Below are 57,671 nucleotides of genomic sequence, written 5' to 3'. Positions count from 1 at the left end.
CTGTCCGGCAACACCGTTCAGGACCGCTTCGCGGGGTCGAAGGCGCTTGCGCTCTACGCGCACGAGGTCGCATCGCACTACTCGGTCACCGTGGCCCTGCACACCGATCACTGCCCCGCCGAGAACCTTGACGACTGGGTACGACCGTTGATCGCCGACGCCATCGAGCGTCGCGGCCGCGGCCTGGACCCGCTGTATCAATCGCACATGTGGGACGGGTCCGCGGTCCCTCTCGACGAGAACCTGCGCATCGCGGGAGGATTGCTTGAGTCGTCGGTGGAAGCGAACACGCTCCTCGAGATCGAGGTCGGCGTGATCGGTGGCGAGGAGGACGGCGTGTCCCACGAGATCAACGAACAGCTGTACTCCACTGTCGACGATGCGCGCGCCACCATCGAGGCACTGGGGACGGGCGAGCGTGGTCGGTACCTGACCGCGTTGACGTTCGGCAACGTGCACGGTGTCTACCACCCGGATTCGGTCCATCTGCGCCCGGAGATCCTCGAGGAGATTCAGACCGTCGTCGGCGGCGAGACCGGAAAGGCGAAGCCGTTCGACCTCGTCTTCCACGGTGGATCGGGATCGAGCGCCGAGGATATTGCGTCCGCCGTCGCGAGTGGTGTCGTCAAGATGAACGTCGACACCGACACCCAATACGCATTCACCCGGTCCATCGCCGGCCACATGCTCGGCAAGTACGACCAGGTGCTCAAGCTCGACGGAAGCTACGGCGACAAGAAGGCCTACGACCCGCGGTCGTGGGGTAAGCCGGCCGAGAACGCCATGGCGGCACGGGTTGTCGAGGCCGCGCAGATGCTGGGATCGGCCGGACGGGCAATGCGTTAAGCCGGTGGGGTTGGTGTCGGCCACCCCGACCGCCGTTAGTGTGCAGTCATGGACGCGCAAGAGCCGGGCCACGGCGCGGACGTGGGCAGTGGCATCGCTGCGTCTCTGCTGGCAAATGTGTCCGGCCTGGCTGACGACATGCTGACGTACTTGGTCGAGCGGATACCCGAAGCCAGCGGGGATACCGAACTTCGCGGCCTGACCCTTGGGTCGTGCTCGTCGAATCTCGAAGCGGCACTTTCGATGTTCCGTCATGGGATCGACGTAGCCGCTGCGGAGGCGCCGGTAACGGCGCTCGAACACGCGCGCGCAATGGCATCACGAGGGCACAGCGTCGATGTGATGCTGCGGTTCTACCGGTTGGGTCACGAGTACTTCACCGAGAAGCTCTCAGACTCGCTCACGGACTGGATCGACGACCCCACCGTCGCGCTGAGGACGTTCATCGATCTCGAGCGGTTCGCGTTTCGATACATCGACCGCATCTCGAGTCTGGTGGCTGCCGAGTACGTCGCCGAGCTCGACCGGCGCCAGAACCAGGCAAGAGCCGAGCGCGACGATGTCGTGCGGGCACTCCTCGCCGGCGAACGCGTCGACAATCCGCGGGCCGAACGTGTGCTCAGCCACCGGCTCACCGGTCGACAGATTGGTTTCGTGTGCTGGGCCGACGACCGCGGCGTCGACCTCGAGGGAGTCGCCAGACAGGTTGGTCGGTATCTCGGGGTGAGTCATTCACTCGTCGTGGCGGACGGCCCACTCGCAGTGTGGGGATGGGCATCGATCACGGGCGACGTGAGGACTGCTCTCACGGCCATGGCGACAGAGTTTCCCGGCGAACGCGAAAACGTTCACATCGCGGTGGGCTCGCCCCATCTGGGGGCTGCGGGCTTTCGCACCTCCCACCTGGAGGCGCTACGCGCTCGCCGGGTCATCGAACTGTCTGGGCGCGCGGCGCCGTCCATCACCGAGTTCAGCGACGTGGCGTTGGTGGATGCCATCTCGCGCGACCTGGATGCGGCGAGGGCCTTCGTTGCCGCCCAGCTCGGCGAACTCGCACGAGACGACGCGAAGGAGCGCGGCGAGCGCGCCGCACTCCTGGCCGTTCTGGACGCGCAAGGAAGTCTGACGGCCGCAGCACGCACCTTGGGAATCCACAAGAACACGGTCCTGCAAAGGGTGCGTCGAGCCGAAGAACGAAGGGGGCGGCCCGCAACGATCGAGGTCGCCGAACTGCACGCCGCCCTTCTCGCGTGCGACGTGCTGGGGGCCTCGGTGTTGCCCGAGTCATAGCCTCAATTGCTGGAGTCCGAGCGCGTCGAATGTGCTCGCAGCACATCACAGAGGGCTGGGAGGGTCTTGTTGACCGACACCGGCCGTTCGTAGGTTGGCAGCTCACCCCCAAGCGCGGAGGACTGCGATGTTGACTACGACTCAACCGTCCCGACCCCCAGCAGCGGCCTCGCGGCACGCCTTGCCTGATCCCGGCGAACAGGTTCCTACGCTGTCCTGGCCGATCGTCGGCATCTTCATATTCGCGGTTGCGCTCTTCGGCGCATCGACGTGGGCCGCCCTCACCGACACGTTGCCCGCGATCGCCACCGTCGCCGCGAGCGCTGCAGCGATCTTCGTTCTGTTCACGGTGTTGCACGACGCGTCGCATTACTCGATCAGCTCACATCGCTGGGTCAACGTCGCCTTCGGTCGCGTGGCGATGTTCTTCGTCTCGCCGCTGATCTCATTCGGGTCGTTCGCGTTCATCCATATCGAGCATCACCGCAACACCAATGATGGTGACGCCGATCCCGACCACTTCGTCAGCGCCGCGCCCTGGTGGCAGCTGCCCGTCCGCTTCCCGGCAATGGATCTGCCCTATATCGGTCTCCTGGTGCGCAATCTGCGCCGGCGCCCACGCGGCGAGATTCTCGAGACGGCGGCCTTGATGACCTTCTCGGTGGCGGTGATCGTGGCGGCGGCATTCACCGGACATCTGTGGACGCTCGCGCTGATCTATCTGATTCCCGAGCGGGTGGCGATGTTCGTGCTGGCTTGGTGGTTCGACTGGCTACCCCACCACGACCTGGAAGATACCCAACGCGAGAACCGCTATCGCGCGACCCGCAACCGCGTCGGCTCGGAGTGGATCCTGACGCCCCTGCTGCTGTCGCAGAACTATCACCTGGTCCACCACCTACACCCCTCCATCCCCTTCTACCGCTACGTCGCGGCCTGGCGACGCAACGAGGCCGCCTACCTCGAACGCGACTCGGCGATAAGCACTGTCTTCGGGCAGCAGCTCGACGCCCCGCAGTACCGCGAGTGGAAGCGGCTCAACGGCAAACTCGCTGCGCTGCTGCCGGTCCGGATGCCGCGTTCCTCCGTCGCGCGCCACGCCAACACCCACCCGATCTCCGTCAAAAGCGTCGAGCCCCTGACGCCCGGCAGCGTCAAAGTCACCTTCGACGTTCCCGATCACCTCAACGACCAGTTCCAATTCCAGGCAGGCCAACACCTGACCGTCAAACACCGCATCGGTGGCAAGGAGGTGCGACGAAACTACTCGATCTGCACCTCGGCCACATCGGGAGAATTGGCGATCGGCGTACGGCACATCGACGGCGGGATGTTCTCCACCTTCGCGGTCGAAACACTGCGAGCCGGTGACGTTCTGGATCTGATGACGCCAACGGGTAGCTTCGGCGCACCCCTTGATCCACTCGCTCGGCGCGACTATGTCGCGGTAGCGGCCGGCAGCGGCATCACGCCCATCCTGTCAATCATGCGCACCACCATGGAGATCGAGACCGAGAGCCGCTTCACCCTCTTCTACGGCAACCGAACCGCAGAGTCGACCATGTTCGCCACCGAACTCGATGAGCTCGAAGCTCGATATGCAGACCGGCTACGCATCTTCCACATCCGCTCCGCCGAGGCGCACCACCCCGCCGCGCTTCGCGGCCGCATCGACCCGGCGATGGTTCAACGGCTGCTCGCCAGCGACGCCACTTCGATCGACCGGTGGTACTTGTGCGGCCCAACCGATCTCGTCACGGCCATGCGCGACGACCTCGCGTCTGTTGGCGTGCCGACCGAACGGATACACCTCGAACTGTTCCGCGGCACAAAGCAACTCACACACCTCGATGACTACCCCAAGTCCGACGTGACGATCACGCTGTCCGGCACGGCTCAGACCGTGGGACTCGCCGCGGGTGAGACCGTCCTCGAATCCGCGCTGAAGAACAACATCGACGCCCCCTACGCCTGTCTTGGCGGCGCGTGTGGCACGTGCAAAGCCAGAATCACAACGGGCGCAGTATCGATGGAGCAGAACTTTGCTCTCAATACAGCCGAGCTAGAGGCCGGCTTCATACTGACGTGTCAATCCCATCCCACCACCCAGGCTGTCGCAGTCGACTACGACAGCTGAGCACCACCTGCCGGCGCATGGCGTATTCACGAAACCCGTTGTCGCGGCTTACGATGCAGGGGGCACAACAGGGGGAACGAAGTCGAACGTCATTCCGAGCAGCCACACCAGCGCCAGGACCACCGGCAGGTGGAAGATGAACTGCAAGAACGTGAATCCGACCAGATCGCGGGCCCTTAACCCGAGCACCGCCAGCAGGGGCAGCATGAAGAACGGATTGATGAGGTTCGGCAGCGCCTCGGCCACGTTGTAGATCTGAACCGTCCAACCCAGGTTCATCTGGACATCGGTGGCCGATTGCATGACGTAGGGGGCCTCGACCAACCACTTGCCCCCGCCCGATGGGATGAAGACACCCAACACGACGGTATAGAGGGCGATGACGACTGCGAAGGCGCCGCCGCCAACGCTCGTGAACATTTCCGCTAGCAGGTCCGAGACGGTATGCCCGCCTGTGCCTTTCGCCTTGGTAAGGATCGCCGCCATGGCGGCATACAGCGGGAACTGGACGAGGATGCCGCCGGTGGCCGGCACGGCCTTGGCAACGGCTTGCAGAAACTTGCGTGGCGTCCCGTGCAGCACGAGTCCGAGGATGAGGAAGACCAGCAGATATCCGTTGAGGCTGCTGAGGACGGTCAAGACAGGTTTCGCGAGCAGCTGGGATATCAGCCAACCCAACGTCATCAGGCCCGCCACCACAGGAAGGACGCGACTGTACTCGAGCCACTCTCCCGGCCGCGAGCGCGGCGGCACCTCGTCGCTCTGGTCGTCCAAGTCCACGCCGAGATCCTCGGCGGTCGTGATGGCCGCGCCCCTCGGTGCGGAGAAGTGCGCGATCACCACGGTGAGCGCGATGATGATGGCGCACATCAGCAGGGATTGCCACGTGAAGATCGTGGTGCCGAAGTCGAGCACGCCGGTAATCTTCAGTAGCTTGTCGGGCAGCGAGCTGGCGGTTGCCTGAAGCTGTGCGGCCGAGGAGGACAATCCCAAGGCCCACACGGCGCCCAGCCCCATGAACGCCGCGGCACCGAGTGCGCGATAGTCCACCCGCAGGTCGGTCCGACGTGCGATCGCCCGGGCCAGCAGACCGCCGAAGACCAGACTGAGTCCCCAGTTCAGGAACGAGACCGACATGGATAGGAACGCAACGAGACTCACTGCGGTCCTGGCCGATCGTGGCACGGTGGCGAGGCGATCGATCAGCCTGGCCACCGGCGGGGACGTGGCGACGACGTATCCGGTCAGCACCACCATGGCCATTTGGAGAGTGAAGGCGGTCAGATCCCAGAAGCCGTCGCCGAAGGCATTCACGACGGTTTGCGGAGACGACCCGTTGGCCAGCGCGGCGACGGCGACCAGGACCACACCGGCCAGGGCAACGACATACGCGTCCGGAAACCACTTCTCAGTCCAACTGGCCAGCGACTGGGCAACCCGCGCCAACCCCTTCTCGGAGCGAGAATCTTCGGTGGCAGTGCTCATTCGGACGTTCCCCTTCGCTTCCCTCCCGGCGCACGTCGCCGGCGGGGATTCGCAATCTCGTGCGGCTCCGGACTCGGCAAATCTAAGGCGGCTCGGCTCCTGTAGTAAAGCCTGGGCACCGGGTCATCGGCCAGCTGATGCACACGCTGCCGATCGGCTGGGTCGAGCCCGAAGACATCGCCAACGCGGTGCTCTTCCTCGCCTCCGACGAGGCCCGCTACATCACCGGCGGCACGCTGCCCGTCGACGGCGGCAGCTGCCTGAAGTAGCGATCCGATCCGCGTGTCGACGCGGGTGGGCATACCTGCATTAGAGTTGCTAACTCACTCACAGAATCATTAGCTGGACTCAATCACCGCCGCTACCTACCGTCGAAGGCATGAACTCGCCCCTGCTCGTCGGATTCCTCGCGTCATTCACACTGATCGCCGCCATCGGCGCCCAGAACGCGTTCGTCCTGCGCCAGGGCATCCGCCGCGAACACGTACTGCCCGTGGTGGCCATGTGCACCATCTCCGACATCGTGCTCATCGCGGCGGGCATCGCAGGCGTCGGAGCACTGATCAGTGCGCACCCCGGCGCGCTCAACGTCGCGAAGTTCGGCGGCGCGGCATTCCTGGTCGGCTACGGCGCGCTCGCGGCGAAACGGGCATGGCGACCGTCGACGCTGACGCCGTCGGACGCGGCGCCCGCCCGCCTCGCCGAGGTGCTCGTCACGTGCGCGGCGCTGACGTTCCTCAACCCGCACGTGTACCTGGATACCGTCGTGCTGCTCGGTGCGCTCGCCAACGAACATGGCGACGGGCGTTGGCTTTTCGGCATGGGCGCGGTCGCCGCCAGCGTCACGTGGTTCACCGCCCTCGGGCTCGGTGCCCGCAGGCTCGCTGGAGTCTTTACGACGCCACGTACATGGCGCATCCTCGACGCGTTCATCGCCGTGACGATGATCGCGCTGGGCGTCTCGCTGACCGTGTCCTGACCCGTGCTCAGTCCGGGATCAGCTGTCCGATCGGCCGGGTAGTCGTGGCGTGGACGAGGAGTTCGGCGAGTTCTCGCGGGCGGCTGAGGAACGGCGAGTGCGACGTGTCGATGGTCAGCTGTTCGACACCAAGCCGTTGCGCGACGGTGTCGGCCAGCCAGCGCGGCATCGCGTGGTCCTGCAGGCAGAGGATGAAGCTGCGCGGCAGGTCGGCCGCCCAGAAGTTGGGCACCGACACCGGCGCCACCGTCGTCTCGCCGAACCGTTCCGGCCCCAAGCGTTCGTACGCCCAGCGCGCGGTTTGTTCGTCGCAGTCGTGATAGAAGTACTTCCACGCACTCTCGAACTCGGCGAAGGTCATCGCGCCGTCATCGTCAAAGTGCAAGTAACTCAACATTTCTCCGACGTCGCCGTCGACCTCGCCGTCCTCGGCGTTGCGCATCGTCATGGCCTCGGGGTAGCTGCGTCCCTCCCGCGGCAATGCGGCTGCGAGATAGACGATGTGACCAACGAGATCCGGGGCGACATCGGCTCCCAGTGTCGCGTCGAACCCACCGCCCGAGTGTCCGACCAGCACGTCGCCGGCCCGTAGCACCGACGCCACCGCATCGCGCCGGTTGTCCAGCGTCGATTCCTCGTCGAGTCGGGCGCCGTGGCCGGGTAGGTCAACGGCGATGCCGTCGTGGCCGAGTGCTTCGAGTTCGACGATGGTGCGGTCCCAGCACCAGGCGGCGTGAAAACCTCCGTGGACGAAGACGAATCGCATGCGGGCGACGATAACAGAGTTTCTACATTTGTAGAAGTGTTATTACTGGCGTTCCTGGCGAGCCGCGGCAATGCCGGTGACCAGGGCATCCAGGAGGTGGTGCAGTTGGTCCGCGCTCTCGAGCGCGTCGTTCCCAAACGCCAAGCGCACCATCACGCCGTTGAGAAACGTGGTGACCGCATAGGCCTGCTCTTCAATCAGCGCCTGATCGAGCGAGCGGTCGGCCTGAGCGTGCGCAACGGCTTCTTGACTCAGGGCCACGAACTCGCCGGTCGCTTGGTCAAGCACCTTCTGCAGCGCCGGGTCCCGCTTGGCATGCAGCGCAAGCTCATAACGTGCTCGCGCACGACTCAACGCGGGTCCCGTTGCGGCCCGCATCGTCAGCTCCGCCAACATCGACAGAGGCGATGCGGGTCCATCGGAGTCGGAGGTATCGTGCGCGGCTGCGGCGAGTTCAGCGGCGTCGAGCTCGGTGACGCGTTCGGCGGCACCTCGGAGCAGTGCCGATCGGGTCGGAAAGTACGACGACGTCGTGCCGTCCGGGAGTCCCGCCCGCTGCTCGACCTTGCGATGGGTCAGTCCCCTGCCCCCGTCGTCGGCGAGCACCTCGATGGCGGCATCACACAACTCTCGCCGGCGTTCCTCGGCGTTGGGCTTGCGTTTGGCTTCTATGCACGCAGTTTATCGCCGTGTGCATACTCAGACGTTTGCGCTACGGATGCTCAATGTTCAGGTGTGCCCGCGGCCCGGATGAGCTGGCCTGAGCCAGGATGACGGTGTGGACTTCTCGATCCTCGACGTTCCGCGCGAGTCGCCGCCCGATGACGCGCAGGCCTACCTACGCGCCGCCGTCGCATGGCATTTCGGCGCCGACACCGGTTCGCCGTTCTGGTTGCGCGCGGCCAAGGACCTGGACTTCGACCCGCTGACCGAAATCCGCACGTACTCCGACCTACGCCGGTTCCCGAACCTCGTCGACGAATTGCGCAGCGTCCCAGTCGAAGACCTCATCCCCCGCGGGTACGGCTCCCCCTTGCCCGTCCCACGCATCTACGAGTCCGGCGGCACGACGGGAGCGCCGAAACGTACCGCACAACTGCCCGACTGGATCGAGCAGGTGACCCGCTGGCAGGTCGAGGACTTCACCGCTGGCGGGTTCGTCCCCGGCGAGGGACTGCTCTGCCTCATGCCAAGCGGGCCACACGGGGTGGGCCACTTCGACCGGGAGGTCGCCGAACGGTTGGGGTCGACGTTCCACCCGATCGACCTCGATCCCCGGTGGGTGAAGAAGCTGGCCGCCCGAAACGCGACGGCAGAGGTCGCGGCCTACGTCGACCACGTCGTCGAACAGGCCCGGTTCGTGCTCGAAACGCAGTCGGTGGCGAACCTGCACGCCACCCCGCCGCTATTGGAGGCGCTCGCCCGCGACGACGCGCTGGTAGAGCTCATCAACGACAAGATCCGCTACGTGCTGCTCAGCGGCGCGCACGTGGACCTGGACACGTTCGACGTGCTGCGCGCCGTCTTTCCCGGGACAGCGCTGGCGACCGTGTTCGGCAGCACGATGATCCTGTCGCAGGCGGCCACCCGAATCGTCGACGACGGCGCGGCAGTGTTCGACCCAAGGAGTCCATACGTCGTGTTCTGGGTCGTCGACCCCGAGACCGGCGAGCAGGTGCCGTACGGACAGCGCGGCCAGGTCGTGATGAACCACGTCAGCAAGGGCATGTTCATCCCGAACAACCTCGAACGCGACACCGCGGTTCGCGTTCCCGGCCCCGCGCGCAGCGTAGGAGATTCGGTCAGCGAGGTGGCGCCCGTCGCGGTGTTCGGAGGCGAGCCGGTGATCGAGGGCGTGTACTAGCCATGGCGGGCGAGCTGGTCTCCATCGATGCACTCGGACCGAACGGCGAATACCGCACGCGCAAACCCGAACTCATCTGCGACACCGCCGGCGTCCCCGTCGCGGAACTAAGCATGGTTCCGCGGTTGTTCGTCATTCGATCGATCGCGGCGCAACGCAAGGTCGAGCCACTCGGACTGGACGCGCGCATGGAGGCGCTTGGCCGCGCCGCGTCACTCTTCCGCACCCAGCGCATCGCGGGGCTGGACTTCGACTCGTACGTCGCACTCACCCAACGCATCTCGGGGCTGCCGATGACGGTGGCCCGTGCCGGCGCCGACGTCGTCGCCGACTCGCTGGCGACTGCGGCCGACGCCGTCGGACCGGCAAGACCGACCGGGGCGACGGCGGACTGGCGCACGTGCCGTCCCGACGGCGGCGCGGTGTGGACGCGAAGGGGTGACGTGCTCGCGGTGCATGCGCCGGGGAACGCGCCAGGAGTGCACGGGCTGTGGCCGCAGGCGTTGGCGCTGGGCTACCGGGTGGCGGTGCGTCCGTCACGCCGTGAGCCGCTGACCGCCCATCGACTCGTACTGGCCTTGCGCCAGGCCGGTTTTCGCGATGAAGACGCGCTCTACCTACCGACGGACTACGGAGGCGCCGACGAACTCGTCGCGGCCGCCGACCTGTCCATGGTGTACGGCGGCCAGGACGTCGCCGACCGCTACGCCGCCGATCCGACCGTGCTGGTGAACGGTCCCGGCCGGACCAAGATCCTGATCACCGCCGAGCACGACTGGCGCGACTACCTCGACGAGATCGTCGATTCGATCTCGAACCTCGGTGGCATGGCGTGTGTCAACGCGACGGCCGTGTTGGTGGAGGGCGACGCGACCCTGCTCGCCCGCGCCATTGCCGAGCGACTGGCCGCCCTCGACGCCGAGGAGTTACCCACCGCGCCGACGGCCACCGCCCGCGCATTGGCCGAACACCTGGCCCGCAAAGCGGCTGGCACCATCCCCATACTGGGCGCCGACCATGTGGTCGACGACCGCGGTGACGGCAATGCCGTACTTCGCCCCGCCGTTCACGTGCTGACCAGGCCCGACGTGGACGTCATCAACGTCGAGCTGCCGTTCCCATGCGTGTGGGTGGCCCCGTGGTCGCGCGACGACGGGTTCGCCCCGCTGCGAAACTCGTTGGTGCTCAACGTGATCACCGACGACGGCGAGCTCATCGACGCCGCTGTCGCCGACCCCACCGTCGTCAACGTCTACGTCGGCCGACAGGTCACCTATTACTCAGCGCCGCACGTCCCCCACGAGGGCTTCCTCGCCGACTTCCTCATGCGCAACAAGGGCTTCATTCGCTCCTGACGTGCGGACGCGGCCGACACGCCGTCGGTCGACCGGAACTTTCACTGCTGTAGCCCTCGCGGACACCTCCCTGACGGCTCCGAGTCGACCGCGGCCTGTCCAATGGCGGCGTCCTGCACGCGACCGGAAGGACCGTCATGCCAGATTCCGATACCACCCTCGAAGCCGATGGGGAAACCTCCGAACTCATCCGGGAGGAGCCGGTCGAGGTGACCGCCGAGGTCATCCACGTCGACGACTCACAGGTGGTCGAGCTCGAGCCCAAGCGCAGCCTGGTCATCCGCCAGGTACTGCATCGCCAGCTCGAAGCGGGCCAGGGGCTCGGCGCTCAGCTGGTCGACGCCGCCACCGACGTCTCGGTCGCCGTTGCCCACGCGCCCGCCACCGTCGTCGACGAGATCCGCGGCGGCGCAACGCTACCCACCGCCCTGGCGAACACCGGCACCTCGGTGCGCGGCGTCGTGACGGACGTCGGCGGACGGGTCCGCACCGCCGTCGGCGGATACGTCGGCACCCAGGCCACGCTGCCCAACGCCGTCGTCGTCGGGGCCGCCGACGTCGCCGAATCCGTCGTGCGGGCCCAAGGCACCGTCACCGCGTCGGCACTCAACGCCGCGTTCTCGCTCGCGTCGGTAGCCACGCAGGGCGGCGACGTGCGGGAGGCCTTCGGCAGGGAGCGCAGCGAGCTCGGCGCCACCGCCGACGCCGCCCGCGAGCGGATCGGCGAGTCGGTCAGCCGGGCCCGCGAGGAGATCCGCGCGGCGATCAAGAACTACGACGAGCTGTCGGAGGCGTTCTCCGACGACGACTAGCAGCGTTGCGGCTACGCTCGGCGAGTGCCCGCAACGTGGTCCCGCCGACGCTTTCTCGCGCTGACTGCCGGCGCCGCCGTGGTTGCCGCCGGGTGTAGCGGCGAGAAGCCCGGGACGGTCGCCGGTGACGGATCAGTCACCGTCAAGCACGCATTCGGCGAGACGAAGATTCCCGCCCCGCCCAAGCGCGTGGTGAGCGCCGGGTTCACCGGGCAGGACGACCTGCTCGCGCTCGGCGTCGTCCCCGTCGCGATCACCGACTGGTTCGGCAGCGAACCGTTCGGCGTATGGCCTTGGGCGCAAGCCAAACTCGGCGGGGCTCAGCCGGCCGTACTGAGCCTCGCCGACGGCATCCAGGTCGACCAGATCGCCGCGCTCAAGCCCGACCTCGTCGTCGCCACCAACGCGGGCCTGGACGCCGACACATACGCCAAGCTGTCGGCCATCGCCCCGACGGTGGCGCAGTCCGGTCAGGACGCCTTCTTCGAGCCGTGGAAGGACCAGGCCAACACCATCGGCCAGGCGGTGTTCAAGTACGAGGACGTGGGCAAGCTGATCACCGCAGTCGACGACGCGTTCGCGGGCGCGGCCAAGAACAACGCGTCGTTCAGCGGCAAGAAGGCGCTGCTCGTCAGCGGCACGATCTTCTCGGACCAGCTCGTCGTCACCCCATCGGGTTGGCGCACCGACTTCCTGACGCAGCTGGGCTTCGGCATCCCCGAGGACGTCGCTCAGTACGTGCACGGCGACGAGGCCCTGATCCCGCGTGAACGCATGACTTCAGTGCTCGACAGCGCCGACGTGCTGATCTGGACCACCGAGAGCGACGAGGAACAGGCCGCCCTGCTCGCCGACCCGACGTTCGCGCAATTGAAGGCGACGAAGACCAACCGCAACGTGCTCACCGGCAAGGAACTCGCCGGAGCCCTCGCGTTCGCCTCGGTGCTGTCCTACCCCGTCGTGGCCGACAAGCTGCCACCGATGCTGGCCAAGGTGCTCGCCTGACAAGATGATCGGGTGACGAGCGACCTCGACGAGCCCAGTAAACCCAGCTTCGCCCAGGTCGGATCCACCTATTATCCGATTCTCGTCGCCGTCTTCACCGCGCTGGTGATCATCTCGAACGTCACCGCGACCAAGGGCGTCGCGTTCGGGCCAATCATCACCGACGGCGGGTTCATCGTCTTCCCGCTCACCTACGTCATCGGCGACGTGCTGAGCGAGGTCTACGGCTTCAAGGCGGCCCGCCGGGCGATCATCCTCGGGTTCGCGATGAACGCGCTTGCGGCGCTGGCGTTCTGGGTGACGATCTACCTACCCGCGGCGGACTTCTACGCCAACCAGGAGCACTTCGAGAACGTCGTCCATGCCTACACCCAGCTGATCGTGGCGGGGCTGGCCGGCTTCATCGTCGGGCAGACCATCAACGCGTGGGTGGTAGTCAAGATCAAGGAGCGCACCAAGGAGAAGCACCTGTGGGCGCGCCTGGTCGGCTCGACGTTCGCCGGACAGCTCGGCGACACGCTGGTGTTCTGCAGCATCGCGGCGGGCGCCATCGGCATCACCAGCTTCAAGGACCTAGCCGTCTACACGGCGCTCGGCTGGTTCTACAAGACCGCCGTCGAGGTGATCATGCTGCCGGTGACATACCGCGTCATCGCGCACATCAAGCGCCGGGAACCCACGTATCAAGCGGTCGTCTGAGCCTTTGCTAAGGCTCCTCTGGCGAGGTGTTAAAGCCGCGCGTGAATCTTGCTACTGGTGGGTAGCTTGTGCTCATGACCGTGACGGCGGAAATGGTGGACGTGACGTCCCTGCACACAGTCCATGACTACGGAGATCAGGCCCTGCTGCTCGAGTTCGGCAGCACCGACGAGGTATTGGCGTGGACCGAGGCCGTGCGCGCGGCCGACCTGCTCGGCGTGCTCGACATCGTGCCTGCCTCGCGCACGGTGCTGCTGAAGCTGGCCTCCGCGCGCTACCGGGAACCGACCAGACAGCGGCTAGCCAAGCTGCGCGTCGACGTCGACTCCGCGACCGCGCCGTCGGACCGGCCCGACGTGGTGATCGACGTGGTGTACGACGGCGAAGACCTCGACGAGGTGGCTCGGCTGACCGGAATATCGCCCGCCGAGGTCGTCGCGGCCCACACCGCGAGCCCGATGCGCGTCGGATTCGGCGGATTCGCACCGGGTTTCGGCTACCTCGTCGGCGGAGACCCACGGCTGCACGTGCCTCGTCGCGCAGAACCGCGCACCCAGGTTCCGGCCGGCGCGGTGGGCCTCGCTGGCGAGTTCAGCGGGGTCTATCCGCGGATGTCGCCAGGGGGCTGGCAGCTGATTGGCCACACCGATGCGGTGCTGTGGGACGTCGACCGCGATCCACCCGCCCTGCTGACCCCCGGCACGAGGGTCCAGTTCCGATCGGTCGGGGGTGTCTCGTGACCGCGACGCTGGAGATCCTCAAGACCGGACCGCTGGCCATCGTCGAAGACCTCGGCAGGCCTGGGCTGGCGCACATGGGCGTCACCCGCTCCGGTGCTGCCGACCGACGTTCGCACACCCTGGCCAACAGGCTGGTGGCCAACCCCAACGAACACGCGACCGTCGAGGTCACGTTCGGCGGCTTCTCCGCGCGGGTGCGTGGCGGCGACGTGGCCATCGCGGTGACGGGCGCCGACGCCGATCCTTCGATCAACGGAGTTCCCTTCGGCACCAACAGCATTCACTACGCGCACGACGGGCAGGTCATCTCGTTGGGCGCGCCGTACTCGGGGCTGCGCAGCTACCTGGCGGTGCGTGGCGGCATCGACGTGGCGCCGGTACTGGGGTCGCGGAGCTACGACGTGATGTCGGCGATCGGGCCGCGTCCGCTGCAACCGGGCGACGTGCTGCCGGTGGGTACGCACTCCACAGAGTTCCCGGAACTGGACCAGGCGCCGGTGGCCGCCATCGCCGACGACCTGCTGGAGGTCAAGGTGGTACCCGGTCCGCGGGACGACTGGTTCACCCGGCCGGACGTCCTGGTGCGCGCCGACTGGGTTGCGACGGACCGCAGCGACCGCGTTGGGATGAGGTTCGCCGGACCGCGCCTCGTGCACCGCTGGCCCGATCGGCAGCTGCCAAGCGAGGGTGCGACCCGCGGCGCGATTCAGGTGCCGCCCAACGGATTACCCGTGATCCTCGGACCGGATCACCCGGTGACCGGCGGCTATCCGGTGATCGGCGTCGTCGCCGACTGCGACATCGACAAGATCGCGCAGGTCCGCCCCGGCCAGCACGTCCGCTTCCACTGGTCACGGCCGCGTCGCCCATTCACCGATTGATTTCCCCATTGCGGGACGCGTGCTGGTAGAACCGAGGTGTGCACAGCGAGGGTTCGCCATCCGGTGCCATTCGCGTTCGCGGGATTCATACCGCGCGCCTGGTTCACACCGCGGATCTCGACGGCGAGACCCGCGACGGGGCTCGCACCATGGTCGTCGAGGCATTCGGCGGCAGCGAGGTCGACTTCACCGACGCCGACTGGGAGCACGCGCTCGGCGGCATGCACGCGCTGATCTGCCATCACGGCGCACTGATCGCGCACGGCGCCGTCGTCCAGCGCCGGTTGATCCACCGCGGCGCCGCGCTGCGCTGCGGCTACCTGGAGGCGGTCGCCGTCCGGGAGGACTGGCGCGGCCAGGGGCTGGCGATGGCGGTGATGGACGCGCTCGAACAGGTGCTGCGTGGTGCGTACCAGCTGGGCGCGCTCAGTTCGTCGGAGGCAGGCCGCCCCATGTACGCATCGCGCGGCTGGCTCCCGTGGCAGGGGCCCACGTCGGTGCTGGCGCCCGAAGGGGTCATCCGCACCCCGGAGGACGACGACTCGGTGTTCGTGTTGCCGGTCAACGTCGAGGTCGACGTCACCGCCGAACTCACCTGCGACTGGCGCCCCGGCGACGCGTGGTGAGCGGCGCAAACAGACCTCACAAGCCCATTTTGCGGCGGTGAGGGGAAGTTGACGGTCGGGTCACCGGGCAACTGTGACGACACCCCGGAGCAATGACCAGGAAACGGCTCGGAAACATGGAGTCCCTCTACTAGAGGTCATGAGTGAGCCCGATTGGGCACCGCTGACGGGTTTCCGGGTTGCGGTGACCTCCGCACGACGAGCCGACGAACTTAGCGCTCTGCTACGCCGCCGCGGCGCGACCGTGACCAGCGCCGCAGCCATCCAAATGGTGCCGCTGCCCGACGACGACGAACTGCGGATGCACACCGACGCGCTGATCGCGACGCCACCGGACGTCGTGGTCGCGACGACGGGCATCGGGTTGCGCGGCTGGATCGCCGCCGCCGACGGCTGGGGCGTCGCTCACGAACTCACCGAGGCACTGGGCAAGGCGCGCATCGTCTCGCGCGGGCCCAAGGCGACCGGCGCGTTGCGCGCGGCGGGGCTGCCCGAGGAATGGTCGCCGGAGTCCGAGTCGTCCCGCGAGGTGGTGCACTACCTCCGCGAGGGCGGCATCGCCGGGCTTCGCATCGCGGTGCAGCTGCACGGCGCCACGGCAGAGTGGGATCCGTACCCGGAGTTCCTCGACGAGCTGCGAGCCGCGGGTGCCGAGGTCGTCCCGATCCACGTGTACCGCTGGCATCCCGTGCCGCGGGATGGTGCGTTCGATTCTCTCGTCGCTGGAATCGCCGAGCGCAAGTTCGACGCGGTCAGCTTCACGTCCGCGCCTGCGGTGGCGGCGGTGCTGATGCGCGCCGTGGAAATGGGCGTCGAGGACCGCGTGCTGTCGGCGTTGCGCACCGACGTCCACGCGATGTGCGTTGGCCCGGTGACGGCGCGGCCATTGGTGCGGCTCGGCGTGCCGACGTCGGCGCCGGAGCGGATGCGGCTCGGCGCACTGGCCCGCCACATCACCGATGAGCTGCCGATGTTGCAGGCACGCACCGTCAAGGTGGCCGGTCATCTGCTCGAGATCCGCGGCACCTGCGTCATGGTCGACGGAGTGGTCAAGGAGCTCTCGCCCGCGGGAATGTCGACCATCCGCGCGTTGGCCCTGCGACCCGGCACAGTCGTGTCGCGCGGCGACCTGCTGAACGCGCTACCGGGCGGTGGCACGGACACGCACGCCGTCGAGACCGCCGTCCTTCGACTGCGGACGGCGTTGGGCGACAAGCAGATCGTGTCGACCGTGGTGAAGCGCGGGTACCGGCTGGCGATCGACGAGTCGTTCCCGGTTGGCGTCGCGTGAATCCCATTCTGGTCGCGCACGGCACCCGCAAGGCCCACGGCGTCGAGATGATCGGTGAGCTCGCCGACCGGGTGAGCGGCGTGCTCGGCACCCGAGTCCGCACGGCGTTCGTCGACGTGCTCGGCCCGACGCCCAGCGACGTGCTCGCCACGCTGCCCGACGACGTGCCCGCCGTGCTGGTTCCGGCGTTCCTCTCCAGCGGCTACCACGTGCGCACCGACCTCCCCGCCCAAGTCGAGGCCAGCGGGCATCGCAACACCGTGGTGACCGAGGCCCTCGGCCCGTCGCCGGCCATTGCCCGCATCGTCGCCGAGCGACTGCTCGAATCGGGTTGGCGGCCTTCGGATTCGGTGGTGCTCACGGCGGCGGGCACGTCGGATCGAAACGCGCAGCGCGACCTGCGCGTCACGGCCGCCATGGTGTCGGCGGCCATCGGGCAACGCGCCGAACTCGCCTACGCCGCGACGGGTGAGCACAACGTCGCCCACGTCGTGGCCGGATTGCGGGCGCGTGGCGCCCGTCGCGTCGCCGTCGCCTCATACCTGTTGGCCGACGGCCTGTTTCAAGACCGGCTGCGGACGTCCGGTGCCGACGTGGTCAGCGAGCCGCTCGGCACCCACCCCGGCGTGGTGCGACTCGTCGCGTCCCGGTTCCGCCGGGCGCTGGTGCCGCTCGCCGCCTGACCAATTCCCCGATTGCCCGCGCGGGCCGTCGTTGCGTGCGCACAATGGACTGGGCATCGATACCGGGGGGTAATGCGCTGTGGAAACTGACACGTCGTTGGACACCTACCGCTACTTGCGCGGCAGCATCCCGGTCATGCTCGTCATGCTCGGCGTGGCCCTAATCATCGAGCGAGTCCGCGCCTCGGACTGGCTGGGGTCGATCAGCGCGTACTACTTCACCGGTGCGCATGCGGTGTTCATCGGAAGCATCTGCGCGGTAGGTGCACTGCTCATCGTCTACAAGGGGTTGAAGCCGACCGAGGACATCCTGCTCAACCTCGCAGGCATTCTCGCGTTCGTCGTCGCCTTCGTGCCGACCTCGCGACCGGACACTTCGGTGTCCGTGGACGTATCCAACGTCAACGTCATCACGAACGTGTGGGCCGTCGTCATCGCGCTCCTGGTGGCGCGCGCGGCGTCGTGGTGGATGTACCGGCGCACGGGAACCGGACGCAAGCTCGAGCCCATCGCGAACAAAGCGGCGTGGCTGCAGCGGGCGGTGCTCGCGGCCGGCCTGGTCGCCCTGATCGTCAAACCGGACTTGTTCGTGTCCCATGCCCACGGCATCGCCGCCGTCGTCATGTTCTTGGCCATCATCGCCACGGTGTTCCTCACTGCCTTCATGGCCGACAAAGTGGTGCCGAGCGCCAATCCGCCGCTGTATCACCGTATCTACCAGTGGATCGCGATCGCCATGGTGGTGACGTTGGTCGCCGCCGTGGTGGTGCACTTCGCGCTGGACAACTTCAACCACATCGTGCTCGTCGTCGAGGTGGTGCTCATCGTCGAGTTCGGCGTGTACTGGGCGGTGCAGACCGTCGAGAAGTGGAGTCCGACTCCCACCCCCCGCGACGAACCGGTGGCCGCGCAATGCACTCCCGCCCAAGAACGAGTGCTGGACGCGCTCTAAGTGTTGATGGTCGTGACCGTTGGCGTCTACGACTTCGATGAAGAGTCGTTCCTGGAACGCCTACGGCACGCCGATGTCCGGCTGCTGCTCGACGTCCGCCAGCGCCGAGGTGTCCGAGGGCCCGAGTACGCCTGGGCCAACTCGCTCCGGCTACAGGCGGCGCTCGCCCAGGCCCGGATCGTCTACGAGCATCACCCCGAGCTCGCGCCAACCACCGAGTTACGTCACCTGCAGTACGCCGAGGATGACCGCCAAGGGGTCGGGAAGCGCTCGCGCCGCGAACTCGCCGCCGAGTACATCCGCCGCTACACCACCGAAATCCTCGACCGCGCCGACCTCACGCCGATCGTGTCGGCGCTGCCGAGCAGGGGAACCGCAGCGCTGCTGTGTGTCGAGCGCGACCCAGACGCTTGCCACCGCTCGTTGATCGCCCAGCGGCTGACGGAGCGACACCACGTCACAATCGAGCACCTGCGCCCGTTGTGATCCGGCCCTCCTACATCTAGGCCGCGCAGACCTGCACGTCGCCGTCCTCGGTCACCCGAGTACCGAAGACGGGCACCGAAACCGCGCCATCGTCGAGGCAGCTGCCGTCGTCGAACGCGAACGCCTGCTTCTTGATCGGCGACTGCACGCACGACCGTCCGGCGCGGTCGCCGACGATGCCCCGCGACATGACCGCAGCACCCGAGAAGGGGTCGATGTTGCCGATCGCCCGTAGCGAGCCGTCGTCGAGCCGGAACAGCGCCACCTGCGTCCCGTCGGGCATCAGCACGCCGACGCCGCGGCACGGGACCAGCAGCTCGTAGGCACACGCCGTGACCCACCCCGAATCATCATGAACGTCAAGGGTTTCGAGATCGTCGACAAGTGTCACGTGGTTGTCTCCTGCATGGGTCGGAACTTGGGCATGCCCATGGGCACCTTGCGCCCGGAGCTTTCGGTGAATGCCACAGTCGGATCGGCGACGTCCGGAGCGTTGACGAACGACACGAACCGCGACAGCTTGCTGGGATCGTCGAGCACGCCCTTCCACTCGCACGCGTATCCGGCGACGTGGCGCTCGATGGCCTCCTCGAACTCGGCGGCCAGCCCCAACGAGTCGTTGCAGACCACGTCACGCAGGTGGTCCAGACCACCGTCCATCGCCTCCAGCCAGGGAGCGGTGCGCTGCAAACGGTCCGCGGTACGGATGTAGAACATCAGGAACCGATCGATGTAGCGCACCAGCGTCTCGTCATCGAGGTCGCCTGCCAGCAGTTGCGCGTGTCGGGGAGACATCCCGCCGTTGCCACAAACGTAGAGATTCCAGCCCTGCTCGGTGGCGATGACGCCGACGTCCTTGCTCTGCGCCTCCGCACACTCACGCGCACACCCCGATACGGCCATCTTGATCTTGTGCGGTGCGCGCAGACCCCGGTAGCGCTTCTCGATCTCGACGGCCATGTTCACCGAATCCTGTTGGCCGTAGCGGCACCACGTGCTGCCGACGCAGCTCTTGACCGTGCGCAGCGCCTTGCCGTATGCGTGGCCCGACTCCATGCCGCCATCGACGAGGCGGCGCCAGATCTCCGGAAGTTGGTCCACCCGTGCGCCGAACATGTCGATGCGCTGACCGCCGGTGATCTTGGTGTACAGGTCGAAGTCGCGGGCGATCTCGCCGATCAGGATCAGCTGCTCGGGGGTGATCTCACCGCCCGGCGACCGAGGCACCACCGAGTAGCTGCCGTTCTTCTGAATGTTGGCCAGGAAGTGGTCATTGCTGTCCTGCAGCGAGGCCTGCTCGCCGTCGAGGATGTGCTCCGAACTCGTCGACGCCAGGATCGACGCGACAACGGGTTTGCAGATGTCGCAACCACTTCCGGTGCCGAACCGTTCGATCAGCCCGGAGAACGTCCGGATGGAGGTGGCCGAGATGACCTCGAACAGTTCGGCGCGCGACTGCGAGAAGTGCTCGCACAGCGCCTTGCTCTGCTCGACGCCCTCGGCCTCGAGCAGCTGCTTGAGCAGCGGCACACACGATCCGCACGACGTACCCGCCTTGGTACAACCCTTCAAGGCGGGTACGTCCGCGCAGCCAAGGGCGATCGCGTCGGTGAGATCACCCTTGGTGACATTGTTGCAGGAGCAGATCTGGGCGGCCGCCGGCAGCGCGCCGACGCCGAGTTGCGCTCCGCCGGAACCGGATCCAGCGGGCGCGATGATCGCGAGCGGATCGCCGGGAAGCTGTTCGCCCACCATCGGACGCAGCACGCCGTATGCCGACGCGTCGCCCACCAGAATGCCGCCGAGCAGGGTCTTGGCGTCGTCGGAGAGCACCAGTTTGGCGTAGGTCTGGCTGACGGCGTCGTTGACCACCACCTCCAGGCAGCCCGCGGCCGCGCCCATGGCGTCGCCGAAGCTGGCGACGTCGATGCCGAGCAGCTTCAGCTTGGTCGACATGTCGGCGTCGCCGAACTGCGCCGCCCCGCCGAGCAAGCGGTCCGCCACCACCTCGGCACTGGTGTATCCCGGGCCGACGAGGCCGTAGCAGCGGCCGTCGATCGCCGCGACCTCGCCGACGGCGTAGACGTCGGAATCGTCGGTGAGACAGGTCAAGTCGGTGAGCACGCCGCCGCGTTCGCCAACGGCCAGGCCGGCCTTGCGGGCCAACTCGTCGCGCGGCCGGATGCCTGCCGCGAAGATCACCACACCCGCGTCCACTAGCGTGCCGTCGCTGAGCAGCACCCGAAGGGCGTCCGGGCCGACCTGCTCGATGGCGTCGGTACCGACGTCGACGTGCACCGCGATGCCCAACTCGGAGATCATCCGCGCCAGCAGGGCACCACCTGCCGCGTCGAGCTGCTGATTCATCAAACGCGGTGCGCGCTCGACCACGTGGGCGTCCAACCCGAAGCCCCGCAACGCGTTCGCGGCTTCGAGCCCAAGTAGCCCACCGCCGATGACGACGCCGCCGGTGACACCCGCGGCCATCGCACGCGCGACGTCGGCCCGGATCGCGTCGAGGTCACCTAGCGTGCGGTAGACGTGGCAGCCAGGCAGGTCGTGTCCCGGGACCGGCGGCACGAACGCGGACGAACCCGTCGCCAACACCAGTGTGTCGTAGGGAACGCGACGGCCCAGCGCCGTCTTCACGTGCTTGGCCGCCCGGTCGATACGGGTCACGCGGTCACGCAGCACGACCTCGACGCGGTCGTCTCCGTCGTAATCGTTGCCCGGCAGCGCCAGCTTGGCGCGGTCCCAGTGTTCGGTGTAGCCCGTCAGCCCCACCCGGTCGTAGGCAGCGTCGGGTTCCTCGGCGATGACAATGACGCCCCAGTCGCCGTCGGCGTCGCGTGAGCGCAACGCCTCGACGAACCGGTGTCCGACCATGCCGTGCCCAACGACGACCACGCGCTTCGGATGATGCATGGCGCAACGCTATGGACCCGACGTTGCGGCAATGTCGGGTCCATGTGAAGGGCCCGTCACGCTGTGCTCACGTTCCGAATTGGTCCACTGTGAGCATCTAGATATGCCCGGCGTTCGCGGTCGTCGTGGTGGTGTACGGGTTGTAGATCGTGGTCGGCGTGTCCTGCGTGACCCCTGAGTCACCCGAGTCACCCGGATCCTCCGACGGCGAGTCCGTCGGGGGTCCGGTGACCGGGGGCGTGGTCTCCTGGCTGGTCTGCACGCTGGGCATGGGGTAGCTCGTCGACGTCGGGGTCTTGAGCCGGGACGCCGGCGTGGTGGCCACCGACGTGCTCGGGTAGACGACCTGTGGCGGCCGATCCGTCGAGTCGCGCGCGACTCGCATGACCCCGTACAGGAGCAAGCCCAACAGGACGAGCGCGGCGAGCCCACCGGCCACCACGGCGGCCTGGCTGTCGTGCCAACTCTCGCCGCTCCGCCGCTCGTCGTCGTCCGTCACGACGCGGATGCTAAGCCAGGCTGTCGAACGTCCGGCAAACTGGCTAACGCCAGCGGGCCAGCAACTCCTCGGCGCGGGCGGACAACGCGCGCTGGAAGAACGGACCGAAGCTGATCCGGCCCACACCCAGCGGGCCGAACGATGCGGGATCGTCCACATCCGGAAGCGCGATGGCGTTGATCGGCAGCGGCAATTCATCCGCCAGCCTGCGCAACGTGTCCGGGTCGTGCCTGCCGACGGGGTAGAGGCAGTCGGCACCCGCCTCGGCGGCGAGCTTGAGCTTCGTCACCGCGCGGTCGAACCGGTCGGCCTCGTCCCCGATCTGACGCAGGAACAGATCGGTGCGGGCATTGATGACAACGTGCACCCCAGCGGCGTCGGCCGCCTCGCGCAGTTCACCGACCAGGGCGGCGTGCTCGGCGTCGGTGCGGATCCGGCCGCCCTCCTTGTGCACGGTGTCCTCGACGTTGAGCCCGACGGCTCCCGCGGACAGCAGTCCGTCGATCAGCCGCTTGGGGTCCTCGCCGTAGCCCGATTCGGCGTCGACCGAGACCGGCACGTCCACGGCGGAGGTGATCTGGGCGACGCGGGTGGTGAGGTCGTCGAACGACATCCCCTCGCCGTCGGGCTTGCCAACCGAGTCGGCGACGGGGTGGCTACCCACGGTGAGGGCAGCAAAGCCGGCGTCGACGGCCAGCTTGGCGGACCACGCGTCCCACACCGTCGGCAGGATCACCGGATTCCCTGGAACGTGCAGCGCCAGCAGCGCCGCGGCGCGCTCTTGCAAAACCTGTTGGGACACTCCTCAACCTCCACTCTTGTACGTGACCTGTCTCACTCTGAACTGATGATGTGGCTAGCATCAATTGTCGTACTGTGATCCGTGACACCCTTCAGCCCAAGGAGGTCGACTTCTTGTCCACTACCACCGAACTCGCCCAGCTACACGAGCTGATCGGCGGCCTGCGACGCTGCGTGTCGTCGCTGTCCTCACGCTACGGCGACACCCCGGCCATGCGCCGAATCGTCAACGACGCCGAGCGAATCATGAACGACATCGACCGGCTAGACATCGACGCAGAGGAACTGGAACTCACCCGCGGGGTGAGCCAGCACCATCACGGCGGCGAGAAGATCGCCATCCCGGATACGCAGTACGCCAGCGACTTCTGGGCAGACGTGGACGACGAAGGGCTCGGCGGGACACGGTGATGATCTGATGACCGGGTGAAGTTAGGGTCCGCTGACTTCGTGCGCCGCTCGGCGCTTCGCTAACGTCCACCTGGCTTGGCCACCGACCGAAATCGAGGATCTTCGTGAGCGCACCCGCCGCCAACCGCCCTGGCACGGGCGTCTTCTCACCGACGCGAGCGCAGATCTCGCAGCGCACGCTGCGCACCGACGCGTGGTGGAAGTCGCCGATCATCACGGACCTCGGCTTCGCCGCGTTCGTGATCTACGCGACCGCGCGCGCGTTCATGCAGGATCACTTCTACGTCGAGAAGTACAACTATCTGACGCCGTTCTACTCGCCGTGCGTGGTCAACTACGACGCCGCGACCGGATCGGGGTGTCCTGCCGGCGCCGCGCACTTCGGCACGTTCCTCCCCGACGTGTGGTGGCTGCCGTACGCCGCGCTGTCGCTGCCATTCCTCCTGCTGTTCCGGTTGACCTGTTACTACTACCGAGGCGCCTACTACCGCTCGGTGTGGCAGTCTCCGACCGCGTGCGCGGTGGCCGAACCACACGCCAAGTACACGGGCGAGACGCGGCTTCCGCTGATCATCCAGAACACGCACCGCTACTTCTTCTACATCGCGGGCATCATCTCGGTCATCAACACGTACGACGCCATCGAGGCGATGTTCCCGGACAGCGGGTTCCGGTTCGGGATCGGCAACCTCATTCTCTGGGTCAACGTGATCATGTTGTGGGTGTACACGGTGTCCTGCCACTCCTGCAGGCACGTCGTCGGCGGTCGACTCAAGCACTTCTCGAAACACCCAGTGCGGTACTGGATGTGGGGACAGGTGAGCAAGCTCAACACCCGGCACAAGCTGTACGCGTGGATCACGCTCGGCACCCTGATGCTGACCGACTTCTACATCATGTGCGTGTCCTTGGGTCTCAAAGACCTGCCGATCATTCCCTGACGAATGGCCTCGAGCACAGCCCGACAAGCACATTCCCAAAATGGCGAAGCGAGAGTAAATGAGTGAGCTAGAGCGGCACGAGTACGACGTGGTCGTCATCGGTGCCGGCGGCGCCGGACTACGCGCGGTGATCGAAGCCCGCGAACACGGCCTGCGCGTAGCGGTCGTGACCAAGTCCCTGTTCGGCAAGGCGCATACCGTGATGGCCGAGGGCGGCTGCGCCGCGGCGATGCGCAACGTCAACACCAAGGATTCCTGGCAGGTGCACTTCGGTGACACCATGCGCGGCGGCAAGTTCCTGAACAACTGGCGGATGGCCGAACTGCACGCGCAGGAGGCGCCCGACCGGGTCTGGGAGTTGGAGACCTACGGCGCGCTGTTCGACCGCACCAAGGACGGCAAGATCAGCCAGCGCAACTTCGGCGGGCACACCTACCCGCGGCTCGCTCACGTCGGCGACCGCACCGGCCTGGAGATCATCCGCACGCTGCAGCAGAAGATCGTCTCGCTGCAGCAGGATGACTTCAAGGAGACCGGCGACTACGAGGCCCGGATCAAGATCTTCCACGAGTGTTCGATCACCGACCTCATCAAGGACGGCGACAAGATCGCCGGCGCCTTCGGCTACTGGCGCGAGACCGGCAACTTCATCCTGTTCGACGCGCCTGCAGTGGTGCTGGCGACCGGCGGTATCGGCAAGTCGTTCAAGGTCTCGTCCAACTCCTGGGAGTACACCGGCGACGGCCACGCCCTTGCTTTGAGGGCCGGGTCCAACCTGATCAACATGGAGTTCATCCAGTTCCACCCGACCGGCATGGTCTGGCCGCTGTCCGTCAAGGGCATCCTCGTCACCGAGGGCGTCCGTGGCGACGGAGGAGTGCTGAAGAACTCCGAGGGCCGACGGTTCATGTTCGACTACATCCCCGCGGTGTTCAAGGGGCAGTACGCCGAAACCGAGGAAGAGGCCGACCAGTGGCTCAAGGACAACGACTCAGCTCGCCGCACGCCTGACCTGCTGCCCCGCGACGAAGTCGCCAGGGCCATCGTCGCCGAAGTGAAGGCCGGCCGCGGCACCCCGCACGGCGGGGTCTACCTCGACATCGCCTCGCGCATGCCCACCGAAGAGATCAAGCGTCGGCTGCCCTCGATGTACCACCAGTTCATCGAGCTGGCCGAGGTCGACATCACCAAGGACGAGATGGAGGTCGGTCCGACCTGTCATTACGTGATGGGCGGTATCGAAGTCGATCCCGACACCGGCGGCGCTGCAACGCCAGGACTGTTCGCGGCCGGTGAGTGCTCCGGCGGCATGCACGGCTCCAACCGGCTTGGCGGCAACTCGCTGTCCGACCTGCTGGTGTTCGGCAGGCGTGCCGGACTTGGTGCATCCGAATACGTCGCGGCGCTGTCCGAACGGCCGAAGCCGCCGCAGGACGCCGTCGACGAGGCCACCAAGATGGCGTTGGCGCCCTACGAGGCACACGAGAAGCCCGAGAACCCGTACACGCTGCACGCCGAACTTCAGGAGTCGATGAACGACCTCGTCGGCATCATCCGCAAGGAAGCCGAGATCGAAGAGGCGCTGACGAAGCTCGACGAGCTCCGTGGCCGGCTGCAGAACGTCGCGGTCGAGGGCGGCCGGGTATACAACCCGGGCTGGCACCTGGCCATCGACATGCGCAACATGCTGCTGGTCAGCGAGTGCGTGGCCAAGGCGGCGCTGCAGCGCACCGAGAGCCGCGGCGGCCACACCCGCGACGATCATCCGGCGATGGACGCCAACTGGCGCAACACGCTGCTGGTCTGTAAGACCACCGAGGCTGCGACCGCCGAGGCGATGGTCCCCCGCGTCACCGTCGTCCCCGAGCCGCAGGTTCCGATGCGGCCGGATCTGCTCGAGGTCTTCGAGCTCTCTGAACTCGAGAAGTACTACACCGACGCCGAACTGGCCGAGCACCCCGAACGGAAGGGCTGAAATGGCTGCCTACAACGCGAACCTACGGGTGTGGCGGGGCGACGACGATGGCGGCGAACTGAAGGACTACACCGTCGAGGTCAATGACGGCGAAGTGGTGCTCGACATCATCCACCGGTTGCAGGCCACCCAGGCCAACGACCTCGCCGTGCGGTGGAACTGCAAGGCGGGCAAGTGCGGCTCCTGCTCGGCCGAGATCAACGGTCGTCCGCGCCTGCTGTGCATGACGCGCATGTCGACCTTCGGTGAGGACGAGACCGTCACGGTGACGCCGCTGCGCACGTTCCCCGTGATGCGCGACCTGGTGACCGATGTGTCCTTCAATTACGAGAAGGCGCGCCAGATCCCGTCGTTCACCCCGCCGAAGGACCTGCAGCCCGGCGAGTACCGCATGCAGCAGGAAGACGTGGAACGCAGCCAGGAGTTCCGCAAGTGCATCGAGTGCTTCCTGTGCCAGAACGTGTGCCACGTCGTTCGTGACCACGAGGAGAACAAGGAAAACTTCGCAGGCCCGCGCTTCCACATGCGCATCGCCGAGCTCGACATGCACCCGCTGGACGTCGTGGATCGCAAGGACATGGCCCAGGAGGAACACGGCCTCGGCCTCTGCAACATCACCAAGTGCTGCACCGAGGTGTGTCCAGAGCACATCAAGATCACCGACAACGCGCTGATTCCGATGAAGGAACGCGTGGCCGACCGCAAGTACGACCCGGTCGTGTGGCTCGGCAAGGTGCTGTTCAAGAAGAAGTAGGCCTATCGGGCGTACCGTGGTCTGAGGAAGCCAAACCCGCCCTTCAATGACGAAAGGCAGCCTTCATGAGCACTGGAGAAACGCAGAGCGTCAACGACATTCGCACTGCCATCCGTGAACTCACCGCCCGCGCCGAGCTGGCCCGCAAAGAGGGTCGGCCCGACGACGCGGCCGAGCTCGAACAACGCGTTGCGGGCTACCGAGCGGAGCTTGCCGCGCGGCCGTAGCGGGCACCTGCCGCGAGCTAGCCGTCCAGTCGGCGGAACGTGCTGCGATGGAACACGATGGGCGCGACGTCGTCGTGCACGGTGATGTCGTGCACCCTGAGCACCACGATGGTGTGATCCCCAGCGAGCACCAGCTGCTCGATGGCGCTCTCCAGCCACACGCTGGTGCCGTGGATGAACACCGCTCCACGGTCGGTCGACTTCGTCTCCAGCCCCGCGAAGCGGTCGCCGGTCTTGGCGGCGAGGGTCTTCACGGCGAAGTCGTGGGACTCGCCGAGCACGCTGATCCCGAGGAACGGTAGATCCTTGAGCTTCGGCCAGGTCGTCGACGTGTTCTGCACGCAGAAGGACACCAGCGGCGGGTCCAGGGAGACCGGTACGAAGGTGCTGGCGGCGAGGCCGACGCGGACGCCATCGACCTCCGCGGCGATGGCGATGACGCCGGACGGGAAGTGCCCGAATGCTTCGCGCAGCGAGGTCGGGCTCAGGTCGGTGCTACTCATGGCGCCTTCATCTTCACACGTAACCGTGTGCGGCGGCCACGTCCGGGTGGGCCCGCAGCCTGCTCTTCCATGCGTTGCGGCCATACACCGAGAAGATCCGTTCGTTCGACGGGTCGGGCGTGACGCCCCGGGCGTGCGCGGCGAGCTCGTCCGGCAGCGTCAGCACCGGGAGTTGAGCGTCGAGCCGCGGATTGAAGAAATAAGGCACCGAGATGCGCTCGACGTCCGTGAGCCTGACGCGGTGCTCGGTGGCGCGTAGATAGCCGCCGCTGGCGAGCTCGAGCAGCTCCCCGATGTTGACGATGAACGCGCCTGGTAGCGGATCAACGTCGATCCACTCGCCGTCGCGGCCGCGTACTTCCAACCCGCGGGTACCCGGTTCGGCGAGGAGCAGGGTGAGCACCCCCGCGTCCCGGTGTGCGCCGACGCCCTGGGTGCTGTCGGGTTTGGCGGGATAGCGCACCACCTTGATCAGCGTGGCCGGTGTCTCCGCGAACGCGAAGTCGAAGACGTCCGCGGGACTGCCCAACGATGAAGCCCAGTGGCCCAACAACTTTCGCCCGACGGCCGCCAGGGCGTGGTCCCACGCCGCGACGACGGCGGGCAACTCGGGTAGCCCGGCGGGCCACTGGTTGGGCCCCTGCAACTTCAGATAAGGCTCGGCGGGGTCGGCCGGCGGCACGCGCTCGGGTCCGATGTCGAGCTGTTCGCGCCAGTCGACCGCACCGCCGGTGAGTTCGCCCCCGAGGCGCGTGTACCCGCGGAAGTGCGGGCTGTTGCGCATCGCGACGGCGTCCTTGGCGTCTTGCGGCAGCGCGAACAGCCCGCGTGCGGCGGCGAGCACGCGCGCGGTCAGCTCGTCGGGAACCCCGTGGCCGGTCAGCTGAAAGAAGCCCACCTCGTGCGCGACCGTGCGCAGTTGGGGGCGCAGTTCAGCGGGATCGTCACGCAGGTCCACCACGGGTAGCGCGGTCTGCACGGAACTCACGTCGCCATGATCGCCCAGTGGGGCGCCGTGCGCCACAGTCGAAATCGTCGTGAACCTAGGCGTCCAACCGAGTGAAGAGGTCCTGCTTGTACTGCTCGGCGCAGGCGGCGCGCCGGATCTTGCCGCTCGTCGTCGTGGGAATCGACCCGGGAGGTACCAGAACGAGATCCCCCACATTCAGTCCGTGTGCATTCGATATCGCGGAGGTGACGTCGCTCTTGACCTCACTGAGCCAGTGCATCGCCTCTGTCGTGGAAGCTCCCCGATTCTTGACCTCGATGACGGTGACTAGCTTCTCGGTACTGTTCACCGGAACCGAAATCGCCACGACCCGACCGCGTGTGATCTGTTGGACCGTCGCCTCGATGTCCTCGGGATAATGATTGCGACCACGAATGATGAGCATGTCCTTGATGCGGCCGACGATGAACAGCTGACCATCGGAGACGAAGCCCAGATCGCCGGTTCTCAGCCAGCGTCCGTTAGCCGTGCCCGGCGAAGTGTCCACGAGCGTGGCGCCGAAGCACTTCTGCTCCTCCGGCGACCTGCTCCAGTAGCCATCGGCGACATTGTCGCCATGCGCCCAGATCTCACCGACCACGTCCTGCGGGCACTCGCGGTTCGTGTCGACGTCGACGATCCGCACCAAGGGTGACTGCGGCAGTTCGTATCTCACCAGGCCCGAGCCGGTTCCCGTTGGGCAGCGCTGAGCGCGGCCCGCGGACAATTCGTCCGCATCGAAGTGGGCCGCCCCCGACGACTCGCTCCAGGCGCCAGCCGCCACGAAGACGGTCGCCTCCGCCAGTCCGTACGAAGGACGCAGCATGTGGTCCCGAAAGTTGAAGTGAGCGAACCGATCAGCGAAGCGGGCCAGTGTGGACGGTTCGACGCGTTCGGCGCCGTTGATGATGGCATGTACCCCGCCGAGGTCGAGCCCGGCGAGATCACTGTCGGTCGTTTGGCGGGCGGCCAGGTCGAAGGCGAAGTTAGGGGCCGCCGAAAAGGCACGCGAATTCTGCGCCAGCGCTCTCATCCATCTGGCCGGCTTTTCCACGAACGCAGTCGGGCTGGTCAACATGGCGGGATAGCCGCTCAGGATGGGCCCGCAGATGCCCATCATCAAACCCATGTCGTGGTAGAAGGGCAACCACGACACGAACGTGGCATCGGCAGCGGATTTGGCGTGCGCACCTCCGAAATAGCAGCGCATCAGCTGCTCGAAATTCGTCTGGAGGTTGCGGTGCGAGATCATCACGCCTGTTGGCAGCCGGGTCGAACCCGAGCTGTACTGCAAATACGCGATGCTGGGCACCTCGGCCGGCTCGGCGGTTGGTCCGAGCTCGCCGTCCAGATTCAGCGAATCGATTTCAACGAGCTTGGGAGCACTGTCCAGGCGCGCTTGATCAACGTAATCGCCGACGTCTCCCGCGACCGCGGAGGTGGTGAGCACCACCGATGGCGACGTGTCGGCGAAGACCGCGCCCACCCGCTCGTCACTCGAGCCTCGGTGCGGCAACGGGAGCGGTACTGCGATCAGCCCAGCCTGCATGGCTCCCAGGAAAGCGAGAATGTAATCGAGGCTCTGCGGAGCCAGGATCACTGCCCGGTCTCCGGCCGACGCATGGACGCTGAGCTCGCGTGCCACGTTCAATGTTCGACGGGACAGTTGCGCCCACGTGAGGCTCTCGGATACCCCAGCCGGGTCGTGCACGTAGTCGGTGAAGGTGAATGCCACGTCGCCGGGGCGCAGGCTGGCGCGTCCGTGCAGCATCGACAGAATGGTCGACTGGGGAGGTGTCACTGCGCGTCCGTCAGCCCGGACCGTGTGCCTGCGACAGCACGGCCGCGGCACCGTTGAGGAGTTGCGACATCGGGTCGGCGCCGCCGCCGAACGTCGCCTCCGAGGCCGGAGCGGTGACCTCCGCGGGGTCGAAGCCGCGCACCGGGTCCACCTGAACCGGAGCGGTCGCCGGATCGTCGTTGCGCGAGTAGCCCGCGTTCACCCGGGGCATCAGGATCGCGTCGAGCTTGTTCAGCGTGTCCTCTGGCACCCCCAGATACTTGAAGGGCAGCACCAGGGGAAGGTGTTGCTCGGGAACGAGATACGTCGTCGTCGTCCCGCCCCTGGAGTTGACCGTCGTCCGAATGTTCTGCGGCGGAACATTGCTCGGGTTGGTGAACGCAATCGCGGTGTGACCGGTGGCCAGACCGGCGATCGAGTTGGCGAGCGCAAACAGGTTGTCCGGCCGGTCCGGGAAGTCGGCGATGCTGTCGTAGGCGGAGACGAACTGGTCAGTGTGGTACTGACTCTCCACCGGAGCGGGGACCTGGTAGTCCATCGCGGGTACGACGCTCCCGACGGGGAACATTTGCGTCAGGAAGCTCTCCCCGAAGGGGGTCTTCGCCACCGGGTCACCGAACGTGGCGAAGGTCAGTTGATCCGGCGGCGGAGCGGTCGGGTCATTCGCCAGTTTCGCCTTGACGGCGTCGAGCACGAGCGCGCCCTCGGACAACCCCATCGCGGTACCGGGACCGCCGTTGCGAATGGCGGTTTCGAGTTGCGGCTCTCCGACGTCGACTGACTCACCGATGCTGGGGCCATCGAGCCCCAATCCAGGCATGATTTGCTCCCCCACCGGGCCGATGCCGGGGAACAGGCGCTCCAGCACGTGGCCTTGAACTTGTCCCGCCGGGTACCAGACGTTTTGCCGCTTCATGCCCGGGAACCAGTCCTCGCCGGTCATGCGGATGTACTCGTCATAGGGAATACCGAGCACGTGAGCGCCACCGAGCGCGTACGCGGTGCGGTCGGACGACGTCGGTGCGGCGGTTGGTCGCCCGTCGGCCGAGATCCCGGGGATCGGCGGTCCAGGGGGCAGCGGGTCGTCGGCAGTCGCCGTCGGGATGCCGAAACATCCTGTGACGCAGGCAGTTACCGTGAGTCCTGCGAGGAGTCTGTTCATCCGTACTCCTGACCGCTCGGCTGCTCTAGTTTCACATACATGACATGTCCGCGCTAACTCGACTGCTCGGCCGGTTCGGGCGGTGGCAGGGCTCTTGGGGACGACGCCCGCCGTGCGCCCACTCGCGATGGCCACCAGTTCGCCCGCCCCACCAACGCCGCGATGGCAGGCACCGTGATGGTCCGTACTACGAAGGTATCCAGCAGAATTCCCACGCCGATGACGAAGCCGCCCTGGATCACGATTCCGATACTGGAGAAGAGCAGCCCGCCCATCGACGCGGCGAAGATCAGCCCCGCCGCGGTGATGACGCCGCCCGTCGAACTCAGGGTACGGATGACGCCGTAACGCACACTGTGCGGTGACTCGTCGCGCATCCGCGACACGAAGAGCATGTTGTAATCGGCGCCCACCGCGACCAGCACCACGAACGCCAATGGTGGCACGCTCCAATGCAATTGCTGGCCGAGGAAGAACTGGAACGCCAACACCCCGACACCGATTGCCGCGAAGTACGAAATCACCACGGAACCGACGAGATAGAGCGGTGCGATGATCGCCCTCAGCAGCACCATCAGCGTCAGCAGGACGACGAATAGGGTCGCGGCGATGATGTAGCGGATGTCGTGCTGGTAGTAGTCGCGCGTATCCCGCAGCGCGGCGGGGAACCCGCCCATCGAGATCGTGGCGTCGGCCAGGGTGGTGTTCGGTTGGGCGCTCTTGGCGGTGTCCCTGATCTCGTTGACCTGATCCATCGCCGCGGCGCTGAACGGGTCGAGTTTGGTTTGCAGCAGATACCGCGCGGAGTGACCATCCGGCGAGATGAACGCCTTGGCGGCTTTCTGGAAGTCCGCCAGGTTCAGCACTTCGGCCGGGATGTTGAACCCCGCCTGGGACGGTTCCGTCGCGTTGTCCTTCATCGTCAACAGAAATGCCGACGCCTCGTCGAGTCCGGAGGAAATCACCTTGATCTGCTGGACGAGGTCATCCACTCCGCCGGCTACTTGCTGGCTCCCCCCGGCGAGGCGGTCGGCGCCCTGCCGCAGCTGGGTCAGTCCTGCCTGCGGGCCGCCGGGTTTGTCCATTCCCATGGCGTGGATCGCATTGACGACACCCGTCAGCGCACCATTCAGCTTCTTTACCGTCGCGTTGAGGCTCTGCCTGTCGTCGAAACCCTGAAGCTGGTGCGCAATGTCGTTGATCTGGTCGAGGCTCGCAGTGTTGCGCGCAGCGAGCAGCTGCTCAAACTGGCTGCGGGTGTTGCTGCAGGAGGTATCGAGGTCGCAGACCGGGTTGCCCTGGAGCGCCGTCAGGACAGGGCCGATCCAGGCGAACATGTTCCTCGCGGCGGTGAAGTTGACGCCTAGCTGATTGCCGAGCGCGTTGATGCTGTCGACGAGCTTCGCGGCGTTGTCGACGTCCCGCACCAGCTTGTCGCCACCTTCTTGGGTTCTCAGCGAGGACGACGAGTCGATCAGACTCTGGATACTGGGGGCGATCTTGTTGATCTGGGAGCGCACGTCATGAAGGCTGTCGGCCAGGGTGTTGGCCCCGGATGCGAGTCGATTGAGGTCGCTGGTGCGCTGGTCGATCTGGTCGGAGCCACCTGCCAGCCGGTTACCCACCAGGCCTGCCTGATACGTGGCCCTGAATTCCGGTGGCACGTCGCCAAGGGGTCGGGTGATGCCGCTGACGAGACCCACGTTCGGCAATTGGGCGATGCGTGCAGCCATCTGCTCCAGGTCCGCTAGGGCTTGCGGGGTGCGCAGGTCATGCGGTGACTGGACGAGGACGTACTCGGGAATGGACTGACTGAGGGGGAAGTGGCGTTCGAGCGCGGCGTATCCGATCGAACTCGGCGCCGACGCCGCCACGGCCTTGCGATCGTCGTAGTTGTAGTGCGCGAAGATCGCGCAGCTGGCCAGCAGTCCTAGGACGAGGAGGCTGGCAACCAGATGTGGCACCGGCCGGCGCACGATGCGGATGCCGGACCGCCGCCAGAACCGGGCCGTCAGTTCGCGCCGCGGCTTGACCCAACCGCGCGGCCCGGCGAGCACCAGGATCGCTGGCAGCAGTGTCACTCCGGCGAGGTATGCGACACCGATCCCGATCGCCGACGACACTCCGACCGTCTTGAAGACGCCCATCTTGGCGAAGCTCAAAAGCAGGAACGTGATGCCCACCGTCGTGGCGGATGCGGTGATCACCTTCCCGATCGAGCTCATCGCCTTCCTGACCGCCTCATCGAAATCCGCGCCGGACCGCAGATAGTCGTGATAGCGGCTGATGAGGAACACCGCGTAATCCGTTCCTGCGCCGGCCAGGATCGCGCTTAGGAACACGACGGACTGATTCGAGACCCCGGCACCGGTCAGCTCGGAGTAGCCCGCCACCACCGCCTGCGCGATCACCAGCGACGACCCGATCGTCACCAACGGCAGCAGCATCGTGACCGCGCTGCGATAGACCAACAGCAGCACGGCGAGGACAAGGACGGCGATCGCGAGCTCGATCGGCAGGCGATCCCGCTCACCCGCGACGGTGAGGTCGGAGACGGTGGCTGCGGGTCCGGTGAGGTGCACGGTCACGGAACTGCCGGCGACGCTGTGGCGGATGACGTCGGCCACCCGGTTGAAGGAGTCGAAGGCCCGCGGCGTGCCCAACTCACCCGCGAGGCCCACCGGCAACACCCAGGTCGTCTTGTCCTGACTCGTCAGGAACTGACGCAGTTGGGGCGTGTTGACGAAATCCTGCACGGACACGACGTCTGTCACGTCGTCGTGCAGCGCGTCCACCACCTTGCGGTAGGCCGCCTCGTCGGCGGGCCCCAGTCCGCTCTCGTTGATGAACGTAACCAACAGGAGGTCGTCGTTACCCGGTTCGTGAAACGCCTCGGACATCTTCTTGGCGGTGACACTGGACGGTGCATCGCTGGGCAGAATGACGAGCGGATGTTTCTCCGCCATCTCGGTCAGCGAGGGGAACGACAGCGGCAAGGCAACCGCCATCGCCACCCATACTGCGATCACCGCCCAGGGCCACCGCACCACGAGATCGGCTAGCCGTCTCATATCGCCCTCATGCCCTCACCCTGCCGCCCGACCCTGGAGCCCAAGCTACGCGACGCGTCCCCAGTGCCCGCTGTCGGCGACCCGTACGGTCACAGACCTCATCGCCTCCATGTAGCGGGTAACTGATTTCTGGGCAACTGGATTGTCGGGATGCATGATCGCCATGACCGTGCCCTCCCCGTAACGGAATATGTAGATCGTCAATTGATATGAAAACCGGCCGTCAGGGTAGATCCCGATATTGTTCGCAAGACCCATGTCTGCGGCTGCAAGGATTCCGTTGAGCGGAGCGGCGCCGCCGTGAAAGAAGTTCGCCACCGGAAAGTTCGGCCGTGGCCAGTTCAACGACGGCGCCAACTCCAATACGCGGTAATACGGCACCTTCGACATGTCCAGGCCCGAATCGAAAGACGTCTGAGCAGCCCATGCGGCATCGCTGAATGAGGTCGCCGCTATCGGGACGGTGATCGGGATCAAGCCGGTAAACCAACCCTGCGTCATGAAATTGTCGCTGGCCGTGCGGGAATCCCTCGGAGTGAGCCCGTAATACGTGAGCGCACCGGTGAACTCGTGCTCCACCAGGCCGAGACAAGCGAACAAGCCGCCGACGAAGCGCGCGCCGGCCGCCGTGCAGGCTGATTCGAAGCGTTCCGTCTGCGGTGTGTCCATCAGGATTTCTGAGGTCATGGCACTGCTGGTCGATTCCTTCGGGTTACCCAACGGAAGCGGGAACTCAGGAAACCCACCACCGTTTTCCTCGGCGAAGTCGATCCACGCGCTTACCCCAGGCGAATCCACCGTCAACGTGTGCGCGTACTCGCGCTCACGGACACAGAAATCGTCGAAGCTACCGGCATCGGGCAGCGTGAGAGCGTGACCGCTTCCGCTCAACGCCGAATACATTCCGTTGGCTTCCATCATCGTCGTGCCGATCAACGTCGCATCCCCGTGCACGTGATCCATGGCAGCGAAGAACGAGAAGTAGTCCTCGTTTTGTACAACCCCGAAAGTGAAGCAACCCCACTCCAACGGATTCGGTATGTCCACGACGTGAGCGTGTATTTCGTCAACCGTCATGTGGCCGTGATCGATCGGCACGAATTCAATGTCAGCCGGATCGTCGATGGCATGCCGGATGAACTCTCCATCCGCGGTCTGGGAGAACCAACTGCGGAACGTGTCATGCCGACGTAGGTATGTATTGACGGCGTGATCCATGGCAGAAACATCACACTGGCCGGCCACGTCACAGCTAGCGATGATTTGCCGGGAGAAGTTCAGTCCCTCGGCCGTCCGTTCGCAGTAATTGCGAAGATGCTGGCCCTGCATGTAGCTAATCGGCACCGAACTGATAGGAGCTCGTCGCGCCTTGTCCTGAGCCGCGGCCGTTGGATGCCAAGAGGTCACAGAGCCCGGGCTCAACGACCATTCGTCAAGTGCTCCGACCGTGACTTTCCCGATGCGCAAAGCTTCGCCCTCCCCATTGGCCGGCTCCGGTCCGGCATCACTAGCGGCTCAACATACCCTCGCAGAAGCACCGCCGCCTGAACGTGGGGGGCTCCGTGCAACCGCAGCTAGCGAAGCCCGGACGTTGGCGTCCGGCATGACACAGGCATACATGCAATACTGGCCGCGGCTCTCCAGGGAGGGATGCGAACAAATGTTTGGTACGGAAAAGTCGATCGAACCGGCCCCAAGTTTTGCGATCGTGGGCTACGCGGCGCGCTTTCCGGGCGCCGCGGATGCCGATGAGTTTTGGGACGTGCTGCGCGAGGGCCGCGACGCGGTATCTGAGGTGCCCAATGACCGCTGGGATGTCGACGAATTCTTCGACCCCGAACCCGGCGTGCCCGGCAAGGTCGTAACGCGTCGCGCCGGTTTCGTCGATGACGTGGCGGGGTTCGACGCGCCGTTCTTCGGTATGTCGACGCGCGAGGTCAGATTGATGGACCCACAGCATCGGATCTTGCTGGAGACGGCGTGGCGCGCGGTGGAACATTCGGGCACTGCGCCGACGGCCCTGGCCAACACCAACACCGGCGTGTTCGTGGGCTTGGCGACCCACGACTACCTGGGCATGATCTCCGACGCGCAGACTTACCCCGAGATCGAGGCCTACACGGCGATCGGGACGTCGAATGCGGCCGCGGCCGGCCGGATCAGCTATCGGCTGGGGCTGCAGGGTCCCGCGGTCGCCGTCGACACGGCGTGTAGCTCGTCGCTGGTGGCAATCCATCAGGCGTGCCAAGCGCTGCTTTTGGGCGAATGCGACCTCGCGCTGGCCGGCGGCGCGAACGTCCTGCTCAGCCCGGCGACCATGATCACGTTCTCCAGCGCGAACATGCTCGCGCCCGACGGCCGGTGCAAGACATTCGACGCGGCCGCGGACGGCTATGTGCGTGGCGAGGGGTGCGGCGTCATCGTCATCAAGCGCCTCGAGGACGCGGTTCGCGACGGCGACCGGATCAGAGCGGTGATCCGCGGCAGCGCGGTCAACCAGGACGGCGCATCCGGCGGCTTGACGGTGCCGAACGGCGTTGCGCAGCAACGGGTTATCGCCGATGCGCTGAAGCGAGCCGACCTCGAACCGAGCGACGTCGGATACCTGGAAGCGCACGGCACCGGGACATCGCTGGGCGACCCGATCGAGGCTCAGGCCGCAGGTGCGGCGTACGGCGCCGGGCGCGATCCCAGCCACCCGCTGTTGATCGGCTCCGCGAAGACGAACATCGGGCACCTGGAAGCAGCCGCGGGGATCGCGGGCGTCATCAAGGTCATCTTGTCGCTCGAGCACGAGACTCTGCCGAAGCACCTCCACTTCGAGAACCCGTCGCCGCACATTCCGTGGGACCGGCTTGCAGTGGAGGTGGTGAAGGAGACCACCCCCTGGGAGCGCAATGGTCGGCCCCGCATCGCCGGCGTTAGCTCGTTCGGGTTCGCCGGGACCAACGCGCACGTCATCCTCTCCGAAGCTCCCGAGGAAGCAGCGCAGCCCGCTGCGGCACCGGGTCCGGGAGACTCACGATTCAGCGTTCTTCCGCTCTCGGCGCGGACGCCCGCCGCCTTGGGGCAGGTCGCCGATCACTACCGCAACTGGTTGAACGCGCACCCGGAGGCCACCTTGGCCGACGTGTGCTTCACCGCGGGGGTCGGGCGAGCGCACTTGGAGCACCGGGCCGCGTTGGCGGTCAATTCGAGAGAATCCGCCATCGAGCTTCTCGGCGCACTCGCGGACGACCGCCCGGCACCCGGTTTGGTCGTTGGAGAATCCCGTGACACACCGAAGACGGCGTGGCTGTTCACCGGTCAAGGCAGCCAGTACACCGGCATGGCCCGGGAGTTGTTCGACACCGAGCCGGTGTTCGCCGAGACGCTGAATCGCTGCGCGACAGCGGTCGCCGACGTTCTCGAAAAGCCGTTGCTGGACGTGATTTTCGACGTGGATGGCCCGGATGGCGAAGAGACGCTGCGACAGACCAGCTACGCACAGCCCGCCTTGTTCGCGGTGGAGCTGGGCTTGGCTCGGCTCTGGCAGTCGTGGGGCTTCGAGCCGGACGTGGTGCTGGGACACAGCGTCGGGCAGTATTCGGCGGCCTGCGTCGCGGGCGTGTTCAGTCTCGAGGACGGCGCGCTGCTGATGGCCGAACGCGGTCGTCTGTTCGGCAGTTTGCCTGCGGGTGGCCGGATGGTCGCGGCGTTCACCGCCGCCGAGCGTGTCGAGAGCCTCACCGACGAGTTCCCGAGTCTGTCGGTGGCCGCGTACAACGGCGCCAATACCGTGCTGTCGGGGCCCGAAGAGGACCTGAAGATGGCGGTGGCCAGGCTGGCGGCCGACGGTGTCCGATACAACTGGCTGGACACCAGCCACGCGTTCCACTCGTCGCTGCTTGACCCGATCCTCGACGAGTTCGAGGCGTATGCGGATCGGTTCGATTTCAATACGCCACAACGGATTTTGCTCGACAACCGCACTGGCGCCGCGCTCGGCTGGAGCGTGAAGCTCGACGGCGCCTATTGGCGACGTCACGCGCGCCAACCGGTGGAATTCGCCAAGAGCGTGCGCACTCTCGCCGAGCTGAATTGCAAGGTATTGCTCGAGCTCGGCCCACAACCGGTGCTGACCGCCGCCGCGCTGCGGGCATGGCCTGACCCGGCCACCGCACCGCGGGCGATCGCGTCTCTGCGTCGAAACACCGCAGACCGCCGGCAAATCACCGAAGCCGTTGCCGACGCGTATGTCTTGGGCCACCTGCCCGAATTCGCCGCCTTGCGGCACCCAGACGCGCGAAAGCTCGACCTGCCCACCTATCCGTTCGAGCACCGCCAGTACTGGTTTCAAGATAATCAGGAGATCCCGAACCAACAACAGCTACCAGCCGCGCGTACCCAGGCCGTCCAGCTTCTCGAGGACGGCCGGATCGAGGAACTCGCGACCCTGCTCGACGGTGCGAGCGGCGACCATCAGACCCTGGATGTACTGACAAAGCTTGCGGCACAACACAATCAACAACGGACCACCCAGTCGATCGAGGACGACCGCTACGAAATCCACTGGGAGAAACTCACTGGTTCCCACTCCATCTCGGAAACGGGCGAGGAATCTACCTGGATCCTCGTCGGCGACGACTCCCCGGTGGTCCAGCCGCTGGTCGACGCGCTGACCGCTCGTGGCCACAGGCATCTGATGCTCAGGTTGCCGGTGTCCGATGCCGACGAGGAGAAGCTTGCCGACGCGTTGCGCGCTGCGGCAGTGGACGATTCGACGCTACGCATCGTGCATGTCGCGGCTCTCGACTCCGAGACCGCAACGTCGATGCGGTCACTGTTGCGGATGCAACACCGGATCTTGGGCGGAACTCGGCGGCTCTTCCGCGCCGCGATCGCCGCGGAACTGCGCAGGCCCATTTGGGTGGTAACGCGCGGCGCACAGCGCGTCACCGACACGGACACCGTGGCGCCGGATCAGAGTTGCCTGTGGGGATTCGGTCGTGCTGCCTCCCTTGAGCTTCCGCACGTGTGGGGTGGACTGGCGGATCTGGCTGATGGCACTGCCGACGAATGGTCGCGGTTCATCACCCAGGTTGCGTCGATGCCGCACGAGTCGGCCGTCAGGGAGGACCAGATCGCGTTGCGCGATCAGGCGGTGTACGTTCCCCGACTGGTTCGGCAAGCGGAGGCGCCAAGCGGTACGCCGCTGGAACTGCGCTCTGACGCAGCGTATCTCGTTACAGGGGGCCTCGGTTCCATAGGACTGGAGATCGCCGGATATCTGGCCGCCCACGGCGCCAGGCATCTGGTGCTGACCAGCCGGCGCGCGCCCAGCGAAGCCGCGCAACAGCGCATCGATGCATTGAGCGAACAGCACGGCTGCGAGTTCCGCGTCATTGCTGCCGATGTCGCGGATGCACACGGCGTCGCACGCCTTTTGACCACCGTGCGGGCCGAGCTGCCGCCGTTGGCCGGCATCGTCCATGCCGCGGGCGAGCTCGGAACCACGCCGCTGAGCCACCTGGACGACGACGAAGTAGATCGCGTCTTCGCTGGGAAGGTTTGGGGTGCCTGGCATTTGAGTGAAGCAGCCACCGACCTGCAGCTGGACTTCTTCATCAGTACCTCTTCGATCGCCTCGGTATGGGGCGGATTCGGTCAGACGGCCTACGGCGCGGCCAACGCCTTCCTCGACGGGTTGGCCTGGCGCCTGCGCGAACAGGGCATCCCCGGGATCAGCGTCAACTTCGGTCCCTGGTCGGCGGGCATGGCCGACGCAGAGTCGCGTGCGCGACTCGCTAAGCGCGGTGTCCGGACGTTGTCACCTGCCGATGCGCTGGCAGGTCTGGCCGACGTCGTGGCGGCCTCCAAGGCACCGGGCCTCGTGCAAGGAACTGTGGCCCGGATCGACTGGGCTCGTTTCCTGCCGCTCTACGAACAGGCGGGCCGACGAGCGTTCCTGGCCGAGTTGGCGCGCGAGGTGCCCTCCGATCTGGTGACTGCGGCGCCTGCCACGGCGTCGGGGAAGACCCAGCTGGTCGAGCGGCTCGCAGGCGCTCCAGTGCAGCAGCGCAAGAAGCTTCTGACGGACTACCTGCGCGACGCGGTAGCAGAGGTGACGCGGGTCGATGCCGCGGAGATCCGCGAGGACGAGGGTTTCTTCGACCTCGGCATGGATTCGCTGATGGCCGTCGAACTTCGGCGCCGCATCGAACAGGGGGTGGGCAAGGAGATACCCATCACCCTGGTGATGGATCACCCTCGGCTGTCCGACGTGGCCGATTACCTGCTCGTCGAGGTGCTCGGCCTCAACGAGGCGGCATCTGCCAAACCGGGGCCGCCGGCGTCAGGGGCCATGACGCGCACGGATGAGCCGATCGCGATCATCGCGGTGTCGTGCCGGTTCCCCGGCGCGCCCAACCCGGAAGCCTTCTGGCAGGTGCTGTCCGGCGGTGTCGATGCCATCCGGGAAGTCCCCGAGGACCGATTCGACATCGACGAGTTCTACGACCCGGATCCGGAGACGGCGGGAAAGACCTACACGCGCTTCGGCGGATTCCTCGACGGCATCGATGGATTCGATCCCGAGTTCTTCGGCATCTCTCCGCGCGAGGCCGTCTGGATCGAGCCGCAACAGCGACTGATGCTCGAAACGGTGTGGGAGGGCCTCGAAAGGGCTGGGTACGCGCCGTCCGCATTGCGCGGCAGCCGAACCGGAGTCTTCGCGGGAGTGGCCGCCAACGAGTACGCGCATCTGCTGTCGTCGGAGTCGATCGACAAGATCGAGCCCTACTTCATCACCGGCAACGCGCTCAATGCCATTTCCGGTCGGGTCGCCTTCGCGCTGGGACTCGAAGGACCGGCAGTGGCAGTCGACACCGCATGCAGCTCGGCGTTGGTGGCCGTCCATCAGGCCTGCCAGGCATTGCGCTTCGATGACTGCGACCTGGCGGTGGCAGGCGGCGTGAACGTCCTGCTGAGTCCGGTGACGGTCGTCGCCGCCTCACGGGCCAGGATGCTTTCCCCCGTCGGACGATGCAAGACGTTCGACGCGTCCGCCGACGGCTACGTACGCAGTGAAGGCTGCGGAATTCTGGTGCTCAAGAGATTGAGTGACGCGGTGCGCGATGGCGACCGGGTCTGCGCGGTCATTCCGAGCAGTGCGGTCAACCAGGACGGTGCGTCCAGTGGTTTGACGGTGCCCAATGGTGGTGCACAGCAACGGCTCATCGGTACGGCGTTGGCCAGGGCCGGGCTGACGGGCGGGGACGTCGACTACCTCGAGGCGCACGGAACGGGCACCCCGCTGGGCGATCCGATCGAGGTGCAGGCCGCCGCCGCCGCGTATGGCGGCTCGCGTGACGCAGACCGTCCGTTGCTGATGGGATCGGTGAAGACCAACATCGGTCACACCGAATCGGCCTCGGGGGCAGCGGGTCTGATCAAGGTCGTGTTGTCGCTCCAGCACGAAGAGCTGCCGCAGAGCCTGCACTTCGACAACCCGTCACCGCACATCCCCTGGGCTTCGCTGCCGGTTCGGGTCGTGGACAAGGCCATTCCGTGGTTGGCCAACGGCAGGACACGCCGGGCCGGCGTGAGTTCCTTCGGATTCACCGGCACCAACGCGCACGTGCTTATCGAGGAGGCGCCCGCGGCCAGCGTCGTGGAAACTCCGGCGCCACCGGAGTTAGACACTGACGAGCAGCCCGCCTTCAACGTGCTGGCGCTGTCCGCGCGGTCACCGGAAGCACTGGTGGCATTGGCGCGACGTTACGACGACTGGTTGAGCATCCACCCGGACGTCGACCTCGCCGACGTATGCCTCACCGCGGGCAGGGGACGCTCGCATTTCGAACATCGCGCCGCGCTGGTCGTGGACTCGGTCGCGGGCGCGCGCGACGGCCTGGCCGAATTGGCCGAGAACCGGCTGCGACCCGGTGTCGTACAGGGCGAACACACGCACCACCCGACGACGGCGTGGTTGTTCAGTGGGCAAGGCAGCCAGTACCCGGGTATGGCGCGTGAGTTGTTCGACACGGAGCCGGTTTTCGCCGACACCGTGACACGCTGCGCGGAAGCGGTAGCGGAACTGCTGCCGCGTCCGTTGCTGGAGGTCATGTTCGCCACCGATCGCGAGGCCGGAGAAGCCTTGCGCCACACGTCGTTTGCGCAGCCGGCACTCTTCGCCGTCGAGATGGGCCTGGCCCGGCTGTGGCAGTCGTGGGGCATCCAACCCGACGTGGTGCTGGGGCACAGCGTGGGCCAGTACGCAGCGGCATGCGTGGCAGGCGCCTTCAGCCTCGAGGACGGCGCCCGGTTGATGGCCGAGCGCGGTCGGATGTTCGGCAGTCTGCCCGAGGGCGGGCGCATGGTGGCAGTGTTCAGCGACGCCAAGCACGTCGAGGAGCTCGCCGCCGAGTTCCCGCGAGTGTCGGTCGGTGCCTACAACGGTCCCAACACCGTGCTCTCGGGCCCCGGCGAGGATCTCGAACGGATCGTCGCCGCGTTTGGTGACGAGGGGATCCGCTGCACCTGGCTGCAGACCAGCCACGCCTTCCACTCGGAGTTGCTTGATCCGGTGCTCGACGAGTTCGAGTCGTACGCAGCGCAGTTCCAATTCGCCGCCCCGACGTTGCCGCTTGTCTGCAACCGCACCGGCGCAGTGCTCACCGCCCAAACGCCGCTCGACGCCAAGTACTGGCGGCGGCATTCGCGCCAGCCGGTGCAATTCGCCGAAAGTGTGCGCACCATCGCATCGCTGGGCTGCTCGGTGTTGATGGAGATCGGTCCGCAACCGGTGTTGACCGGAGCTGCGGTGCAGGTCTGGCCGGAGCACTTGGCGGCTCCTCGGGCGATCGTCTCGATGCGCAAGGGCGTAGCCGACCGGCGCCAGATCGCCGACGCCATGGCCGCTGCCTACGTCGGCGGCCATCGACCCGATTTCGCTGCGCTACAACGCCAGTCGGGCAGCAAGCTCGAACTGCCCACCTATCCGTTCCAACACCGCCGCTTCTGGCCCAAGACGTCCGGGATCGTCGGCTCCGATGGCCAAGGTGTCGCGGTTTCGGGAATTCTGGGCAGCGGGAAGGACCTCGCCTCCGGCGACTCCGTCTACACCAGCAGGTTGTCCGTCAAGTCTGCGCCCTGGCTCTCCGATCACGTCATCTACGGCACCGTCGTGGTCCCCGGAGCGACGTATGCGGCGATGGCATTGGCCGCAGTCGGTACCCCGGCGCACGCGAAGGACGTCTTCTTCTACGAGCCGATCATCCTGCCCGAGAAGAGTTCTCGCGAGGTGCAGCTCTCGTTGCATCCGCTGGATGGCGGCGGTGAGTCGAGTTTCAAGGTGCACAGCCGCCCCTACGGTGAACGCGGCGCGGAATGGTCGCTGAACGCCGAAGGCATCGTTGTGAGTGGTGCTCCGGACAGCACAGGGGAGCCGTCCACTGAAATCGATCCGGTCGACGAAGCCGTCGAGCGCCTCGAGCGCATGCGCCCGCAGGAGCTGTTCGAGACCTTCGCCGACATGGAGCTGGCATGGGGGCCGACCTGGTCCGGTTCGCTGAAGTCGCTGTGGCTCGGTGAGGGTGAGGCGATCGGCGACATCGTCGTCGGCGAAGAACTCGCCGAACAACTCGGAACCGAGCCCATGCATCCGGTGCTGATGGACCTGTGCACCGGAGTCGCCTTCCCGGCGTTCCCAGCACTTCTCGCAGCCGAACAGGGCGTGAGCGATCTGTTCCTGCCGTTGCGGTACGGGCAAGTGACGCTGCGCGAGAAGATGCCACGGCGGTTCTACTGCCGCGCGAGGTGGCACGAGGGCCCCCTCGACAACGAAACCCAGGTCTTCGATATCGATTACCTCGACCGGGATGGCCGGCACCTGGGCGGGATTCGCGAGTTCACGGTGAAACGAGCGCCGCGCGAGGCTTTGCTACGCGGCCTCGGTGGCGATGCCACCCGGCTTCTCTACACCCTGGGCTGGCACGAGGTGCCGGTGTCTAGCGACGAGACCGCGACGGTAAGCGGCACTTGGCTGATAGCTGGATTCGACGAACTGGCCGCCACCATTCCGGGCTGCATCCCGTTCGACCGGGCAGGCGATCCGGAGCTGCTGGGACAGGTGCTGACAGATGCGCACCAGCGCGGCGTCGGATTCTCCGGCGTCGTCTGGCGTAGCAGCGCGCCGAGCGCAGACGAATCGACCGCCGAGGCCGAGGCGCGGCTTGAAACGGAGCTCGCCAACCTGCTCAGCGCGGTGCACACGGTGCAGGGCGGCCAGCTGAAACTGCCCGGCGGACTGTGGATCGTCACCGACAAGGCCGTGGCCACCGAATCCGCCGAGCCGGTCGACCCGGTGCAGGCGGCACTGTGGGGGTTCGGCCGCACCACGATCAACGAGGAACCGGCGCTGCGCTGCAAGCTGGTCGACTGCGACGGATCACCGGAGGCCGTACGTGCGCTGGCCAGCCTGCTGGCCACACCGGTCGATGAACCGGAACTCGCACTGCGGCAAGGAAAGCTGCTGGCCTCCCGTTTGCTGCCCTGGGCCCGCAGCGGACATCTCACGGTGCCGCGCTCGACCGACTACGTTCTGGCCCCCACCGAACGCGGTGCGATCGACAACCTGCGGCTGACCGAGGCCGACGTGCCGTCGCCGGACGAGGGCTATGTACAGGTCCGGGTCGAGGCTGCGGGTCTGAACTTCCGCGACGTGCTCAACGTCCTTGGCCTCTACCCTGGCGATCCAGGACCGATCGGCGGAGACTTCGCAGGCACCGTCGCGCAATTGGGCAGCGGCGTAACTGGACTCGAGGTGGGTCAACGCGTCTACGGCTCCATGCAGGGCGCGTTCGCCAGCCGGTTCAACGTGCCCGCCCAGTTCCTGGCACCGATCCCGGACGGGGTCAGCGCGCTCGAGGCGGCCACCATCCCCGCTGCGGCGCTGACGGTTCGGCTGTCGTTCGACTGGGCGCAGCTGCGGCCCGGTGACAAGGTGCTCATCCACGCGGCCAGCGGTGGCGTCGGTCTAGCGGCCGTCCAGATGGCCCAGCAGTGCGGTGCCACGGTCTTCGCCACCGCCAGCACCTTCAAGCGCGCGACGCTGCGCAAGCTGGGTGTGGAGTACGTCTACGATTCGCGCACAACGGATTTTGCCGACCAGATCCTTGCCGACACCGGTGGCTCGGGTGTGGATGTAGTGCTCAACAGCCTGACTAGCGAAGGGTTCATCGAGGCGACGCTGAAGGCCACCGCCCGGAACGGCCGCTTTGCCGAGATCGCCAAGCGCGATATCTGGTCACCGGTACAGATGGCCGAGGCCCGATCCGACATCGCCTACGAGATCGTGGCGCTGGACACGGTGATGGTCACCGAACCCGAGCGCATTCGCGGCTTGCTGACCGAGGTGTCGGAGGGACTGGCCAAGGGCGAATGGACACCACTGCCCGCCGAGGTCTATCCACTCACGGAGGCGAGGGCCGCGTTCCGCCGCATGCAGCAAGCCCGGCACATCGGCAAGATCGTGCTGCAGATCCCGAATCCGCTCACACCGCGAGCCGATCGGAGCTATCTGATCACCGGTGGACTCGGTGCGATCGGCCTGCACACGGCGGCGTATCTGGCCCAACTCGGGGCCGGTGACATCGTGTTGACAAGCAGGCGCGCGCCCGACGCGGACGCGCAACGGGCAATCGAGGACATCACCGAGCGCTATCGGTGCCGCATCCACACCTTCGCAGCCGATGTCGGCGACGAGTCCGAAGTTGCGACGCTGCTGGAGCGAATCCGCGCGGAGTTGCCGCCGCTCGCTGGAGTGGTGCACTTGGCCGGCGTGCTCGACGATGCGCTGCTGTCACAGCAGAGCGTGGAGCGATTCCGAACGACGTTGGCGCCCAAGGCGTTCGGTGCCTGCCACTTGGATCGCTTGACGAAGGACGACGAGCTGGACTTCTTCATCGTGTCCTCCTCTGTATCGAGCTTGTTCGGTTCACCCGGTCAGTCCAACTACGCGACCGCCAATGCATTGCTTGACGGTCTGGTCGCGCAGAGAAGGGCGCAAGGCTTGCCGGCCACTGGTGTCAACTTCGGTCCTTGGGCCCAGGGTGGCATGGCTTCTTCGGAGGCCGCGCGCGCCAATATCGGTGCCCAGGGCCTGATTCCGCTGGAACCCTCAGCAGCGCTCAGCGCCCTGGCCGAGGTCGTCGCCAACGGAACCGGCCAGGCCACCGTCATCAAGGCCAACTGGCAGCGTGCCGCGAAGGTGCTTGGCAGTTCGCGTCCACCGATTCTCGACCTCGTGTTGCCCAGTGCCGTCGGGGAGCTGACCGGTGACAGTGAGTTGCTTCGGCAGCTGCAGGAGATACCGGCGGCGCAGCGCGCCGGATTCGTGACCGAATTCCTTCAGCGCGAGGTGCAGAACTTCCTTCGGCTCGCGCAGCCGCCGGCCGCAACCAGTCGGTTCCTGGACCTGGGTACCGATTCGCTGATGGCGATCGAACTCCGCAACCGGTTGGACAGTCAGTTCGGCGGTGCGTTCACGATCAACGCGACGGCGGTGTTCGACTATCCGAGCATCGGGGGGCTCGCCGAGTATCTCGTCGGTCAGCTGGCCGATTCGGAATCGCCGTCGGAAGAGGCGCAACCCGAAGCGGACCCGGCCGCCGAAGAAGAGACCTCCTAAGCCCAGCGGGCAGTCTCCGCCTCGGCGGGCAGCACCGAGCGCAACGGCACCTGCAGACCGTCGTAGATGCCAGGTTTCTGGTCCGCGAGCCAGTTGAGGGCTCCGAGCAGCCGGTTGGCGGCGGTGGTATTGCCGCCGTCGGCGCGGGTGCCGCCGGGGACGTCGGCGCGGGTGAGGATCGTGAGCTTCGGGTCTCCGTCGACGATCACCCGATGGTCGCCGACGCCCTCGTCGGGCTGTGGCCAGTCCGGGGCGCAGGACGGATGGATGCGGGTGATGTGTTCGATGATGACGCGCTTCGTGCCGCAGGACCACCCGATCACCTTGAGCCAGAAGGCACCCTGGGTGCCCGCGTCGAAGCGGCCCATCACGGTGTCCACCGCGTCCTCGAGGGGAAGGCGCTCGACCTCTTCGGTGATCTCGTCGATCTCGATGCCGAGACCACGGCCGATGAGTCGGACGTTGCCGCCCCACACCATCGTGGGAATCGTGGGCAGCAGCATCATCGGCGTCTCCTCCATGGAACCGCCGAAGCCGCAGGACACCTTGACGGCGAACGGCTGGTTGTAGGTCGAGTAGTCGAAGATCTCCTGGCAGGTGATCGTCGTGATGCGGGTGCACAGGCTCGCCGCCGTCACCGCGAGCGCGTCGTTGCCCCAGCCGGGGTCCACGCCGCTGACCAACAACGTCGCCGTGCCCTCTTCGGCGGCGGCAGTGAGCCGGTCGACCCACTCCTGTGGCGCGGAGGCCGGGTCGTACAGCGAGTACAGCGACGGCGTGACGACGTGCTTGCCCGCACGCAGGCAGCGCTCGATGTCGGCGATTGCCTCGTCGGGGCGGATGTCGCCAGAGGCCATGTAGGCCACTGCGTCGGACTCGGCCAGCGCGGCGTCGACGTCCGTCGTCGCCAGCACGCCGGTGGGTTCGTCCAGCCCAGCGAACTCGGCCGCATCCCGGCCGGCCTTCTCGGCCGAGGAGGTGATGACAGCGGCCAGCTTCAAGCCAGGAAATGCCGCCGCCGACCGGATCGCAGTGGCCCCCATGTTGCCCGTTCCCCATACCGCCACACGTCTCATTTCAGCCACCCTAGTGGGCGTGCTAGGGCCCCTCGTGGCAGACATCACATCGCTGCAAAAGCCCAGTTCACGACGGCCAACCAACCGTTTGGGCAGGTCCGATCAACCACCGGGTTACTTAGCTGGCAGAAATTTGCTCGACATCGCTTTGCGTTCAAGTTACTGAGCGGTATAGTTGGCCCCAGTTACTGGTGGGTAACTTATCGGAAGTACCCAACCGCAGACGTAATCTCATCGAGGAGAGATCGTGAGTCACTACAAGAGCAACGTCCGTGACCAGGTATTCAACCTGTTCGAGGTCTTCGGCGTCGACAAGGCGTTCGGCGAAGGCGCGTTCGCTGAGCTGGACGAGGATTCGGCCCGCGAGATGCTCGCGGAGATCAGCCGACTCGCCGAGGGGCCCATCGCCGATTCGTTCGCCGAAGGTGACCGCAATCCCCCGGTCTTCGACCCCGAGACACACACCGTCACCCTGCCCGCGGCGTTCAAGAAGTCGGTGCGCGCCATCACCGACGGCGGCTGGGACAAGATCGGCCTGGACGAGGAACTCGGCGGAATGCCGATGCCCCGCGCGCTGCAGTGGGCGCTGATGGAGCACGTGCTCGGCGCCAACCCGGCGGTCTACATGTACTCGATGGGTGCCGGCTTCGCCCAGATCATGTACCACCTCGGTACCGAAGAGCAGAAGAAGTGGGCCGTGCTGGCCGCCGAGCGCGGCTGGACTTCGACCATGGTGCTCACCGAGCCCGACGCCGGTTCCGACGTCGGCGCGGGCCGCGCCAAGGCCGTGCAGCAGGCCGACGGCACCTGGCACATCGATGGCGTGAAGCGCTTCATCACCTCCGGTGACGCCGACGATCTCGGCGAGAACATCCTGCACCTGGTGCTGGCCCGCCCCGAGGGCGCAGGCGCGGGCACCAAGGGGCTGTCGCTGTTCTTCGTTCCGAAGTTCCACTTCGACCCCGAGACCGGTGAGCCCGGCGAGCGCAACGGCGTCTACGTCACCAACGTCGAGCACAAGATGGGCCTCAAGGTCTCCGCGACCTGCGAGCTCTCGCTTGGCCAGCACGACGTCCCCGCCGTTGGCTGGCTCGTCGGCGAGGTGCACGAGGGCATCGCGCAGATGTTCGAGGTCATCGAGCAGGCCCGAATGATGGTGGGCACCAAGGCCATCGCCACCCTGTCGACCGGCTACCTCAACGCACTCGAGTACGCCAAGTCGCGCGTGCAGGGTGCCGACCTGACCCAGATGACCGACAAGACCGCGCCGCGCGTAACCATCACGCACCACCCGGACGTGCGCCGCAGCCTGATGACGCAGAAGGCGTACGCCGAGAGCCTGCGCGCGCTGTACCTCTACACCGCGACGTTCCAGGACGCGGCGGTCGCCAAGGCCGTGCACGGTGTCGACCCCGAGCTCGCCAACAAGGTCAACGACCTACTGCTCCCGATCGTCAAGGGCGTGGGCTCGGAGCAGGCGTACGCCAAGCTGACCGAGAGCCTGCAGACCTTCGGCGGGTCCGGCTTCCTGCAGGACTACCCGATCGAGCAGTACATCCGCGACGCCAAGATCGACTCGCTCTACGAGGGCACCACGGCCATCCAGGCGCAGGACTTCTTCTTCCGGAAGATCGTGCGGGACAAGGGCGTTGCGCTCGGCTACGTCGCAAACGAGATCGAGCAGTTCGTCAAGAACAAGGAAGGCAACGGCCGCCTGAAGGCTGAGCGCGAGCTCCTGGCGACAGCGCTGGCCGACGTGCAGGGCATGGCCGCCACGCTGACCGGCTACCTGATGGCCGCGCAGGAGGACCCGCAGAGCCTGTACAAGGTGGGCCTCGGTTCCGTGCGCTTCCTGATGAGCGTCGGCGACCTGGTGCTCGGCTGGCTGCTGCAGCAGCAGGCGGCCGTCGCCATCGCGGCACTCGACAACGGTGCCACCGGCGCGGACAAGTCGTTCTACGAGGGCAAGATCGCGGTGGCGTCGTTCTTCGCGAAGAACTTCCTGCCGCTGCTGACCAGCACCAAGCTGGTGATCGACACCATCGACAACGAAGTGATGGAGCTCGACGAGGCTTCGTTCTAACCACGCTTGACGCTCAGGGCCCCCGCTACGGCGGGGGCCCTTCGCGTTGGGCCAGCCGCCTGCGCTTTGCCTAGCGGGCCTCGCGATTCACGGGAGACTGGACGCATGGCCTACGGCTCGCGCATCGTTCTGGTCTTCTCACTGCTGGCAACGACCGCGCTGACGGTCGTCCTGGGCATCACGGATCCGGCGGCACCGCGGTCCTACCCCACGAAGTTCTTGGTCTGGAATTTGTTCCTCGCGTGGATTCCGGTGTGCTTCGCCGCCGGGTTCGCGGTGGCGCATCGACGCGTGTGGCTGCTGCCGTTGGGATTGGGCTGGCTGGCGTTCCTGCCGAACTCGCCGTATCTGGTGACCGATCTCGTGCACCTCGGGGAAGGCGTCGAACTCTGGCGTCACGTTCTTCAGTACGGCTTCGCGGCCTGGACGGGCGTCATCCTCGGCGTGGTGTCACTGCGACTGGTGCATGGGCGCATCGAACGCGAATACGGTGCGGTCGCCGGCTGGACCGCGGTGGTCGTCTCGATCGGCCTGTGTGCGGTCGGAGTCGTCATCGGACGCTTCCAGCGTTGGAACTCTTGGGATTTGGTCACGCAACCGGATGCAATCGTGGCAACGACGCTGGAGTGGGTACGGTCTCCGTTCGCAAACGTGCAGTCCACCGGGGTGGCGATCGCAGTGGCTGCGTTCTTTGGGCTCGCCTACCTGACCATCTGGTCACTCGGTGCGATCAGGCCTTCAGATACCCCCGCACAAAAAAGGGCGGGTTCGGGAGGACACTTGAGGGCGTCTCATTAGTTCTCGCGCGTCCGGCCTTCGCCTCTACGCCGGCACTTTGGACTGGTCACTCCCGAACCCGTCGTGCGATCGATCGTACGCCTGTGATAGCGGTCACACCAGAGGAATTTTTGGCGGTTACGAGTCCTGCGTCCGCAGCAGCGCCCGGGTGCGAGCCCGGCCTTCGGGGGACGCGTCGAAGGTGGCGGCGACGTACTCGTCGACGCCCGCCGCACGCAGTTCGTCGAGCCGCTGCGTGACGGTGGCCTCGTCGCCGATGATGGCCGCGTCCTCAGGGCCGGCATAGCCCTCGCGGTCGAGCATCGCGCGGTACGACGGCAGGTGGCCGTACATCGCGAACTGGGTGGCCGCCTGCTTGCGGGCGGCGTCCACGTCGTCGGTGACGCTGATGGGTAGCGACGCCGCGACGCGCACCGCGCCCTCGGGCCGACCCGCGTCGGCGGCCGCCTGCCGCAGCGTGGGCCCGACGTGCTCGGCCAGCGTCTTCGGTCCGGTCATCCAGGTACAGGTGCCTGAGGTGCGGCGGCCGGCGATCTTGAGCAGCTGAGGGCCGAGCGCCGCGATGTACACGTCGGGCCGAGCGGCGCCGCCGATCATCAGGGCGCCGCGGGTGGTCACCGTCTCACCCGTCGCGGCAGCAGGTTCGCCGGCCAGCAGCGGCAGTAGTCCGTCGAGGTACTCGTTGAGTCTGCGCACCGGCTTGTCCCAGGGGATGCCCCACATGCCCTCGGTGACCGCTTGATGCGTCATGCCGAGGCCGAGGATGAACCGGCCGGCAGACGCCAGGCTGACGGTGAGTGCTCGTTGCGCCATCTGCATCGGGTGCTGGTTCTGGATCGGCACCACGCCGCTGGCGACCTCGATGTCGTCGACCTCGTGCAGGGCGACCGCCAAGATCGTGAGAAGGTCTGGCTCATAGGGCATTTGGCTCATCCAGACGCGTTTGAAACCCTCGTCGCGCAATAGCGCGAGGTTGGCGATCGTCGCGTCGATCGGCGATTCCTGACCCACGCCGCTGAGTTGTCCGAACATACTGACCTGCATGACCTTCACGCTCCCTTGCGTTGCCCTGCTCCAAGCCCCAATTGACATCGAACCATGACGTCCGAACAGGCCCGGCTACAGCACTTTGGCCCGAACTGGTTCGCGTCGGTGATGGGCACCGGGATCGTCGCGACGGCTGGGGTGACGCTGCCAGTCCACGTCCCCGGGCTGCACGTGTTCTCTCGGGTGGTCTGGGTGGTGGCGGCCGTGCTCTTGGTGGTGCTCGTCGTGGCGGTGAGCGTGCAGTGGTTTCGGCACCCCACCGTCGCGCGCGGCCACGTGCACAACCCGCAGATGGCGCACTTCTACGGGGCGGCGCCGATGGCGCTGATGACGGTGGGTTCGGGAGCGCTGCTCATCGGCAAGGACCTCATCGGTGCGCGGATCGCCGTCGACGTGGCCTGGGTGCTGTGGACGGCGGGCACGCTCGGCGGCCTGTTCACCGCGGCGACCATCCCGTTCGTCATGTTCACCCAACTCAACGTCGAACCCGACGCCGCGTTCGGCGGCTGGTTGATGCCCGTCGTTCCGCCGATGGTGTCGGCCGCCTCGGGCGCACTGCTGATGCCGCACATGGTCCCCGGCACGGGACGCACGACGATGCTCTACGGCTGCTACGCGATGTTCGGGCTGTCGCTCATCGCGGCGTTGATCATCATCAGCATGATCTGGAGCCGGCTCGCGCTGTACGGCACATCGGGCACCGCGCGCGTGCCCACGCTGTGGATCGTGCTGGGCCCGCTGGGGCAGGGCATCACCGCGGCCGGTCTGCTCGGAGCCGCCGCGGTACTCGCCGTGCCGCCCGAACTGGCTAGCGACATGAACGCCTTCGCGGTGCTGTTCGGGGTGCCCGTGTGGGGGTTCGCGGTGCTGTGGATCGCCTTGGCGACTCAGTTGACGGTGCGAACCATGCGACGCGGGATGCCGTTCGCCCTCACGTGGTGGAGCCTCACGTTCCCCGTCGGGACGTTCGTCACCGGGACCACGCAACTGGCCAACCACACCGGCTTGCCGGCGTTCAAGGTGGCCGCGGCCATCGCCTACGTCGGGCTGCTGAGCACCTGGGCACTGGTCGCCGTGCGCACCACGCGCGGCAGCGTGGGCGGAAGCCTGTTCACGCCGCCCCCGGCCGCTGGGCCGATCAAGGCGAAGAAGGATCCGCCGCCGAACCCGTGACGCGGGCACACAAAGTAAAGAGCCCCGCGTTGTCGTCGGGTCGGGGGGTCAGACGACAACGCGGGACTACTCACCTATCGGTGGTCCGTCCGTGGGCGTTACAGCCCGCGCGAAACTTTCTTCACGCTTCGAGGATCGCCGTGACACCCTGCCCGCCAGCTGCGCAGATCGAGATGAGGCCCCGAACCGGCTGCCCGGTTTGCTTCTTCTTCTCGGCGAGCTGCTTGGCGAGCTGGGCGACGATGCGCCCACCGGTCGCGGCAAATGGATGTCCGGCGGCCAGTGACGAGCCGTTGACGTTGAGCTTGGTTCGATCTATCGCGCCTAGCGCGCTATCTAGGCCGAGCCGCTCCTTGCAATACTCATCGGACTCCCAGGCGGCCAGCGTCGCCAGCACCACGGACGCGAACGCCTCGTGGATCTCGTAGAAGTCGAAGTCCTGCAGGGTCAAGCCGTTTCGGGCCAGCAGCCGCGGCACCGCGTAGGTCGGGGCCATCAGCAAGCCGTCGTCACCGTTGACGTAGTCGACCGCGGCGGTCTCGCCGTCCACGAAGTAGGCGAGCACCGGCAGCTTGCGCTCAGCGGCCCACTCCTCGGATGCCAGCAGGGCCACCGACGCGCCGTCGGTCAGCGGCGTCGAGTTGCCCGCCGTCATCGTCGCGTCGCCGTTGCGCACGCCGAACACCGGCTTGAGCTTGGCCAGCTTCTCGGCCGTCGAGTCAGCGCGCAGATTGTTGTCGCGGTAGAGCCCGAGGAAGGGCGTGATGAGGTCGTCGAAGAAGCCGCGATCGTAGGCGGCCGCCATGTTCTGGTGGCTTGCGGCGGCCAGCTCATCCTGGTCGACGCGCTTGACGCCCATCTCCTTGGCGGTGATGGCCGCGTGGTCGCCCATCGACAGCCCGGTGCGGGGTTCGCCGTTGGTGGGAATCTCCACGCCGATAGAGGCGGGCAGCTTGCCGACGAGCTTGAGCCGGTCGACGTTCGACTTGGCCCGGCGTAGCCCGAGCAGCACGCGGCGCAGGTCGTCGCCAAAGGCGATCGGAGCGTCGGACGTGGTGTCCACCCCGCCTGCCACGGCCGAGTCGTACTGGCCCAACGCGATGGCGTTGGCCACGGCGATGGTCGACTGCAGCCCAGTGCCGCACGCCTGCTGCAGGTCGTAGGCGGGTGTGTATGGCGACAGCGCGCTGCCGAGCACGCATTCGCGCATGAGGTTGAAGTCGCGGCTGTGCTTGAGCACTGCGCCACCGACCACAGCGCCCAGGCGTTCACCGGACAGACTGAATCGGTCGATCAGCCCGTCGAGGGCCGCGGTGAACATGTCCTGATTGGACGCGTTGGCGTAGGCGCCGTCGGAGCGCGCGAAGGGAATCCGGTTACCGCCGAGGATCGCGACCCGTCGGGCGGTCTTGTTGTCAGCCACTGTTACCTCTTAGGTCTCTAGGGGTGTCGAGGGTCATACTACCCACCGTTCTTACTCTGGAGTAAGTTCGTGATCGACACGACAAAGGGGTACACCTTCGCCTGTACTTCTGTACCCAGTTCCCCGAAAGGCAGCACAGTGGCTACCGATCTGTTCTCGCAAGTCGTCAACTCCGGGCCCGGCTCGTTCCTGGCCAAACAACTCGGCGTGCCACAACCGCAGGAACTGCGGCGCTACCGTGCGGGCGAGCCGCCACTGGCCGGGTCGCTGCTGATCGGCGGCGAGGGCCGGGTGGCCGAACCGCTGCGCAGCGCGCTGGCCGACGACTACGAACTGGTCCGCAACAACCTCGGCGGACGCTGGGCCGACTCCTTCGGCGGGCTCGTCTTCGACGCCACCGGCATCACGCACCCCGAGGGACTCAAGGCGCTTCCCGACTTCTTCACCCCGGTGCTGCGCAACCTCGGCCCGTCGGGTCGCGTTGTGGTCGTCGGCACCACCCCGGACCAGACGGGCAGCGTCGACGAGCGCATCGCCCAGCGGGCGCTCGAGGGCTTCACCCGCTCCCTGGGCAAGGAACTCCAGCGCGGCGCGACGATCGGCCTGGTCTACCTGGCCGCCGACGCCAAGGCGGGAGCCACCGGGCTCGAGTCGACGCTGCGCTTCCTGCTGTCCGCCAAGTCCGCGTACGTCGACGGTCAGGTGTTCTACGTCGGTGCGGACGATTCGGTCCCGCTCGCCGACTGGGACAAGCCCCTGGACGGCAAGGTGGCGCTGGTGACCGGCGCGGCACGCGGCATCGGCGCCGAGATCGCCAAGGTGTTCGCGCGGGACGGCGCCACGGTGGTGGCCATCGACGTAGAACAGGCCGCCGACGCCCTTGCAGAGACCGCCGCGAAGGTCGGCGGAACGGCGTTGACGCTCGACGTGACGGCCTCCGACGCGGTGGAGCGCATCGTCGCGCATCTGACGGAGCACCACGGCGGCAAGGCCGACGTCCTGGTCAACAATGCGGGCATCACACGCGACAAGTTGCTGGCCAACATGGACGACGCCCGTTGGGACAGCGTCGTCGCAGTGAATCTGCTTGCCCCGCAACGCCTTGCCCAGGGCCTGGTGGACAACGGCACCATCGGCGATGGCGGGCGCATCGTCGGACTGTCCTCGATGGCGGGCATCGCGGGCAACCGCGGCCAGACCAACTACGCCGCCACCAAGGCGGGGATGATCGGCATGACGCAGGCGTTGGCCCCGGTCTTCGGCGACAAGGGCATCACGATCAACGCCGTGGCCCCCGGGTTCATCGAGACCAAGATGACCGAGGCCATCCCGCTGGCCACCCGCGAGGTCGGCCGCCGGCTGAACTCACTGTTCCAGGGCGGTAAGCCCGTCGACGTCGCCGAAGCCATCGCCTACTTCGCCAGCCCCGCGTCGAATGCCGTGACCGGCAACACGATCCGGGTGTGCGGCCAAGCGATGCTGGGCGCATGAGTAGCACCGGCCAACCCAGCGGGTTGCTCAATCTCGCGCGTGCGGCGGCGGGTGCGTTGCCGTTCGTCCGGCGCGGCGACACGCTGCCGGCGCGGACGGTGTCCGTCGAGGGCTTGACGATCGATCCGGCCAACGTCGCCGAGTACGCCGCGCTGACCGGACTGCGATTCGCGGACGCCGTGCCGCTGACGTACCCGTTCGCGCTGACGTTCCCGGCGATGATGTCGCTCATCACCGGCTTCGACTTTCCCTTTGCCGCAATGGGTTCCGTACACATGGAGAACGTCATCACGCGGCACCGGCTCATCGCGGTAACCGACGTCGTCGACGTGACCGTGCGGGCGCAGAACCTGCGTGAGCACCGGCGTGGCCTGCTGGTGGACGCCGTCACCGAGGTGAAGGTCGGCAACGACGTCGCGTGGGAGCAGGTCGCCACGTTCCTGCACCAACAGCGGACCAGCCTGTCCGACGAGCCCAAGCCAGAACCGAAGAAGCAGCCGAAACTGCCTCCGCCCAACACCATCCTGCGCATCACGCCGGGCCAGATCCGGCACTATGCGTCAGTGGCGGGCGATCACAACCCCATCCACACCAATTCGATCGGCGCCAAGCTGTTCGGGTTCCCGACGGTGATCGCCCACGGAATGTTCAGCGCCGCAGCGGTCCTGGCGAACATCGAAGGCCAGCTGCCCGACGCGGTGAAGTACTCGGTGCGCTTCGGCAAGCCGGTGGTGCTGCCGGCGCGGGCCGGGTTATATGTCGACCGCACTGCCGACGGCTGGGAACTGGCGCTGCGCAACCTGTCGAAGGGTTACCCGCACCTGACGGGGACGGTCACCGCACTCTAGTGTCCTGAGTCATTAAATACGGTTCAGTTGGTAGACTGGGTTGTGCCCAGTCCGCAGGCTGCCGTGATCGTGTTGACCGATGCTGAACGCGCCGAGTTGGAGGGCTG

At 66.5% G+C, this 57,671-nt stretch carries 43 protein-coding genes and 1 pseudogene (1 of these 44 running past the window's edge); 28 read left to right on the top strand and 16 right to left on the bottom strand.

The features are described 5' to 3' along the window. From fbaA to SLQ33_RS32735, 3 genes are all read left to right on the top strand, one after another. Positions 1-846, top strand: the 3' portion of a protein-coding gene (gene fbaA, locus SLQ33_RS32745; RefSeq protein ID WP_319458100.1) for a class II fructose-bisphosphate aldolase. It extends 177 nt beyond the left edge of the window; 846 of the gene's 1,023 nt are visible here — the last part of the coding sequence; the start codon falls outside the window, past its left edge; it ends in the stop codon at positions 844-846. Between the two features lie 48 nt (positions 847-894). Continuing rightward, on the top strand, positions 895-2,136 hold the full coding sequence (locus SLQ33_RS32740) for a PucR family transcriptional regulator (protein WP_319458099.1): 1,242 nt from the start codon (positions 895-897) through the stop codon (positions 2,134-2,136). 127 nt (positions 2,137-2,263) lie between these two features. Continuing rightward, positions 2,264-4,273, top strand: a complete 2,010-nt coding sequence (locus SLQ33_RS32735; protein WP_319458098.1) for a fatty acid desaturase — start codon at positions 2,264-2,266, stop codon at positions 4,271-4,273. Between the two features lie 48 nt (positions 4,274-4,321). Here SLQ33_RS32735 and SLQ33_RS32730 read toward each other — a convergent pair whose 3' ends face one another. After that, positions 4,322-5,758 carry a short-chain fatty acid transporter gene (locus SLQ33_RS32730; RefSeq protein ID WP_319458097.1) on the bottom strand — a complete coding sequence of 479 codons (1,437 nt, stop codon included), beginning with the start codon at positions 5,756-5,758 and terminating at the stop codon, positions 4,322-4,324. Positions 5,759-5,883: 125 nt separating this feature from the next. Here SLQ33_RS32730 and SLQ33_RS32725 point away from each other — a divergent pair. Next, positions 5,884-6,027: pseudogene (locus tag SLQ33_RS32725) on the top strand (SDR family oxidoreductase); the annotation flags it as partial. A 110-nt stretch (positions 6,028-6,137) separates the two neighbouring features. Beyond that, entirely contained in the window at positions 6,138-6,737 is a 600-nt protein-coding gene (lysE, locus tag SLQ33_RS32720) for an L-lysine exporter (RefSeq protein ID WP_319458096.1), read from the top strand. A gap of 7 nt (positions 6,738-6,744) precedes the next feature. On the opposite strand, the gene SLQ33_RS32715 is transcribed toward lysE, so the two are convergent. Both SLQ33_RS32715 and SLQ33_RS32710 read right to left on the bottom strand, forming a co-directional pair. Beyond that, the gene (locus SLQ33_RS32715) at positions 6,745-7,503 is read right to left on the bottom strand and encodes an alpha/beta fold hydrolase (RefSeq protein ID WP_319458095.1); all 759 of its coding nucleotides are present in this window, start codon (positions 7,501-7,503) and stop codon (positions 6,745-6,747) included. 42 nt (positions 7,504-7,545) lie between these two features. Continuing rightward, positions 7,546-8,130 (bottom strand): TetR/AcrR family transcriptional regulator, encoded by a 585-nt coding sequence (locus SLQ33_RS32710; RefSeq protein WP_319458094.1) that lies wholly within the window; start codon positions 8,128-8,130, stop codon positions 7,546-7,548. A 151-nt stretch (positions 8,131-8,281) separates the two neighbouring features. Here SLQ33_RS32710 and SLQ33_RS32705 point away from each other — a divergent pair, with 151 nt between their 5' ends. The 12 genes from SLQ33_RS32705 (at position 8,282) to SLQ33_RS32650 (ending at position 18,897) form a co-directional block, all read left to right on the top strand. After that, positions 8,282-9,367 carry a phenazine antibiotic biosynthesis protein gene (locus SLQ33_RS32705; RefSeq protein ID WP_319458093.1) on the top strand — a complete coding sequence of 362 codons (1,086 nt, stop codon included), beginning with the start codon at positions 8,282-8,284 and terminating at the stop codon, positions 9,365-9,367. Positions 9,368-9,381: 14 nt separating this feature from the next. Continuing rightward, positions 9,382-10,722, top strand: coding sequence for an aldehyde dehydrogenase family protein (locus SLQ33_RS32700; RefSeq protein WP_319458120.1), 1,341 nt, complete (start codon positions 9,382-9,384; stop codon positions 10,720-10,722). Positions 10,723-10,859: 137 nt separating this feature from the next. Next, the gene (locus tag SLQ33_RS32695) at positions 10,860-11,534 is read left to right on the top strand and encodes a hypothetical protein (protein ID WP_319458092.1); all 675 of its coding nucleotides are present in this window, start codon (positions 10,860-10,862) and stop codon (positions 11,532-11,534) included. A 24-nt stretch (positions 11,535-11,558) separates the two neighbouring features. Next, on the top strand, positions 11,559-12,539 hold the full coding sequence (locus SLQ33_RS32690) for an ABC transporter substrate-binding protein (protein ID WP_319458091.1): 981 nt from the start codon (positions 11,559-11,561) through the stop codon (positions 12,537-12,539). A 12-nt stretch (positions 12,540-12,551) separates the two neighbouring features. Further along, entirely contained in the window at positions 12,552-13,238 is a 687-nt protein-coding gene (locus SLQ33_RS32685; protein ID WP_319458090.1) for a queuosine precursor transporter, read from the top strand. A 74-nt stretch (positions 13,239-13,312) separates the two neighbouring features. Beyond that, the gene (locus SLQ33_RS32680) at positions 13,313-13,978 is read left to right on the top strand and encodes a 5-oxoprolinase subunit B family protein (protein ID WP_319458089.1); all 666 of its coding nucleotides are present in this window, start codon (positions 13,313-13,315) and stop codon (positions 13,976-13,978) included. After that, positions 13,975-14,859: a 5-oxoprolinase/urea amidolyase family protein gene (locus SLQ33_RS32675; protein WP_319458088.1), complete on the top strand. Its 885-nt coding sequence runs from the start codon at positions 13,975-13,977 to the stop codon at positions 14,857-14,859. Before SLQ33_RS32680 ends, SLQ33_RS32675 begins: the two co-directional genes overlap by 4 nt. 68 nt (positions 14,860-14,927) lie before the next feature. After that, complete coding sequence (locus tag SLQ33_RS32670; RefSeq protein ID WP_319458119.1) at positions 14,928-15,485, top strand: GNAT family N-acetyltransferase; 558 nt, start codon at positions 14,928-14,930, stop codon at positions 15,483-15,485. Between the two features lie 139 nt (positions 15,486-15,624). Continuing rightward, positions 15,625-16,776 (top strand): uroporphyrinogen-III synthase, encoded by a 1,152-nt coding sequence (locus tag SLQ33_RS32665; RefSeq protein WP_319458087.1) that lies wholly within the window; start codon positions 15,625-15,627, stop codon positions 16,774-16,776. Then, on the top strand, positions 16,773-17,459 hold the full coding sequence (locus tag SLQ33_RS32660) for a sirohydrochlorin chelatase (RefSeq protein ID WP_319458086.1): 687 nt from the start codon (positions 16,773-16,775) through the stop codon (positions 17,457-17,459). Before SLQ33_RS32665 ends, SLQ33_RS32660 begins: the two co-directional genes overlap by 4 nt. Positions 17,460-17,538: 79 nt before the next feature. Then, on the top strand, positions 17,539-18,411 hold the full coding sequence (locus tag SLQ33_RS32655; protein WP_319458085.1) for a hypothetical protein: 873 nt from the start codon (positions 17,539-17,541) through the stop codon (positions 18,409-18,411). A 6-nt stretch (positions 18,412-18,417) separates the two neighbouring features. Beyond that, the gene (locus SLQ33_RS32650; protein WP_319458084.1) at positions 18,418-18,897 is read left to right on the top strand and encodes a DUF488 domain-containing protein; all 480 of its coding nucleotides are present in this window, start codon (positions 18,418-18,420) and stop codon (positions 18,895-18,897) included. Positions 18,898-18,913: 16 nt separating this feature from the next. Here SLQ33_RS32650 and nirD read toward each other — a convergent pair whose 3' ends face one another. From nirD to SLQ33_RS32630, 4 genes are all read right to left on the bottom strand, one after another. Next, positions 18,914-19,288 carry a nitrite reductase small subunit NirD gene (nirD, locus tag SLQ33_RS32645; protein WP_319458083.1) on the bottom strand — a complete coding sequence of 125 codons (375 nt, stop codon included), beginning with the start codon at positions 19,286-19,288 and terminating at the stop codon, positions 18,914-18,916. Beyond that, positions 19,285-21,822: a nitrite reductase large subunit NirB gene (nirB, locus tag SLQ33_RS32640; RefSeq protein WP_319458082.1), complete on the bottom strand. Its 2,538-nt coding sequence runs from the start codon at positions 21,820-21,822 to the stop codon at positions 19,285-19,287. The genes nirD and nirB overlap by 4 nt, the downstream gene beginning before the upstream one ends. 97 nt (positions 21,823-21,919) lie before the next feature. After that, a complete protein-coding gene (locus SLQ33_RS32635) occupies positions 21,920-22,321 on the bottom strand; it encodes a hypothetical protein (protein WP_319458081.1) in 402 nt (133 codons plus the stop codon). A 43-nt stretch (positions 22,322-22,364) separates the two neighbouring features. Further along, complete coding sequence (locus SLQ33_RS32630) at positions 22,365-23,123, bottom strand: isocitrate lyase/phosphoenolpyruvate mutase family protein (protein ID WP_319458080.1); 759 nt, start codon at positions 23,121-23,123, stop codon at positions 22,365-22,367. Between the two features lie 113 nt (positions 23,124-23,236). Here SLQ33_RS32630 and SLQ33_RS32625 point away from each other — a divergent pair, with 113 nt between their 5' ends. The 5 genes from SLQ33_RS32625 (at position 23,237) to SLQ33_RS32605 (ending at position 27,430) form a co-directional block, all read left to right on the top strand. Beyond that, entirely contained in the window at positions 23,237-23,533 is a 297-nt protein-coding gene (locus SLQ33_RS32625; protein ID WP_319458118.1) for a hypothetical protein, read from the top strand. Positions 23,534-23,637: 104 nt separating this feature from the next. Further along, positions 23,638-24,474, top strand: coding sequence for a hypothetical protein (locus tag SLQ33_RS32620; protein ID WP_319458079.1), 837 nt, complete (start codon positions 23,638-23,640; stop codon positions 24,472-24,474). 58 nt (positions 24,475-24,532) lie between these two features. After that, a complete protein-coding gene (locus tag SLQ33_RS32615) occupies positions 24,533-26,449 on the top strand; it encodes a fumarate reductase/succinate dehydrogenase flavoprotein subunit (protein ID WP_319458078.1) in 1,917 nt (638 codons plus the stop codon). A 1-nt stretch (position 26,450) separates the two neighbouring features. After that, a complete protein-coding gene (locus SLQ33_RS32610) occupies positions 26,451-27,203 on the top strand; it encodes a succinate dehydrogenase/fumarate reductase iron-sulfur subunit (protein WP_319458077.1) in 753 nt (250 codons plus the stop codon). A gap of 65 nt (positions 27,204-27,268) precedes the next feature. Continuing rightward, positions 27,269-27,430, top strand: coding sequence for a hypothetical protein (locus SLQ33_RS32605; protein ID WP_319458076.1), 162 nt, complete (start codon positions 27,269-27,271; stop codon positions 27,428-27,430). 17 nt (positions 27,431-27,447) lie between these two features. Here the strand turns inward: SLQ33_RS32605 and SLQ33_RS32600 are convergent, their stop codons facing one another. From SLQ33_RS32600 to SLQ33_RS32575, 6 genes are read right to left on the bottom strand one after another with little or no spacing between them, the layout of a single operon-like run. Beyond that, a complete protein-coding gene (locus tag SLQ33_RS32600; RefSeq protein ID WP_319458075.1) occupies positions 27,448-27,933 on the bottom strand; it encodes a flavin reductase family protein in 486 nt (161 codons plus the stop codon). Between the two features lie 13 nt (positions 27,934-27,946). Beyond that, positions 27,947-28,957, bottom strand: coding sequence for an isopenicillin N synthase family dioxygenase (locus SLQ33_RS32595; RefSeq protein WP_413467771.1), 1,011 nt, complete (start codon positions 28,955-28,957; stop codon positions 27,947-27,949). A 19-nt stretch (positions 28,958-28,976) separates the two neighbouring features. Then, positions 28,977-30,692 (bottom strand): AMP-binding protein, encoded by a 1,716-nt coding sequence (locus SLQ33_RS32590; protein ID WP_413467772.1) that lies wholly within the window; start codon positions 30,690-30,692, stop codon positions 28,977-28,979. A gap of 40 nt (positions 30,693-30,732) precedes the next feature. Beyond that, a complete protein-coding gene (pe, locus tag SLQ33_RS32585) occupies positions 30,733-31,884 on the bottom strand; it encodes an acyltransferase PE (protein ID WP_319458072.1) in 1,152 nt (383 codons plus the stop codon). A 53-nt stretch (positions 31,885-31,937) separates the two neighbouring features. Continuing rightward, positions 31,938-34,955 (bottom strand): RND family transporter, encoded by a 3,018-nt coding sequence (locus tag SLQ33_RS32580; protein ID WP_319458071.1) that lies wholly within the window; start codon positions 34,953-34,955, stop codon positions 31,938-31,940. A 45-nt stretch (positions 34,956-35,000) separates the two neighbouring features. Next, positions 35,001-36,422 (bottom strand): condensation domain-containing protein, encoded by a 1,422-nt coding sequence (locus SLQ33_RS32575; protein WP_319458070.1) that lies wholly within the window; start codon positions 36,420-36,422, stop codon positions 35,001-35,003. Between the two features lie 193 nt (positions 36,423-36,615). Here SLQ33_RS32575 and SLQ33_RS32570 point away from each other — a divergent pair, with 193 nt between their 5' ends. Then, the gene (locus tag SLQ33_RS32570) at positions 36,616-47,625 is read left to right on the top strand and encodes a type I polyketide synthase (RefSeq protein WP_319458069.1); all 11,010 of its coding nucleotides are present in this window, start codon (positions 36,616-36,618) and stop codon (positions 47,623-47,625) included. Here the strand turns inward: SLQ33_RS32570 and SLQ33_RS32565 are convergent. Further along, positions 47,622-48,701 (bottom strand): dihydrodipicolinate reductase, encoded by a 1,080-nt coding sequence (locus SLQ33_RS32565; protein WP_319458068.1) that lies wholly within the window; start codon positions 48,699-48,701, stop codon positions 47,622-47,624. The genes SLQ33_RS32570 and SLQ33_RS32565 overlap by 4 nt on opposite strands. 247 nt (positions 48,702-48,948) lie before the next feature. On the opposite strand from SLQ33_RS32565, the gene SLQ33_RS32560 reads away from it, so the two are divergent. Both SLQ33_RS32560 and SLQ33_RS32555 read left to right on the top strand, forming a co-directional pair. Next, positions 48,949-50,784: an acyl-CoA dehydrogenase gene (locus SLQ33_RS32560; RefSeq protein WP_319458067.1), complete on the top strand. Its 1,836-nt coding sequence runs from the start codon at positions 48,949-48,951 to the stop codon at positions 50,782-50,784. Between the two features lie 105 nt (positions 50,785-50,889). After that, positions 50,890-51,582 (top strand): DUF1361 domain-containing protein, encoded by a 693-nt coding sequence (locus SLQ33_RS32555; protein WP_319458066.1) that lies wholly within the window; start codon positions 50,890-50,892, stop codon positions 51,580-51,582. Between the two features lie 117 nt (positions 51,583-51,699). Here the strand turns inward: SLQ33_RS32555 and SLQ33_RS32550 are convergent, their stop codons facing one another. Next, positions 51,700-52,626, bottom strand: coding sequence for a TIGR03564 family F420-dependent LLM class oxidoreductase (locus SLQ33_RS32550; RefSeq protein ID WP_319458065.1), 927 nt, complete (start codon positions 52,624-52,626; stop codon positions 51,700-51,702). 54 nt (positions 52,627-52,680) lie between these two features. Between SLQ33_RS32550 and SLQ33_RS32545 the strand changes: the two genes are divergently transcribed. Next, positions 52,681-53,802 (top strand): TDT family transporter, encoded by a 1,122-nt coding sequence (locus SLQ33_RS32545; RefSeq protein ID WP_319458064.1) that lies wholly within the window; start codon positions 52,681-52,683, stop codon positions 53,800-53,802. A gap of 121 nt (positions 53,803-53,923) precedes the next feature. Here the strand turns inward: SLQ33_RS32545 and SLQ33_RS32540 are convergent, their stop codons facing one another. Next, positions 53,924-55,225 carry an acetyl-CoA C-acetyltransferase gene (locus tag SLQ33_RS32540; protein ID WP_319458063.1) on the bottom strand — a complete coding sequence of 434 codons (1,302 nt, stop codon included), beginning with the start codon at positions 55,223-55,225 and terminating at the stop codon, positions 53,924-53,926. A gap of 138 nt (positions 55,226-55,363) precedes the next feature. Between SLQ33_RS32540 and SLQ33_RS32535 the strand changes: the two genes are divergently transcribed. Together SLQ33_RS32535 and SLQ33_RS32530 are read left to right on the top strand one after the other, a co-directional pair. Further along, positions 55,364-56,716 (top strand): 3-oxoacyl-ACP reductase, encoded by a 1,353-nt coding sequence (locus SLQ33_RS32535; RefSeq protein WP_413467773.1) that lies wholly within the window; start codon positions 55,364-55,366, stop codon positions 56,714-56,716. Next, a complete protein-coding gene (locus SLQ33_RS32530) occupies positions 56,713-57,564 on the top strand; it encodes a MaoC/PaaZ C-terminal domain-containing protein (RefSeq protein ID WP_319458062.1) in 852 nt (283 codons plus the stop codon). The genes SLQ33_RS32535 and SLQ33_RS32530 overlap by 4 nt, the downstream gene beginning before the upstream one ends. The last annotated feature ends 107 nt before the right edge of the window (positions 57,565-57,671 follow it).

The sequence above is a fragment of the Mycobacterium sp. RTGN6 genome (assembly GCF_033804605.1).
GTDB lineage: Bacteria > Actinomycetota > Actinomycetes > Mycobacteriales > Mycobacteriaceae > Mycobacterium.
This window is presented reverse-complemented; position numbering and strand designations above follow the sequence as displayed.

Excerpts from the sequence above, each read along its gene's own strand:
- SLQ33_RS32600 (WP_319458075.1), bottom strand. The coding sequence starts at position 27,933 with ATGAGTAGCACCGACCTGAGCCCGACCTCGCTGCGCGAAGCATTCGGG.
- SLQ33_RS32715 (WP_319458095.1), bottom strand. The coding sequence starts at position 7,503 with ATGCGATTCGTCTTCGTCCACGGAGGTTTTCACGCCGCCTGGTGCTGG.
- SLQ33_RS32530 (WP_319458062.1), top strand. The coding sequence starts at position 56,713 with ATGAGTAGCACCGGCCAACCCAGCGGGTTGCTCAATCTCGCGCGTGCG.
- SLQ33_RS32665 (WP_319458087.1), top strand. The coding sequence starts at position 15,625 with ATGAGTGAGCCCGATTGGGCACCGCTGACGGGTTTCCGGGTTGCGGTG.
- SLQ33_RS32555 (WP_319458066.1), top strand. The coding sequence starts at position 50,890 with ATGGCCTACGGCTCGCGCATCGTTCTGGTCTTCTCACTGCTGGCAACG.
- SLQ33_RS32610 (WP_319458077.1), top strand. The coding sequence starts at position 26,451 with ATGGCTGCCTACAACGCGAACCTACGGGTGTGGCGGGGCGACGACGAT.
- SLQ33_RS32740 (WP_319458099.1), top strand. The coding sequence starts at position 895 with ATGGACGCGCAAGAGCCGGGCCACGGCGCGGACGTGGGCAGTGGCATC.
- SLQ33_RS32730 (WP_319458097.1), bottom strand. The coding sequence starts at position 5,758 with ATGAGCACTGCCACCGAAGATTCTCGCTCCGAGAAGGGGTTGGCGCGG.
- SLQ33_RS32680 (WP_319458089.1), top strand. The coding sequence starts at position 13,313 with ATGACCGTGACGGCGGAAATGGTGGACGTGACGTCCCTGCACACAGTC.
- SLQ33_RS32735 (WP_319458098.1), top strand. The coding sequence starts at position 2,264 with ATGTTGACTACGACTCAACCGTCCCGACCCCCAGCAGCGGCCTCGCGG.
- SLQ33_RS32590 (WP_413467772.1), bottom strand. The coding sequence starts at position 30,692 with ATGCTGCACGGACGCGCCAGCCTGCGCCCCGGCGACGTGGCATTCACC.
- SLQ33_RS32550 (WP_319458065.1), bottom strand. The coding sequence starts at position 52,626 with ATGCAGGTCAGTATGTTCGGACAACTCAGCGGCGTGGGTCAGGAATCG.
- SLQ33_RS32615 (WP_319458078.1), top strand. The coding sequence starts at position 24,533 with ATGAGTGAGCTAGAGCGGCACGAGTACGACGTGGTCGTCATCGGTGCC.
- pe (WP_319458072.1), bottom strand. The coding sequence starts at position 31,884 with ATGAACAGACTCCTCGCAGGACTCACGGTAACTGCCTGCGTCACAGGA.
- SLQ33_RS32545 (WP_319458064.1), top strand. The coding sequence starts at position 52,681 with ATGACGTCCGAACAGGCCCGGCTACAGCACTTTGGCCCGAACTGGTTC.
- SLQ33_RS32695 (WP_319458092.1), top strand. The coding sequence starts at position 10,860 with ATGCCAGATTCCGATACCACCCTCGAAGCCGATGGGGAAACCTCCGAA.
- SLQ33_RS32570 (WP_319458069.1), top strand. The coding sequence starts at position 36,616 with ATGTTTGGTACGGAAAAGTCGATCGAACCGGCCCCAAGTTTTGCGATC.
- SLQ33_RS32580 (WP_319458071.1), bottom strand. The coding sequence starts at position 34,955 with ATGAGACGGCTAGCCGATCTCGTGGTGCGGTGGCCCTGGGCGGTGATC.
- SLQ33_RS32650 (WP_319458084.1), top strand. The coding sequence starts at position 18,418 with ATGGTCGTGACCGTTGGCGTCTACGACTTCGATGAAGAGTCGTTCCTG.
- lysE (WP_319458096.1), top strand. The coding sequence starts at position 6,138 with ATGAACTCGCCCCTGCTCGTCGGATTCCTCGCGTCATTCACACTGATC.
- SLQ33_RS32605 (WP_319458076.1), top strand. The coding sequence starts at position 27,269 with ATGAGCACTGGAGAAACGCAGAGCGTCAACGACATTCGCACTGCCATC.
- SLQ33_RS32565 (WP_319458068.1), bottom strand. The coding sequence starts at position 48,701 with ATGAGACGTGTGGCGGTATGGGGAACGGGCAACATGGGGGCCACTGCG.
- nirB (WP_319458082.1), bottom strand. The coding sequence starts at position 21,822 with ATGCATCATCCGAAGCGCGTGGTCGTCGTTGGGCACGGCATGGTCGGA.